The 56384-nt window shown below is 33.5% G+C and carries 62 protein-coding genes and 3 tRNA genes; 32 read left to right on the plus strand and 33 right to left on the minus strand.

What is annotated here, in order from left to right:
• The 5 genes from ACFX5E_RS10140 to ACFX5E_RS10160 all read right to left on the minus strand — a co-directional run.
• Positions 1-221: GIY-YIG nuclease family protein (locus ACFX5E_RS10140; RefSeq protein ID WP_379855082.1), on the minus strand; the 221-nt coding region annotated here is incomplete at its 3' end.
• Positions 222-268: 47 nt separating this feature from the next.
• Positions 269-340, minus strand: a tRNA-Lys gene (locus ACFX5E_RS10145).
• Positions 335-586, minus strand: coding sequence for a GIY-YIG nuclease family protein (locus ACFX5E_RS10150; RefSeq protein ID WP_379855083.1), 252 nt, complete (start codon positions 584-586; stop codon positions 335-337). The genes ACFX5E_RS10145 and ACFX5E_RS10150 overlap by 6 nt, the downstream gene beginning before the upstream one ends.
• 113 nt (positions 587-699) lie before the next feature.
• Positions 700-951 carry a GIY-YIG nuclease family protein gene (locus ACFX5E_RS10155; RefSeq protein WP_379855084.1) on the minus strand — a complete coding sequence of 84 codons (252 nt, stop codon included), beginning with the start codon at positions 949-951 and terminating at the stop codon, positions 700-702.
• 152 nt (positions 952-1103) lie between these two features.
• Positions 1104-1244: a hypothetical protein gene (locus tag ACFX5E_RS10160; RefSeq protein ID WP_194640663.1), complete on the minus strand. Its 141-nt coding sequence runs from the start codon at positions 1242-1244 to the stop codon at positions 1104-1106.
• Between the two features lie 230 nt (positions 1245-1474).
• On the opposite strand from ACFX5E_RS10160, the gene ACFX5E_RS10165 reads away from it, so the two are divergent.
• On the plus strand, positions 1475-2608 hold the full coding sequence (locus tag ACFX5E_RS10165; RefSeq protein WP_379855085.1) for a hypothetical protein: 1134 nt from the start codon (positions 1475-1477) through the stop codon (positions 2606-2608).
• Positions 2609-2695: 87 nt separating this feature from the next.
• Here ACFX5E_RS10165 and ACFX5E_RS10170 read toward each other — a convergent pair whose 3' ends face one another.
• From ACFX5E_RS10170 to ACFX5E_RS10180, 3 genes are read right to left on the minus strand one after another with little or no spacing between them, the layout of a single operon-like run.
• Positions 2696-3484: an ImmA/IrrE family metallo-endopeptidase gene (locus ACFX5E_RS10170; RefSeq protein ID WP_379855086.1), complete on the minus strand. Its 789-nt coding sequence runs from the start codon at positions 3482-3484 to the stop codon at positions 2696-2698.
• A complete protein-coding gene (locus ACFX5E_RS10175; RefSeq protein ID WP_379855087.1) occupies positions 3471-3809 on the minus strand; it encodes a hypothetical protein in 339 nt (112 codons plus the stop codon). Before ACFX5E_RS10175 ends, ACFX5E_RS10170 begins: the two co-directional genes overlap by 14 nt.
• Positions 3799-4482 (minus strand): RNA polymerase subunit sigma, encoded by a 684-nt coding sequence (locus tag ACFX5E_RS10180; RefSeq protein ID WP_379855088.1) that lies wholly within the window; start codon positions 4480-4482, stop codon positions 3799-3801. Before ACFX5E_RS10180 ends, ACFX5E_RS10175 begins: the two co-directional genes overlap by 11 nt.
• A 121-nt stretch (positions 4483-4603) precedes the next feature.
• Between ACFX5E_RS10180 and ACFX5E_RS10185 the strand changes: the two genes are divergently transcribed.
• From ACFX5E_RS10185 to ACFX5E_RS10195, 3 genes are read left to right on the plus strand one after another with little or no spacing between them, the layout of a single operon-like run.
• Positions 4604-5104: a Pycsar system effector family protein gene (locus tag ACFX5E_RS10185; RefSeq protein ID WP_379855089.1), complete on the plus strand. Its 501-nt coding sequence runs from the start codon at positions 4604-4606 to the stop codon at positions 5102-5104.
• Between the two features lie 2 nt (positions 5105-5106).
• The gene (locus ACFX5E_RS10190; RefSeq protein WP_379855090.1) at positions 5107-6114 is read left to right on the plus strand and encodes an adenylate/guanylate cyclase domain-containing protein; all 1008 of its coding nucleotides are present in this window, start codon (positions 5107-5109) and stop codon (positions 6112-6114) included.
• A complete protein-coding gene (locus ACFX5E_RS10195; protein WP_379855091.1) occupies positions 6092-6757 on the plus strand; it encodes a hypothetical protein in 666 nt (221 codons plus the stop codon). Before ACFX5E_RS10190 ends, ACFX5E_RS10195 begins: the two co-directional genes overlap by 23 nt.
• A gap of 343 nt (positions 6758-7100) precedes the next feature.
• Here ACFX5E_RS10195 and ACFX5E_RS10200 read toward each other — a convergent pair whose 3' ends face one another.
• From ACFX5E_RS10200 to ACFX5E_RS10235, 8 genes are all read right to left on the minus strand, one after another.
• The gene (locus tag ACFX5E_RS10200; protein ID WP_379855092.1) at positions 7101-7775 is read right to left on the minus strand and encodes a M48 family metallopeptidase; all 675 of its coding nucleotides are present in this window, start codon (positions 7773-7775) and stop codon (positions 7101-7103) included.
• A gap of 1 nt (position 7776) precedes the next feature.
• Positions 7777-10977, minus strand: a complete 3201-nt coding sequence (locus tag ACFX5E_RS10205; RefSeq protein WP_379855093.1) for a type I restriction endonuclease subunit R — start codon at positions 10975-10977, stop codon at positions 7777-7779.
• Positions 10978-10987: 10 nt separating this feature from the next.
• Positions 10988-12232, minus strand: coding sequence for a restriction endonuclease subunit S (locus ACFX5E_RS10210; protein WP_379855094.1), 1245 nt, complete (start codon positions 12230-12232; stop codon positions 10988-10990).
• 1 nt (position 12233) lies between these two features.
• A complete protein-coding gene (locus ACFX5E_RS10215; RefSeq protein ID WP_379855095.1) occupies positions 12234-15134 on the minus strand; it encodes a type I restriction-modification system subunit M in 2901 nt (966 codons plus the stop codon).
• A 15-nt stretch (positions 15135-15149) separates the two neighbouring features.
• A complete protein-coding gene (locus tag ACFX5E_RS10220) occupies positions 15150-15953 on the minus strand; it encodes a nucleotidyl transferase AbiEii/AbiGii toxin family protein (RefSeq protein ID WP_379855096.1) in 804 nt (267 codons plus the stop codon).
• Positions 15950-16771, minus strand: a complete 822-nt coding sequence (locus tag ACFX5E_RS10225) for a type IV toxin-antitoxin system AbiEi family antitoxin domain-containing protein (protein ID WP_315210750.1) — start codon at positions 16769-16771, stop codon at positions 15950-15952. The genes ACFX5E_RS10220 and ACFX5E_RS10225 overlap by 4 nt, the downstream gene beginning before the upstream one ends.
• A 735-nt stretch (positions 16772-17506) precedes the next feature.
• Positions 17507-17764 (minus strand): hypothetical protein, encoded by a 258-nt coding sequence (locus ACFX5E_RS10230; RefSeq protein ID WP_099713502.1) that lies wholly within the window; start codon positions 17762-17764, stop codon positions 17507-17509.
• A gap of 139 nt (positions 17765-17903) precedes the next feature.
• Positions 17904-18299 carry a helix-turn-helix domain-containing protein gene (locus ACFX5E_RS10235; RefSeq protein WP_099713501.1) on the minus strand — a complete coding sequence of 132 codons (396 nt, stop codon included), beginning with the start codon at positions 18297-18299 and terminating at the stop codon, positions 17904-17906.
• A gap of 172 nt (positions 18300-18471) precedes the next feature.
• Here ACFX5E_RS10235 and ACFX5E_RS10240 point away from each other — a divergent pair, with 172 nt between their 5' ends.
• Together ACFX5E_RS10240 and ACFX5E_RS10245 are read left to right on the plus strand one after the other, a co-directional pair.
• Positions 18472-19347, plus strand: coding sequence for a hypothetical protein (locus ACFX5E_RS10240; protein ID WP_379855097.1), 876 nt, complete (start codon positions 18472-18474; stop codon positions 19345-19347).
• 2 nt (positions 19348-19349) lie between these two features.
• Positions 19350-19706, plus strand: a complete 357-nt coding sequence (locus tag ACFX5E_RS10245) for a hypothetical protein (RefSeq protein ID WP_379855098.1) — start codon at positions 19350-19352, stop codon at positions 19704-19706.
• 980 nt (positions 19707-20686) lie between these two features.
• Here the strand turns inward: ACFX5E_RS10245 and ACFX5E_RS10250 are convergent.
• Together ACFX5E_RS10250 and ACFX5E_RS10255 are read right to left on the minus strand one after the other, a co-directional pair.
• Entirely contained in the window at positions 20687-20998 is a 312-nt protein-coding gene (locus ACFX5E_RS10250) for a DUF6922 domain-containing protein (RefSeq protein ID WP_099713498.1), read from the minus strand.
• Between the two features lie 47 nt (positions 20999-21045).
• Entirely contained in the window at positions 21046-21735 is a 690-nt protein-coding gene (locus tag ACFX5E_RS10255; RefSeq protein WP_379855099.1) for a nucleotidyl transferase AbiEii/AbiGii toxin family protein, read from the minus strand.
• Positions 21736-21951: 216 nt separating this feature from the next.
• Between ACFX5E_RS10255 and mobA the strand changes: the two genes are divergently transcribed.
• From mobA to ACFX5E_RS10275, 4 genes are all read left to right on the plus strand, one after another.
• The gene (mobA, locus tag ACFX5E_RS10260; protein ID WP_282730831.1) at positions 21952-22383 is read left to right on the plus strand and encodes a conjugal transfer protein MobA; all 432 of its coding nucleotides are present in this window, start codon (positions 21952-21954) and stop codon (positions 22381-22383) included.
• A complete protein-coding gene (gene mobB, locus ACFX5E_RS10265; protein WP_379855100.1) occupies positions 22380-23669 on the plus strand; it encodes a conjugal transfer protein MobB in 1290 nt (429 codons plus the stop codon). The genes mobA and mobB overlap by 4 nt, the downstream gene beginning before the upstream one ends.
• Positions 23670-23950: 281 nt before the next feature.
• Positions 23951-24106: a hypothetical protein gene (locus ACFX5E_RS10270; protein ID WP_379855101.1), complete on the plus strand. Its 156-nt coding sequence runs from the start codon at positions 23951-23953 to the stop codon at positions 24104-24106.
• Positions 24090-25613, plus strand: a complete 1524-nt coding sequence (locus tag ACFX5E_RS10275; protein WP_379855102.1) for a recombinase family protein — start codon at positions 24090-24092, stop codon at positions 25611-25613. The genes ACFX5E_RS10270 and ACFX5E_RS10275 overlap by 17 nt, the downstream gene beginning before the upstream one ends.
• Here the strand turns inward: ACFX5E_RS10275 and ACFX5E_RS10280 are convergent.
• The 5 genes from ACFX5E_RS10280 to ACFX5E_RS10300 all read right to left on the minus strand — a co-directional run bounded on the left by ACFX5E_RS10280 (position 25604) and on the right by ACFX5E_RS10300 (position 27715).
• A tRNA-Lys gene (locus tag ACFX5E_RS10280) sits at positions 25604-25675 on the minus strand. The two genes, ACFX5E_RS10275 and ACFX5E_RS10280, sit on opposite strands and share 10 nt — an antisense overlap.
• Positions 25670-25921 (minus strand): GIY-YIG nuclease family protein, encoded by a 252-nt coding sequence (locus tag ACFX5E_RS10285; protein ID WP_379855103.1) that lies wholly within the window; start codon positions 25919-25921, stop codon positions 25670-25672. Before ACFX5E_RS10285 ends, ACFX5E_RS10280 begins: the two co-directional genes overlap by 6 nt.
• A 113-nt stretch (positions 25922-26034) precedes the next feature.
• On the minus strand, positions 26035-26286 hold the full coding sequence (locus tag ACFX5E_RS10290; RefSeq protein WP_379855084.1) for a GIY-YIG nuclease family protein: 252 nt from the start codon (positions 26284-26286) through the stop codon (positions 26035-26037).
• Between the two features lie 47 nt (positions 26287-26333).
• A tRNA-Val gene (locus tag ACFX5E_RS10295) sits at positions 26334-26408 on the minus strand.
• A gap of 86 nt (positions 26409-26494) precedes the next feature.
• Positions 26495-27715, minus strand: coding sequence for a bifunctional folylpolyglutamate synthase/dihydrofolate synthase (locus tag ACFX5E_RS10300; RefSeq protein ID WP_379855104.1), 1221 nt, complete (start codon positions 27713-27715; stop codon positions 26495-26497).
• A 128-nt stretch (positions 27716-27843) separates the two neighbouring features.
• On the opposite strand from ACFX5E_RS10300, the gene ACFX5E_RS10305 reads away from it, so the two are divergent.
• Together ACFX5E_RS10305 and ACFX5E_RS10310 are read left to right on the plus strand one after the other, a co-directional pair.
• Complete coding sequence (locus tag ACFX5E_RS10305) at positions 27844-28539, plus strand: MotA/TolQ/ExbB proton channel family protein (RefSeq protein WP_379855105.1); 696 nt, start codon at positions 27844-27846, stop codon at positions 28537-28539.
• A 1-nt stretch (position 28540) separates the two neighbouring features.
• The gene (locus ACFX5E_RS10310; RefSeq protein ID WP_379855106.1) at positions 28541-28936 is read left to right on the plus strand and encodes an ExbD/TolR family protein; all 396 of its coding nucleotides are present in this window, start codon (positions 28541-28543) and stop codon (positions 28934-28936) included.
• Between the two features lie 335 nt (positions 28937-29271).
• Here ACFX5E_RS10310 and ACFX5E_RS10315 read toward each other — a convergent pair whose 3' ends face one another.
• The 3 genes from ACFX5E_RS10315 to ACFX5E_RS10325 form a co-directional block, all read right to left on the minus strand.
• Positions 29272-30171 (minus strand): energy transducer TonB, encoded by a 900-nt coding sequence (locus tag ACFX5E_RS10315; protein WP_379855107.1) that lies wholly within the window; start codon positions 30169-30171, stop codon positions 29272-29274.
• Positions 30172-30364: 193 nt separating this feature from the next.
• On the minus strand, positions 30365-31591 hold the full coding sequence (locus tag ACFX5E_RS10320) for a Glu/Leu/Phe/Val dehydrogenase dimerization domain-containing protein (RefSeq protein WP_379855108.1): 1227 nt from the start codon (positions 31589-31591) through the stop codon (positions 30365-30367).
• 67 nt (positions 31592-31658) lie between these two features.
• Positions 31659-32729 carry an anhydro-N-acetylmuramic acid kinase gene (locus ACFX5E_RS10325; protein ID WP_379855109.1) on the minus strand — a complete coding sequence of 357 codons (1071 nt, stop codon included), beginning with the start codon at positions 32727-32729 and terminating at the stop codon, positions 31659-31661.
• Positions 32730-32827: 98 nt separating this feature from the next.
• On the opposite strand from ACFX5E_RS10325, the gene ACFX5E_RS10330 reads away from it, so the two are divergent.
• From ACFX5E_RS10330 to ACFX5E_RS10390, 13 genes are all read left to right on the plus strand, one after another.
• Positions 32828-33967 carry an acyl-CoA dehydrogenase family protein gene (locus ACFX5E_RS10330; RefSeq protein WP_379855110.1) on the plus strand — a complete coding sequence of 380 codons (1140 nt, stop codon included), beginning with the start codon at positions 32828-32830 and terminating at the stop codon, positions 33965-33967.
• A gap of 152 nt (positions 33968-34119) precedes the next feature.
• Positions 34120-34314 carry a cyclic nucleotide-binding domain-containing protein gene (locus ACFX5E_RS10335; RefSeq protein ID WP_379855111.1) on the plus strand — a complete coding sequence of 65 codons (195 nt, stop codon included), beginning with the start codon at positions 34120-34122 and terminating at the stop codon, positions 34312-34314.
• A 78-nt stretch (positions 34315-34392) separates the two neighbouring features.
• On the plus strand, positions 34393-34737 hold the full coding sequence (locus ACFX5E_RS10340) for a Crp/Fnr family transcriptional regulator (RefSeq protein ID WP_379855112.1): 345 nt from the start codon (positions 34393-34395) through the stop codon (positions 34735-34737).
• Between the two features lie 85 nt (positions 34738-34822).
• Entirely contained in the window at positions 34823-35242 is a 420-nt protein-coding gene (locus ACFX5E_RS10345) for a DM13 domain-containing protein (protein WP_379855113.1), read from the plus strand.
• Between the two features lie 5 nt (positions 35243-35247).
• Entirely contained in the window at positions 35248-36147 is a 900-nt protein-coding gene (locus ACFX5E_RS10350) for a hypothetical protein (RefSeq protein ID WP_379855114.1), read from the plus strand.
• An 83-nt stretch (positions 36148-36230) separates the two neighbouring features.
• Complete coding sequence (locus tag ACFX5E_RS10355) at positions 36231-36833, plus strand: peroxiredoxin-like family protein (RefSeq protein WP_379855115.1); 603 nt, start codon at positions 36231-36233, stop codon at positions 36831-36833.
• A 1-nt stretch (position 36834) separates the two neighbouring features.
• Positions 36835-37293 carry a YHS domain-containing (seleno)protein gene (locus tag ACFX5E_RS10360; protein WP_379855116.1) on the plus strand — a complete coding sequence of 153 codons (459 nt, stop codon included), beginning with the start codon at positions 36835-36837 and terminating at the stop codon, positions 37291-37293.
• A 7-nt stretch (positions 37294-37300) separates the two neighbouring features.
• Positions 37301-37690, plus strand: a complete 390-nt coding sequence (locus ACFX5E_RS10365) for a DoxX family protein (protein WP_379855117.1) — start codon at positions 37301-37303, stop codon at positions 37688-37690.
• Positions 37691-37746: 56 nt separating this feature from the next.
• Positions 37747-38235, plus strand: coding sequence for a DinB family protein (locus tag ACFX5E_RS10370; protein ID WP_379855118.1), 489 nt, complete (start codon positions 37747-37749; stop codon positions 38233-38235).
• Positions 38223-38933: an NRDE family protein gene (locus tag ACFX5E_RS10375; RefSeq protein WP_379855119.1), complete on the plus strand. Its 711-nt coding sequence runs from the start codon at positions 38223-38225 to the stop codon at positions 38931-38933. Before ACFX5E_RS10370 ends, ACFX5E_RS10375 begins: the two co-directional genes overlap by 13 nt.
• 11 nt (positions 38934-38944) lie before the next feature.
• Positions 38945-39979 (plus strand): ATP-grasp domain-containing protein, encoded by a 1035-nt coding sequence (locus ACFX5E_RS10380; RefSeq protein WP_379855120.1) that lies wholly within the window; start codon positions 38945-38947, stop codon positions 39977-39979.
• Between the two features lie 4 nt (positions 39980-39983).
• Complete coding sequence (locus ACFX5E_RS10385; protein ID WP_379855121.1) at positions 39984-40637, plus strand: hypothetical protein; 654 nt, start codon at positions 39984-39986, stop codon at positions 40635-40637.
• A gap of 36 nt (positions 40638-40673) precedes the next feature.
• On the plus strand, positions 40674-41651 hold the full coding sequence (locus tag ACFX5E_RS10390; protein WP_379855122.1) for a M28 family peptidase: 978 nt from the start codon (positions 40674-40676) through the stop codon (positions 41649-41651).
• On the opposite strand, the gene ACFX5E_RS10395 is transcribed toward ACFX5E_RS10390, so the two are convergent.
• On the minus strand, positions 41652-42227 hold the full coding sequence (locus ACFX5E_RS10395; RefSeq protein WP_379855123.1) for a GNAT family N-acetyltransferase: 576 nt from the start codon (positions 42225-42227) through the stop codon (positions 41652-41654).
• 134 nt (positions 42228-42361) lie between these two features.
• Here ACFX5E_RS10395 and ACFX5E_RS10400 point away from each other — a divergent pair, with 134 nt between their 5' ends.
• The 3 genes from ACFX5E_RS10400 to ACFX5E_RS10410 all read left to right on the plus strand — a co-directional run bounded on the left by ACFX5E_RS10400 (position 42362) and on the right by ACFX5E_RS10410 (position 44597).
• A complete protein-coding gene (locus ACFX5E_RS10400) occupies positions 42362-43039 on the plus strand; it encodes an SDR family NAD(P)-dependent oxidoreductase (protein WP_379855124.1) in 678 nt (225 codons plus the stop codon).
• 23 nt (positions 43040-43062) lie between these two features.
• Complete coding sequence (locus ACFX5E_RS10405; protein WP_379855125.1) at positions 43063-43665, plus strand: SprT-like domain-containing protein; 603 nt, start codon at positions 43063-43065, stop codon at positions 43663-43665.
• Positions 43666-43928: 263 nt separating this feature from the next.
• Entirely contained in the window at positions 43929-44597 is a 669-nt protein-coding gene (locus ACFX5E_RS10410) for an outer membrane beta-barrel protein (RefSeq protein WP_379855126.1), read from the plus strand.
• Between the two features lie 162 nt (positions 44598-44759).
• Here the strand turns inward: ACFX5E_RS10410 and ACFX5E_RS10415 are convergent, their stop codons facing one another.
• The 6 genes from ACFX5E_RS10415 to gcvP all read right to left on the minus strand — a co-directional run bounded on the left by ACFX5E_RS10415 (position 44760) and on the right by gcvP (position 52279).
• Positions 44760-45521 carry an ABC transporter ATP-binding protein gene (locus tag ACFX5E_RS10415; protein WP_379855127.1) on the minus strand — a complete coding sequence of 254 codons (762 nt, stop codon included), beginning with the start codon at positions 45519-45521 and terminating at the stop codon, positions 44760-44762.
• Positions 45521-46267, minus strand: coding sequence for an MlaE family ABC transporter permease (locus ACFX5E_RS10420; RefSeq protein WP_379855128.1), 747 nt, complete (start codon positions 46265-46267; stop codon positions 45521-45523). Before ACFX5E_RS10420 ends, ACFX5E_RS10415 begins: the two co-directional genes overlap by 1 nt.
• A 68-nt stretch (positions 46268-46335) precedes the next feature.
• Entirely contained in the window at positions 46336-47184 is an 849-nt protein-coding gene (locus ACFX5E_RS10425) for a glycosyltransferase family 2 protein (protein WP_379855129.1), read from the minus strand.
• 60 nt (positions 47185-47244) lie between these two features.
• Complete coding sequence (locus tag ACFX5E_RS10430) at positions 47245-47799, minus strand: methyltransferase domain-containing protein (RefSeq protein WP_379855130.1); 555 nt, start codon at positions 47797-47799, stop codon at positions 47245-47247.
• Between the two features lie 236 nt (positions 47800-48035).
• The gene (locus ACFX5E_RS10435; RefSeq protein WP_379855131.1) at positions 48036-49094 is read right to left on the minus strand and encodes a 3-oxoacyl-ACP synthase III family protein; all 1059 of its coding nucleotides are present in this window, start codon (positions 49092-49094) and stop codon (positions 48036-48038) included.
• Between the two features lie 335 nt (positions 49095-49429).
• On the minus strand, positions 49430-52279 hold the full coding sequence (gcvP, locus tag ACFX5E_RS10440; protein WP_379855132.1) for an aminomethyl-transferring glycine dehydrogenase: 2850 nt from the start codon (positions 52277-52279) through the stop codon (positions 49430-49432).
• 135 nt (positions 52280-52414) lie between these two features.
• Here gcvP and ACFX5E_RS10445 point away from each other — a divergent pair, with 135 nt between their 5' ends.
• From ACFX5E_RS10445 to ACFX5E_RS10460, 4 genes are all read left to right on the plus strand, one after another.
• Entirely contained in the window at positions 52415-53227 is an 813-nt protein-coding gene (locus tag ACFX5E_RS10445; RefSeq protein WP_379855133.1) for a UbiA prenyltransferase family protein, read from the plus strand.
• 476 nt (positions 53228-53703) lie between these two features.
• Positions 53704-53985 (plus strand): hypothetical protein, encoded by a 282-nt coding sequence (locus ACFX5E_RS10450; RefSeq protein WP_379855134.1) that lies wholly within the window; start codon positions 53704-53706, stop codon positions 53983-53985.
• 208 nt (positions 53986-54193) lie between these two features.
• Positions 54194-55411 carry a hypothetical protein gene (locus ACFX5E_RS10455; protein ID WP_379855135.1) on the plus strand — a complete coding sequence of 406 codons (1218 nt, stop codon included), beginning with the start codon at positions 54194-54196 and terminating at the stop codon, positions 55409-55411.
• A 101-nt stretch (positions 55412-55512) separates the two neighbouring features.
• Entirely contained in the window at positions 55513-56382 is an 870-nt protein-coding gene (locus ACFX5E_RS10460) for a hypothetical protein (RefSeq protein WP_379855136.1), read from the plus strand.
• Positions 56383-56384 lie beyond the last annotated feature (2 nt).

Below are 56384 nucleotides of genomic sequence, written 5' to 3' on the forward strand. Positions count from 1 at the left end.
TTAATTCTACTTTTCCAAGATTTAATTTGTAATTCTCTTTGTTGAGCTTGTTCTTTTATTTCATACTTTTCGATATAAACAACTTTCCAATCATTTACGTTACCGGTGAAACCTTTGCTTTTTTGATTGTGGCGAATAAGCCGCTCTTCTAAATTAGAAGTAAAACCAATATAATATCTATTTTTAATTTCACTAAAAAGGATATAAACTATATATTTCATAAAGTATGAGACATAAAAAAACTCCTCAATTTCTTAAGGAGTTTTTGTGGGCGATGAGGGGTTCGAACCCCCGACCACTTCCGATAAAATCGGAATGCTATGAACCAGTTGAGCTAATCCTGTTTTGAAATTAATTCCTGAATTTTAATTCTACTTTTCCAAGATTTAATTTGTAATTCTCTTTGTTGAGCTTGTTCTTTTATTTCATACTTTTCGATATAAACAACTTTCCAATCATTTACGTTACCGGTGAAACCTTTGTTTTTTTGATTGTGGCGAATAACCCGATCTTCTAAATTAGAAGTAAAACCAATATAATATCTATTTTTAATTTCACTAAAAAGGATATAAACTATATATTCCATAAAGTATAAGACATAAAAAAACTCCTTAATTTCTTAAGGAGTTTTTGTGGGCGATGAGGGGTTCGACCCCCCGACCACTTCCGATAAAATCGGAATGCTATGAACCAGTTGAGCTAATGCTGTTTTGAAATTAATTCCTGAATTTTAATTCTACTTTTCCAAGATTTAATTTGTAATTCTCTTTGTTGAGCTTGTTCTTTTATTTCATACTTTTCGATATATACAACTTTCCAATCATTTACGTTACCGGTGAAACCTTTGCTTTTTTGATTGTGGCGAATAAGCCGCTCTTCTAAATTAGAAGTAAAACCAATATAATATCTATTTTTAATTTCACTAAAAAGGATATAAACTATATATTTCATAAAGTATAAGACATAAAAAAACTCCTCAATTTCTTAAGGAGTTTTTGTGGGCTTTTAGGGACTACAATCGAACACTTGATACCTATTTTGACATTTTTTGATAATATAAAATAGGTTGTCTTGCGCTTCGAATCACACTTAGATAAACACTCTCAATCTTTTGGCTTATGTATATGAGGCTTTAAGATAGGATGTTTTGGCTGATTTGGTGGTGTCACTCTTCTTCTTTCATCTGGTGTTCCGTCAGGTGTTTTAGGTTTTGGACCTGGTTTAATTGCTTGAATTTTTTCCATAATACGTTTTTATATTAAAATTATTTTTTAGCTAGACTTTTTGAAAAGCCTATATTATATATACAAATAACATTAATAAAAGTATCATCGCATTACAGAAAACCATAATTTACAAAAACTTATTTAAATAAAAATCATTAATAAATTTGTTAGATTTTTTCTAGACTTTCCACTCTATATCTAAAAGGCTTTTTATAAATTTAATTGATAATTATTACAAAAGGAAGTTTATGAAAACAAAAGAATTTTCAAGGAAAGAATTATATGATTTGGTTTGGTCAACATCACTTAGTAAGCTGACATTACAATATGCTTTTTCAAATGAAGGTTTAAAAAAGCTCTGCAAGCAATTCGAAATCCCGATGCCTGATAATGGGTATTGGATGAAATTGAAGTTCAACAAAGAAATTGAAAAGCCAAAATTTAACCCACTTTTTGATGGAGAAGATAAAATTATATTAACTATACGAGAAGTTGGGAATCTCGTTAACATTGATCAATCTCCACTTACTATAAGAACGAAAGAAATCTTAAGTGATGCTAAATCCCCTTTAATTGTTCCTGAAACATTAAGTAATCCAGACATTTTAATTCAAAATACGATAAGATTTCACGATAAAAGTAAGAATGATCATTATTATAGGGATGAAAAAATTGATACTGTTTCCATTTTTGTAGTCCAGGATAATTATAGTAGAGCTATAAGAATAATGGATGCGTTTATAAAATTACTAAAATACAGAGGTCATTCATTTAGAAGAGATATAAATAAAAGAGGACCGTGTATCGTAGTAAATGATGTTGAATTTCATTTTGAAATAAGAGAAAAGAATAAAAGGATCCCTTCCGAAAAACCTTATGGATCGTCTACTTACATTCCAACAGGTATTTTAATTATAAAAATCGGGGAAAGTTATAAGGCTAAAGAATGGAGTGATGGTGCTGTAAAATTAGAAAATCAGTTAGCTAAAATTGTTGCGAAGATTGAATTAGAAGCAAAGGAAGAATTAGTATGGAGAGAAGAATGCAGGTTACACCATATTAAAATGGAAGAGGAGGAAAAAATAAAAAAGGAATTCCAGAAGAAGAGAGAGGTTGAACTCCAAAGAACAAAAGAATTATTTAATAATGCAATATATCACAACAAATCCAAAATAGTTAGAGAATACTTGAATGAGTTAGAAACTAAAGCGTCATTAAACAATCAACTCACAATTGAATTGCAAGATTGGTTAAAATGGGCAAAAGACAAAACAGATTGGTTTGATCCAATGATAAAAAAAGATGACATACTATTATATGAATCCGACAAAGAAGATCTCATTCAGATTAAAAAAAAGGACAACAATTTTTATAGATATTAAAGTTTAAGTAACAAATGACAGTGTCCTTAAATATAAGGTAGCGATATATTAAAGGCTTAAGTGTCCTTAATATATTTGCAATATGTATTACACTTCCCAGATAATACTTAATGCCAAATGTTTATGAGGAATGCAATGTTCCTTAAATTTTCTGTGCTCATCATCCTCTTTTACAAAATTAAACCAATCAATTGGCCAAACCTCTTCTGTTTCATTTGGTAGCCTCCCATTTGTAAAATATTCACCCATTACGGAATTTTCAGGAATTTTATCACTATATAATAAATATTTAAACGGAAAATCTTCGCTGCTCCATCTCCATTTTATTTTTCCATTTTCTCCAAAAACAATCATAAGCGGATGGTTGCCAATATCTGCAAAACGTATTGCAGTAGCAGTGATACTAGTCTGAAAGTGTTCTGATAAAGATTTGATAATTGAAAATTCGAACTTTTTTCGATGAATATGTTTTTTAAATCTTTGTTCTGGCATTAATAAACAAGAAGCAAAATAGTCCGCTTCTCTTTCTATTTTAAAGTGTATATTTTCATTATTCTTGGATGGGTGCGGAGATAAAAGCCCCTTTTTTAGTCCAATTCTATGATTGTCTATGAAATAATGACCAAGTTCATGTGCAATAGTAAAGCGTGATCTGGGCGTGTTTGGTCTGTTTCCTTTGAAGGTATTTACGTGTATGAAAAATTGAGAATCATCATAAATTGTCATACCATCAAAGCTATCCCCATATGAATCATAAAACAAATCAATTTCTTCTTCGGCAAGAATAAGATCTAAAGGGGTTATTATATTAGAAAATTCTAAAGCTATTGATTCAGCTAGATGTTTAATGCCCAAAAGTGAGCTATTCTTTATCATCTGATTTTTTTCGATGCTTGCCATACATTTTATCAATAATATCTTGAGATAAACCTTGACTTCCTTTTCTTGCAGCCATCTTTAATTCATTGATTTCATTTGTATTATCATCTTGTAAAAGTCGGATAACTGATTTTTTGGTTAATTGATTGCTTATAATTGCAGTAACATCAATTCTAGAGTCTTTTAATTTAAAATCAAAATCTTCATAGAGTTTTTCAAATAAATCTAGTTGTCGCTCATTTCTAGGACATATAAATCCAGTTGAACTTAGATAATGATCTAAAGTTTCTAAATCGAAAATATGTTTTTTATTATCTGCCATTTCTTTGCGTTATATAATTTTCAACATGAAGATTTGCATCTCTTTTATATAATCTTATTGTGCCTTGAGTTAGTTCAAGTGTGTCCTGCAATTTTTTACTAATACTCCTTGGAATATTTTTACCCGGTAATTCGTATGCTTTATAAGTTAGGTAAATGATTTTTTGTTTTTCACTTAGGCCAATAAAAGCACTATTGAGAATTTCCAATTTAATTTTCAGCTTTTTTTTGTGTTCTTTATCATCACTATCTGAAGTTTTATTTATTAGTTCATCTAAATCAGTAATGATTGATAAATCTTCCTCTACTGTTGGGTCTGCGCAAGTGTTTTGTTCTCCATATTTTACCAGTTGTGTGTACATTATAGGGTATAACCATAATAATATTGCCTTATTGACATCTTTACTTTTTGCTTTTTTTAAAGTAAAACTGGGGTATTTCCAAACTCGAGCAAAAGCACAGTGTGCAATTTCTAAAGCTACCACTTCACTATACCCAAATTTTGAAGAATATATTTCAGCTTTTTGAATCACATTTTTCTCAAATCGACGACAAAATTCAATAAAGGCACGTTCAGCTTCCTCTGGATATTCGGACTTAAAGGAAATATAATCCAGTAATTCCGAACTGCAAATTTTATCAAAATCTATCTTGTCATTTAACTCGGTTTTCATCTATATACCTAAAAGCGTTAGTAACGGTTTTGGTATATGAGTGAGGCTTTACTCATATACTTCTCAAATATAGGATTTGTGGCTTAACGTTTAACATAACAAAAAATATTTTTAAAGAAAAATGAAAGAAAAATTAGAACAAACAAAATTTATTATTGGTCGTTTCGATACGTATATTGAAAGTACCCAAACAAAAAGCAATCTTTATCTTGCACTGAATACTGCTATACTAGGTGGGATTATTACAATTACTGCTGCTACCAAACCTGAAGATGTTACACTCTTTTCGCTTATCGTCTTAGGTATTATTGCCTTATTAGCTGTTGTAAGCATAACGATAACGTTAATCGCCATCACTCCTTATCTTAAAAGTGCCTCGCACAAAAGTTCCTCGGTTGTTTTTTTTCAAGATGTAGCCAACTTCACCTTTGAAGAATATGCAGATAAAATCAATGCCTTTTCGGATAAAAAATTCTTATTAGATCTGACTTGCCAAGCTTATAGTCTAGCGGGAGGATTAAAATTAAAATATCAAAAACTTTTTTATGCAGGAAGAATCATCATTGCCGAATTTGTCTTTCTGCTTATCTACTTAATAACATTAATAACCAAATTTATATAATTATGAATACATTTTCAGAATACCAGAACATTATTGAAAAAGCTCTTAACAGGAACGAAATCCATAAGAACTTAAATGAATCAATTACATTTTCAGGGCTTGCAGGACCAGTAGCTAGCCAAAAATACACTATGAGTGACTATATAGCTAACCGATCGCAGTTATCGCTTTCGACTGATTTAGCTGCAATAGCAAATAAAATGGGAGTTGTTCCTCATACTAATCAACTCATTGGTCATCATCCGCATTTCAGTCATTTAAAAGGGACAACAAATACTGAGAGACATTATATCATTTCTGCATTTATTGATATTAAAGGGTCAACAAATCTTTTTAAAAAGTACGATGAAGAAACCAATATGATTATCACTAATACTATTCAATTAGCAGCCATAAATGTCTGTCAACTTTTTGGCGGATTTATCCAAAGAATCCAAGGTGATGGTTTGTTTGTGTATTTTGGTGGAAAAAACGTTGATAAAACTAAATCAACGCAGCATTGTCTTACAGCCTTAAGTTTATTCAGTTATTTTGTAAAAAATGATTTAAAAAGAGTTTTTGAACAACATGGTATTGAAAGAATATTTACAAAAATTGGAGTTGATTTTGGGGACGATGACAAGGTATTGTGGGGTGTGGCTGGTAAAGAAAACACTAGTGAAATAGCGACCTATAGTTTGCATACCAGTTTGGCTGCTAAAATGCAAGCATTTGCTGGAAGCAATGAAATTGTTGTTGGGCAATATGTCAAAGATAAAGCTAATTTTGATCCAATGCTTTATACTGTGGTTGAAGCCCAAAGGTATATTTTTTCAGACCAAGACAATGCATTTTATTATACACAATATGTGTTTGATTGGCTTAAATACCTTAAGTCTTCGCAACATATTGCAACATCTGTTACAGGAGAAATCACTATAAAGCCTCAAATAGCAAATATCCCAAGTATAGCTTCATTAAAAGAAGTTGTGGGTGAAAATAGACCTTATGCAAAAGCTAACTTTAGATAAAGACCTCAATGAAGTTTTGGATATGTTTCCGAAACTCAAACTATTTGAGAAAGATAAAAAGAAAACGATAAGTGGTGAAATCGACATATTTGATGCTGCGGGTAATTATGTGAACAGTTTTGATATTAATGTAGCTGTTCCAAGGAATTACCCGCACGGATTTCCATTGTTGTTTGAAACTAGTAATAAGTTTGAGCATATTGCTGATCGTCATATTAATGAGGATGGAAGTTGTTGTGTTTGTTCCTTACAAGAATCAGATTTAATTAGTCAAAAAGGTATTGCAATTAAAGATTTTTTTTTAAGATATGTTGTTCCTTATTTGGCTAATCAGTTGTATTTTGACAGTGAAGAAGAATGGGCAAACGGAGATTATGAACATGGAGCTGAAGGAATCTTGCAGTTCTACAAAGAGCTATTTACAATGGAAAGTACTGAAGAAGTAATTAACCTATTGTCCTTTTTCAACACCCAGAAAATGAATCGAAATGATGATTGTTTTTGCGGTAAAAAAGAAAAGTTGAAACGATGCCATTTACAAACCTACACTATTATTAAAGATTTATCCAAAAAAAGAATTGAGTATGATATTCTTGCTTTAAAATGGCTATTTAAAAAACAGCTTAAATTAAAAACTAGCTAACACAGGGAAGTTTATCCTCTTTTTTTATGAACAGAATACGAAAAAAATCAAAAAACCACTTTCAATAAATGCCATTTACTGAAAGCAATTTTTATGTTATTTCACGAAAGGAGGTCACAGGTTCGAACCCTTTTTTGGCTTAACCCCTTGTGGTTTATAGGTTTTTCGTGACCCACAAAAAAGTAATGGGTCAAATTTGTGTCAAAAAAGTTTTTTTTAAAAAGGGAAAATATAGGTGTGTCATTTTTAGCTGCCACTATAATGGCTACTAAATTTGCTAAGATTGCTATGATACTTTCTAAATTCATATCGTAAAGATATTAAAATAAAATTTATTTATAAATCAAAAATCCACTTCCAATAAATGCCCATTTACTTTAAGCCAATTTTTGGCCTTTTGATAATTGGGAACTTGAATTGATAGAATGTTCCAGAAACGTGGTGTATGATTTTCTTCAATAAGATGTACTAACTCGTGAGCCACTAGATATTCTAATACATACATTGGCGCTTTGATTATTCTCCAATTGAAAATGATATTGTTGTTTGGCGTACAAGAACCCCAACGGTATTTCATTTGTGATGTTTTAAATTCATTAAATTTGACACCTAAATTTTTAGCATACATTTTAGCTAATGGTTCAATTTTACTTAATGCTTGTTTCATATACCAAGCTTTAAATAATTTGTTAGCTGCTTCTTGATTTTCTCTTGAAATTCTAAAGCGTTGGTTGAACTCTATTCCTTCAATTGGTTCATCAACTACTAATAATTGATAATTTCTACCTAAATACAAAAGTGTTTCGCCTGATATAAATTCTTTAGGCTTCGTATCAACTGGATATTTCTGAGTGTGATTGATTTTTTCTTTTAACCATTGTCTTTTTGATTGAACGATTTCTTCAATCTTTTCAATTGATAAATTCAATGGAGCACGGACAATAATTTTCCTGTCACGTTCAACTGTAATGTTGAGTGTTTTTCTTTTGCTAAATTTTATTTCGTACTCTAATTGCATCTTATTCTGCTATCATTTTGAAATGATTTGTTTTTGAAAGCTCCATTATTCTTGAAATTAGTTCACTTCGTTTTTGAATAATATTTGGTAATTTATTGAACTCCGGAGATAATAACATTTTTTGTAATTCGGCTTTTAGTTTTGTTTGTGCCGGAACACTATCCCAAAACCCTGTTAGTTTTATTTCTGTTACTACAAGATTAAAGATGTGTTGTGTTAGATTTACATTCTGTGCAATTTCGTCTTCGTTTAATGCTCTGTTATCAAATAACTCAGCTTTGAAAATACGGAATAATGGCATTTGTTTTTTACGGTCTAAACCATAGGTTTCCTCTTTTTCTCTGTTCTTTATTTTCTCACGAAGTTTTTCTAACTCTTCATAGATTGCTTTCCAATTACCTTTAAAGTTTTCCAAAATTTTTTCTAATGCTTCGGAGAACGATGCAAATAATTCAGGGTCTTCATCTAAATTAATATCGATGTAATGACGAATTGCGTGTTCTACTTCAGCTGCTTTGGTTTTGGTTCTGGTTTTAGTATTTACATTTTTTTGAAAATCATCTGCGATAATTGAAATTGGTGCAATAGTTTGTTCAATTCCTTTTGATTTAAGAAACTCATCGGCAATTCCTCTTAACTTTGGAGGAATACCTTTCATACTGAAACGATTGTCTCTAAAATGTTTATTTGCTAAAGCATTAATTTCTGTAAATGATTTCCAATCTGTAAAAAAGTCTAATGCTTCTTTTCTTGGTAATACATTATTAAAACAAGTCGTTAATTTATTGTATAGCTTTATATATTCAAAACGAATATCTTCATCATAAAACACATCAAAGAAAGCATCTATATCCGTTAAATCATCCAAACCCTGTTCTTTTAGATAATCCCAAATATCTCCGTGAGCTTTTATTAATTCGTTTAATTCCGTTTCATCATCAGTAATACATTCAATAATTTCTTGCAATTCTTTTTCAGCATAAGTATCTAATGCTCTTTTTAAATGATGACCTACGCCAACGTAATCAACAATAAAACCTCTGTCTTTTCCTTCTGGTCCTATTCTGTTTACCCTTGCAATAGTTTGTAATAAATTATGAGCAACAATTACTCTATCTAAATACATTACTTGTTCTATTGGTGCATCAAAACCTGTAAGCAACATATTGTTTACGATAATTATACCCACATTACCGTTTAACGATTTATCTTCTTCGTCTGTTTTACCAAATGGTAATTTAAAACGTTTAATACTTTTTTTATGGTATTCACCATTAGTAAAAGCTTTTATATGTAAAGCATCATTGTGATTTCCTGATATTACAACAGCAGTTTCCAATTGTTTTAAAACTTCTATATTTACTAGCATTGGATTTGATTGTTCCAATTCTGCAATTTTTGTTTTTAAGGAACTATCTATCGCCACTTTATATCTGACACAAGCTTCACGAGAATTACCCACGATTTGAGCTTTAAAACCTCCTGAAAAGATATGTTCAACATAATGATTAACCATATTTTCGGCTTTTGCTGTAATCGTATCAATTGCATCTAAATAAGCATCACGAGTACCAAACCCTAATATTTGTAATCGCTCTGTTAGTGTATATTCACTAAAAATATCTTCAAATTTTTTATCCATTCCTGATTTATTAGGAATTTCGGCATTGTGAGTTAATCCTTCGTAGACAATCTCTAATGTTACACCATCATCAATGGCCTGACGCATTGTGTATTTATCAATATAATCTTTATATTTCTTTTCTGTTTTTCCTGTTGGTGTTCCTGTAAAACCTATTGAAGTTGCATTGGGTAATGCTTTGTCTAAATTAGCAGCTAATAATGAATATTGAGAGCGGTGTGCCTCATCGGTCATTACTAAAATGTTGGTACTTGGATTAAGTTCTGGGAATATTTGCAAACCACTTAAATCGCCATTTTCTTGAAATTTATGAATCATTGCCATTATCAAATCAGAATTATCAGTTGCTAATAATTCTTTTAAACTTTGTCCGTTTGGTGTAGCTTTTGGATTGATGAAATTAGCCGTTTTGATATTGAAACCAATACTTCCTCCTGTTTCTGATAATTGTTCTTCTAACTGGGTTCTATCTGTAACAAAAACAATTTTCCAAGAAAGCAGTTCAGGTTTTAAACGCATTTCACGTACCATAAACATCATTGTTAATGATTTTCCTGAACCTTGTGTATGCCAAATAATACCACCTCTTTCTAATGGATTTTTACCCTCAATTAAACGTTTGGTTGCTAATTTGACTGACCTGAATTGTTGGTATCTTCCAACTACTTTTATTTTCTTCCCTTTATCGTCAATTTGAAAAACGGTGAATACTTGAATTATGTCTAAAAGGTTTCTCAAATCAAGCATACCTGCAACTAAACGTTGTTGGTCGTTTGGTGAAGATTTTCCGTGAACTAAATCATTTAATGATTTAGGATATGGATCAGTCCAACGGTAAAAATGCTTTTCAATGTTGGTTGTAATTGTTCCAAATTTTGCTTCTAAACTACAAGTCGTAATTATAAATTGATTGTAGAAAAACAATTCTTTGTTTCCTTCTCCGCTATCGCCACGTTGTTCTGAATAACGCAACAATTGGTCAATGGCTTCGGGAATTGGTTCTTTTACTTTTGATGATTTTGCTTCAACTACTACAATTGGCAACCCATTTATAAACAAAACAATATCAGGAATAATATTATGGTCTGTGCCAGGAATGTTTACTTTGAATTGTGATATTGCTGTAAAAATATTGTTTTCTACATTTTCAAAATCAATGTATCGAACGGTTGGACTTAACTCTCCTGTTATTTCATTTTTTGAAACGGTTGTGTTTTCTAATAATAAATCTAATACTTTTTGATTGCTTTCGATTAAGCTGTTTTTTTCAAACGTAGTTATTTTGCGAACTACATCGTCTATTTGTGGCTTGGTTAAAAAAGGATTAATCGTTTTTAAGGATTGACGCAGTTTGGGTTGTAAAACTACCTCTGAAAATGAAGTACGATAACTTTGTTGAGGAGTTTGTTGCAATGCTAATTCTAACACTTCGTTGTTGCCTGATGTCCAACCTAAATGTTTTAGTTGCTCCAAAAAAGGTTTTTCTACGTGTGAATACTCGTCTAGTTTTAGACTTGAACCCAAATTACCTCTGTACTTGTTATCGTTAGTTACTATCATTGGATGCGTTTTAATTTATTAAATGCGTTACTCTTTTTTTACCTGATAATAGGTCTTGCATTAATCCTTTTTTGGTGGATTTTAGTTTGTTCAATTCGATTTTTAAATTATTTAGGAAATCATTAATTAAATTAATTTTTTCTAAAATCTTTCTTTGTTCATTAATTTCAACCTTTGGAAAAATAAAAGAATTTAATATGCCAGAATTTGTTACACTTCTTCCACTTTCATTAACATTTTCGGTAATTTGCTTTTGAAAAGCATTACTATATTTAATTATAAGATAAATAAAATCAGATAAATAAGTGTTCTGATCTAATCTTAACCGCATAAAATTTGAAGACATAATCCAACCTGATTGTTTTTGTTTTATTACTAATGACCTACCTATTTCTGCCACTCTTGAAAAAAGTATATCGTCTTGAATTAATTTATATGCAAATAATTCATTGGCTTTTTTTTCTGAAATAAATAACAAGTTCTCTTGAATAAAATCGTCATCACCTAAAGAACCAATAGTAATAACTGGTATACCTTCATCTACCCAATGTTCTGTTTTCAATGAAGAACCAAATGGTCCAGTTTTTAAATATGGGCTTTTTTTAGAACCAATTTCCCATAGTTTTAAAACATCCCAATCTTTCGGTATTCTGCCTATTGGACTATCTTTAAATTCGTGTGTTTGTTCACTTCTAATATTACCTTTTTCATCAATACCTTTAGTCAACAAATCTTGCATTAAACCTGTTTTAATTCGATTGTATTTTACAATGTTCATTTCGGTTTGTAAAATTGCGTTATCAACTTTTGATAAGATTTCGGCAATTTTATTTTGTTCAGTTGTTGACTTTGGAAATTCAAGTTTATGCTTTTTAAAGTCTTTTTTCTGCAAATGTTTTAATCCACTACCTTGAAAATAATTTAGACTAATGTAATTTATTATGTTTTGAGAATAATAAAACAAAAATTTTGTATTGATTATCTCTTTTGTTGTTATTGCATATGTATCTGTTGAATAAGCAACATCACCTAGATGGTATTTTACATTTGCTACACCACCTGTTGCTAAAAAAATATTTTCACCATCTATTTGTTTTTCATCGTGTAATAGAATAGCTTCTCCACTTGTGAAAAATGGATATAGACCATAATTGGTTGCATCTGAAACTTTTAAATTAGACTTTCTTTTTTCTAAAATTAAATCGCCATAATCTTCACTAATCCATCCATCGGGAACATTATTATTTTCTTCCATCTTAATTCAAATAATTTAAAGTGGTTAGAAAATCGTTTAGCTCCTTCATTGTATTATTTCTGTCTTTTTCAATTCTTTCGGCAGAAACAAAATATTTATCAAAGAGGTTTTCATAAGCACCTATAAAGGTTCTTTTTTCGGCATTCAAATATCGTTGTAATTGGTTATTAATAATGTCAAAATGTTTTTTCAGTATTAGTTTTTTGGCTTCATCAATAGTTATCATACCTCCAATTTCATTCAATAATGTATCAAGTTTGTTTAATTTATTGGTAATAATGCCTTTGTCTTTTATTAGTGATGTAATTTGCTTTGCTATTTCGGCTATTTGTTTTTTAGCTTCAATTACTTTTGATAATTTCAAGAGTATCTCAGCTTCGCTTGTTTTGTCGGCTTTTAACTCTTTTTCTAATGTGGTAACGGATTTTTTTATTTGTTCAAAATCGTTTGTGTTTTTTAAATCGGATTTGAAATCAACAATTAATTCTTTGGTAGCACTATTCAGTTTATCCAATTCCATATTTACTGTTTTTAACAGCTTAACACTTTCTTCTTTTTCTTCTTCAGAACCGTAACGTTTTAGAATTTGTTTTAATTCCAATTCTGCCTGTTTCAGCTTTAAAGTCGCTTTTATTTCTTTGATTTGGGCTTCCAATTTCAATATTGTTTTATTGATTTCTTGAAAAGGTTTTGCCTCATTAAGTTTTTTCTTTTCTTTAACCAAATAATCAGTATTCTTTTTAAGCTGTTCTTTCACTTTTGCATTGGTTACTTTTTCATCTTCGGCTACTTCATATTCTAAGAGATTGATTGCTTCTTCAATAGCTTCCTCCAAATTAGTTTCTTTTTCGGATTGGCTTATTTCAAGATTTTCAATTTCAGTTTGTTCTTTGGTGAAAAATTCAGCAATAAGATATTCATCAGGTATCAGTCCTGCATCCCAACCATTTTGCATTATAGTTTTTAGGTCGTACTTAATATTGTCCCACCAATTCACAAAAACACCTGCGACTTGAAACTTATCCAATACGCCAACTGGAACAAACTTTTCTTTGATTGTATCTAATAATTCTTTTCTAACTTTTGGAATTTTGTCACCACCTAAAGATATATATGCCGCCATTGGTTCTGAAACCCTATTTTCTTGAACAGTTTCATTAACCGGAGCTAATGAAGAGAAATCTTCTTTTGCTAATTGCCACCAATCCGCAAGATGTAGTCCTAAATCTACTAATGTTTTGACAACGTTTTTATCGTCTTCAATTTGGGTTTTAATTGCTGCTTTATCAGTTATTGCAAAGTCTTTGTACTGTTCGTTTTTATTTTTGAACAAAACACTACCATTGTAATTAAACTTTTTACAAATAGAGTTTTGAACTGCTTCGATTTCTGTAATTGGAATGCCGCCTACTAAATGTGCTTTTACATCTTCGTGTTCAGGTTCAGGAGTATTGTCAACGTATCTTCTAATGTTTAATGTAAATTCGTTTTCTTCAATCGTTTTTAAATCAACTAACTTAGAATATTTAGGTTCTTCAACTTTATTTGTAAATACGTAATCTATTTTTTCAATATCCTCTGGACGTAAGGAATTTTGTTTTTTTCCTTCGGCAAAGTCTTTGTCTGCATTGATGAAAAACACTTTGTCCTTTAAGCTATCAGGTTTGTTTTTGTTTAAAATAATCACACAAGCAGGAATACCAGTCCCGTAAAACAATTGAGGTGGTAAACTTATGATACTCTCAATTACATTATCTCTTAACATTCCTTCTCTGATTTCCTTTTCTTTTCCTCCTCTAAATAAAACACCGTGAGGCATAACAACCACCACTTTACCTGTTTTTTTACAACTTGCCAACATGTGTTGTACAAACATAAAATCCGCTTTTTTACCATCTTCAGGAGCAAATCCATAAGGAAAACGAGATTTATATTTCATCTCGGCTTCTTTATAATTTTGAGAAAATGGAGGATTTGCAATTACTCTATCAAACTGGATTAATTGACCGTCTTTTTCGTTCAATGGTTCTTCTAACGTATCACCATATTCAATAGTATATTTAGATATATTGTGTAAGATGATATTCATTTTACAAATTGCAACCACCGTTGGATCCATTTCCTGACCAAACAATTCTAAATTATTGGCATCTTGTCCTTGTTCTTCAATGTACTGGTGTGCTTGGATTAACATACCTCCCGAACCTGCTGTTGGATCATAAATCGACATACCTTCTTCGGGTTTCATCAATTGAACTAATAATCGAACAACTTGGTTTGGCGTATAAAATTGCCCTCCTTTTTTCCCACCTTCATCGGCAAAGTGTTTTAAAAGGTATTCGTATGCTGCACCTAATAAATCTGGAAACTCAAAGTTTTCATTTATCAATGCTGGAAAAGAATTGAAGTGTTCTAACATCTTGATAAGGTCATTGTTTTTTACAATTGCCTTACCATCGACTTCTTTGTTGAAATTTATACGCCCTTTAAATATTCCTGATAATGTTTCAGAGTTAGCATCCTCAATTGCATCTAATGCCTTGTTAAGCATTTGACCAATGTTGTTTTTTAAATATTTTATTGGCGGTTGTTGATTTCCGTTTTCATCAATAAAGCCTTCGTTCCATCTTGCTCTTTGAGGAACAAAAAAGGTATTTCCATAGGTGTTTTTATAATTTACTTCAAATAAATCGTGTATTAGTTCTTCGTCTTTTATATGGTTGTAATCTCCTTTTAATAGCGCTTCTCTTTTTTGTTCAAAAACATCGGACATTCTTTTTAGGAAAAGCATTCCAAATATAAATTCTTTGTATTCTGAAGCATCCATTTTACCTCTCAAAATATCGGCTGCCTTCATTAAAAAGCCTTCTAATTGTGAAAGTTTTATTTTATCGTTTTTCATTGTTCGTTTTTATTCCTAAATTTTCCAATTTTTAATTTGTCTTTGAACCTCTCTTTGCACCTGATCAAAATCGGGCAAATCTTTAATTTGATCACTCATGGATTTTTGCCATCTTGCTTTATATTGTGGCAGTTTTTGCTCCATTTTTGCATGAAATTCAGCAGGATCTAATTCTTTGCTTTTGCATTTATTTACAAATTCGGGTATAAAATAATGAATATCCATGCCATGCACTTCAAGCAGGTACCAAATATCATAATAATCTCTTGGTTGCATTCGCTGCATCACGCATCGCAGTTTTTCCACCAGCAATTCTTCCAAGGGATAGCATAAAAGCTGGTGTTCCTCTAAATCTGTATATTCGACAATGGCTTGTTTTACAATCGGGTCAAATTCTAACTTTTCGCTTCTGGATATATCAACTTTCACTTTTTTATTATTTCCGAATCCGCCAAGTGGTCCAACATAACTGATGTAGAAATTGATTCCACCGTCCTCGTGTTCATTGTTGTCAATTATCTCTAAAGGAATGTTTGCTTCGTCTTTTACGTACTCAAAAGTTTCATTGAACCATTCGAAAATTTGTTCGTTGCTGATGTCATTGTTTAACAATGTAAAATCTAAATCTTCCGAAAAACGATAGTCTACGAAATAGACCTTTTTGAGAACGGTTCCACCTTTGAAAACGATTAATTTTGAAAGTTGTTCGTGTTGAGATACACCGTTAAGAATCCATGAAAGAATGTAATCTTTTTCGATTTGTTGGTCACGCACCTGGACTTCACGTGCTTTTTTTTGTATTTCACCCGGTTTGATCATGTGTAAATGGCTGACTTAATTGTTTCTGTTTCTAAATTTTGTTGAATACTCCAGCGACTTATCATTTTGCCTGATTTTGGCAGTTCCGTATCTAGCTGTACGTAAGAGGCTGTTTTCATATTCAACAGCTCTGGGACAATTTCATTGTCAATTTCAAGCATTTCCAAGAGAAATCCCAGTCGTTTTACAACTGCTTGGGATTTGAATTTTTTGGTATAATCTAGGAGTTTTTTAAAGTTGATTTTATCTCTCGTTTCATGTATGGCCTTGGCAATTTCTACAATGCCTCCCGCATAGTCGGGTTTAAAGAGACAATCCACTAAGGTTTTTTCTAAATCGGAGCATTGTACTTTATTGAAGTCATCAATCCATATTTTCTTTTCGCCGAAGAAGTGATTTTCGTTGTGATAGATAAATTGAAATGTGATGTCTTTAATTTTAATTTCCGATGGTCTCATTTGTTTTGAAACAACAATTTGCTCTTTAAGCGAAGGCTGAGTAATGAGGTTGTGGATTTGCAATGCAGAGTAGTAACCAATGTAATACTTTGCACCCTTTACGAGATATTGCGCAATCAAGTGCCAATCGGGCATAAAAGTTTCCGCATTCTCTTCATAGGGTATTATATAATAAACGCCCTCTTTCAGTCGCATTAAAAGCCCTCTTTTGGTCATATCGCTAAGCAATTCCCTTACCGCACTTTCTTTTGATTCAGGCAAAGCTTGTAGTGCTGCCTTAGAATCAAAACACGGTATGTCCTTACTATTAAAATAGGAAAGAATTTCATTAGATTGTGTAGATATATATTTATGCCTCATAGTCAACATATCAGGTTTAACCTGACTACAATGATACAAAATATAATAATATCAACAATCATTTATTTAGCAAAATTTATATATCATAGTTACATTGTCAGGTTTAACCTGACAATATGAATACGAAACACAATTACAACAACCTGTTTATCTCTTATCTTTTGTTTCTCTATCAAAGCAATCGAATTAAACATCTGCCTTAAATATGAACGATCCCGATTTCCTAGCGTCTTTCAATTCGGATGGCGATAAATTTGTGGTAATGTGAGTTCACTGAATTGTTTTCGACAAACAGCTCGCAGCGACTGATTAGAATTTTGACCACTACATTGCAATCGTTTCCGAAATGTTTGATTTGCTGTTCGGCTCCTAAATCGTCGAAGGAATTGCTCGTTAAACGAAGTTATTGATTTGATTTTCGATGTATGGCCGCAAAGCTTCAAAAACGTATTGCAAATCCCAACAATATTGACCACCCAATACACGCAGTTGCAGGTATCCATACTTAAGTTTATTTTCTCCTTTTGTTGGAGATTTTTAAGCTCATAAAAAAAACTTTAAAAATGATTTTTAAATATCTTTTGAAAGTGTACGCTTCTCAAAATCATATGAAGATAACAGGAAAAAGAAGCGTACTTTTTCAAACAATATTACTTTTGAAATCCACAAAATACTGACTGTTTTCAGGAAGGTTTTTGCACATGATTTGAAAAAAGTACTGCAATCAAAAATCATTTATTTGTTTTCTTCAAGTAAAGAAATAGTATCGGCAAGATTATGGTCTGTAATATAGTTTAAAACAAAATGTTCCACCTCTTTTTTATTCTCAGGGGAAGTGGAAAATGAATTAAGATAATACTCTGTATTTTCATCAGCAATATGAATAATTTCAGTGTATCCTTTTGAAATTAGAGAGCCTTTTAATTTCAAAACTTTAAGCTCACTGCTATTGTCAATTTCTTTTTTAACTCTTAGCTTAATAGTTTTATCCATCGGTTTATTTTTTGATTTTCATTTTACGCACAATAATAATATATTACGCTAATAAAACTTGATTTACTTTCTATTCTACAAACAAAAAAGAGACTTGTGAGGTCTCTTTTTGGAATTAATTATATCTTTTATAAAAGGTTTATTTAGCCTTCAATAATTTTTCCAAATACTCAACCTTATCTTTTTCTGCCTGAACTAAACGTTCGTATAACTCAACTACTTTATCCAGGGGATTAAAATTTGGCTGAATATTAATTGCATTAATTGTTGAACTATCATGACTAGTGAAAGTATTATTGATAACATTTAATACAGTTTCATCGCTATAATTTTTTATAGCTTCAGGTGAAACCCCAAGAACTTCAGAAATTGCCTTTAATTTTTCTTCATCAACTGTTTCGCTTCCTTCAATGTTAGAAACTGACTGTTGACTTACACCAATAGCAATAGCCAATGCTTCTTGTTTCATACCTCTAAGCTCTCTGATTCGGCTTATATTCCTACCAATATGTTTTGGTTTTGTTGCTGTTTCCATTGTTCAAAGATATTTAAAATTCTCTAATTTTTTTCAGATCGGTAAAATACAAGTTTGAATTAGTATGATACAATTCCGTTTAGTTCGGTACGGTACAATCTATTGTTTACTTGCAGTGTGTTTTGAACAAAAATACAATTTTTCAGATAAGTATTAACTAAAATTTAAAATTATGAATGCAATTGAATTTTCACAGCAAAAAGAGTTGAAGGAAGTAATTACTGAGCACATTAAAACATCTGCGATTTATTGTTTTGGCAGGCATGCGACAGCTTATAGTTCGAGCAGGAAAATTTATCCTGATAAAGAACTGCAAAAAGAACATAGTCATTTATACCTCTTAGTTTTTGTAAAGGAGACCAAAGATAATGCTGTCAGTGATATAACTGATAAGATAAAAACAAAGACTCAGGGTACTTTGACCACTACTGTTCTTATACACCACGTGCAGAGTCTAAAAGACCTCTGCCAAGACCAGCAGTTTTTCTTTTGGCAGATCATGCAGAACGCAGAGCTATTATTTCAAGATATTAACAAGCCTCCTTATTTAAATATTAGCGAAACTCCCAAAAGAAATTTAAAATCAACATCGCATTACATAGCATGGAGGAGGAATAATATTGCTACAATCTGGGGCTGGGTATATAATGATGATGATGCTTCTAGTTCAGATGAAGTAAAAATGTCCGCTCTTCATCAAATAGTGGAGCAAATCTGTTTGTCTTTGATCCGTGTCTTTTTAGGCTACACTCCTAATCATTTTGCTTTAGAGTATTTATTTAATCTCTGTGAATACTTTACTACCATAACTGCAGATTTTTTTTCCCGACAAACACGGGAAGACAAATCAATATTTAAACTTCTTAAGCAACAGCCCAACACGTTACGTTTTAGTAAGACTAACGATGTCGATTATTTATATTGTGAGATAACGGAAGAGAGATGCGGTAAATTTAAAAAACAAGCCGATATAGTGATACAAAAAGAACTCGAGAGGTTAAGTCAAATTGAAATTATTGAAAATCAAATAACTGAAAATAAAAAATAATCATGGAAACAGATGGAGTTAAAGATATTGAAGCTATCAAGAGATTAACAGACATGTGTCTGAGAACCTTAAAACCTGTAGGGGACAAAAGCGGTTTATATGCTGCAGAAATTAGAGTGTTTGATTTTTTGGAACTTGCCTCAATTATTAGAAATCTTATAAAGTTATGTATTGTGGCTCTGGATCAAGATGGAGCTGAAGTTCCCATTACGATAAAAAATCAGTCAATTGACGTCGGGCTTATACTGGGAATTGCCTTGCAGTTATTTCCAATTGATGAATTTGAACTGCTAAATGAAATCAGCATATTATTCCCTGCTGATTCTAGAAAGGAAGATGAAAATATAATAAAAGACTAACAATCCATATAAGAATGACATTATCAATTAACCTGTTTCCATTTATAATTTTAATAAAACGCCGACTTTGGAGGCGTTTTCCAGTCCCGCACGGGCAAGTGGTTTTGAGATGCTGAATTCATTTCAAGCATCTCAAAACACAACTTGCTATTTTCCTGCGAAAATATTATTGGATATGGTTTTAATGGAAAGGGCTTGAGGCCCTTTTTTTATTGTAATGGTTATAAAGTAATTTATTTTAAAGATATATCTAAATAAATCGGATCCTTCTCATATGGCAGTGTTATTGTTTAAGCCAGCAGACTGCGGAGAGATATATGATGCAATAATTGAGTTGTATCTTAAAATATTTTCTTTCAAGAAAAGGCTCAAGTATGCAGGGATGCAAGTAAGCAAGCATGTGGAAATGCAGGGATGCAAGTATACAAATATGCAGGGATGCAAGTAAGCAAGCATGAGGAAATGCAGGCATTCAAGTATACAGTAATGTAAGCATGCAAGTATGCAGGGATGTAAGTATGCAGGTATTCAGATGTGCAAGCCTGCAGGTATTTGCCTATTTGCATAAGTGTTTTTAAAAGCATAAAATGTAAAAATGCTTTTATGGTTTTTCCGGAAACTTTGCGATTTTATTTCAGACAAACCTTGAAAAGATAATTGAACCTCACAATACCAATAAAAATATCTTTTCCAAAGAAAACAGAAAATCGGAAAAAAGAAAAAGAAAGCAATTTCAAAGGACGGGATGCAGACAGGACAAAAGGAAACGGAATAAGTCCCGAAGGGTGGTTTGTGAGGCACGAGCTAACCATTATGCCGTAGTCTTTTGGACAGACTGATCCAGCACGTCCTACCTTGGTTTTCTTTTTAATATTTCTTTGAGTAAAATATAAAGTCCAACCCGTACAAAGAGACTGAACAAAGCAAAGATGAGGAATTAAATAAACCAAGAAAAACCCGTTTAGGGATTTAGGTATTCACTAAATCCAGTGATAGGGTTTGTCTTTGCGGTTCAGATAGCAATACATCTCTTCCTTTTTGAGTTCGGGAAAGAATTTAAGAGCATTCTCAATGGCATAGTTGGGAAGAAAGAAAATCTCGTCACGGATAGAAGTAATTACTTTTTCACGACCATAAAAACGGACGATTTCGTCAATTTGATCCTGACCTCCACGCTCAACAATACGGGCAATTACCATTTTATATCCTCCATCCCAGTCAATACTGTCGAATCTAAAATCCCAGAAGAATTTAGGGTGAAGATTAGGTATATGTTTGGTTAATGGCTTCATTGTTTTTTTTATTGGTGTAGTATCAAATATAAGTATTTTTTGCTTAATTACCTGCGAAATCCTCTCTTTTTGTTGGGATTAATCGGTAAATCCTGGCTTTCTGATTTAAATTTATACAAAGGATTTTTTACTGCCAGTTCCAGCCGTTTTTGGATAATTTTCCAGTTTTGCTCTTTTTCTTTCAGCATATCTATACCTTCAAAGGTATTAATCTTGTCATATGTATTCAGACCTATGGAAGCCCAGTAGGGATCCTTATCGTATTTTCTCTGATAGGCTTGTAGGTAGAACTTTAATGGTTCTCGTTCAAGCATAAAGTACATGTCAACAAAATCCTTGTACCTGTCTCCGCTCTGATGAATCGCATGGAGTTTCATTGCTCCAATATCTTCATTGGAAATTATGCGGACTCCTTCAGCTGTTTCCACGGAATTCAGAAGAGGGTAATTGTGTGTAACAATATCGACTTTTATATCATCGATGTAGGTAAGAACAGTGTTCGGGAAGAACTGGCTTTCCTTTTCATTTACATCGTAAGTGTCATGCAGATATTTGAGCATCATCTGCGAATTAAAAGTTTTTGTTGTAAAAAGATCTAGATCCACTGATAAGCGATGTCCCAGTCGTAAGGCTAACGCCGTACCGCCGACCAATATATAGTCTTTCAATTTTTCATCTTTCATAAGCCTTTGGAGAAGTTCCCACATCTCCTTGCTAACTGTTTCTTTGTAGAGCATAATTTCACGTTTCTCATGAAATTAATCCCGAAAGCGAGGCACTCTTAGAAAGGGTCCTGTCGTGGCTTTGTTTGACGGAAGTTGTCCTTAAGGCGAAAATCAACATGCGGAAATAATAAGCCAAATGCTTCCACATCCACCAATATTTAGAGGTCATTACTAATGATAAAGTATATTGGTTTTTAAATTGTTTAAACGAAACCAGTAATAACGGTAATGGAAAGCAACGGCAAAACCACCCCGCATAAAGGAGGCAGGCATCCCAAGAAAGATCCCGCCGTTCACCGCTATTCTATAAGTCTTAGTGCTGAGGAAAATGCACGATTCCTTTCTCTCTACGAAGCTTCACGCATGGATGTAATGGCACATTTTATTACGGCATGTATTTTCCAAAAAGCAATTACGAACGTAACGGTTGACAAGGCAACCATGGATTACTATATGCGCCTGACTACCCTATTCGGACAGTTCAGGGCTGTAGGAACCAATTATAACCAAGTGGTAAAAATACTGTACCGCAATTTTTCCGAAAAGAAAGCCGCAGCCTATCTCTATAAATTGGAAAAACAGACAGCCGAAATGGCGGTATTGTGCCAAAAAATTATTCTACTAACCCAGGAGTTTGAAGCAAAATACCTGAAAAAATGATAGCGAAAATCGGAAGAGGGAGCAATCTGTATGGTGCATTGGTGTACAATCAACTCAAAGTGGAAAATGATAATGGGCAGGTTTTGTATACCAATAAGATAATTGAAACTCCTGATGGCAGTTATGCCACCAGTCAACTGTTGCGTTCTTTTGAACCGTACTTGCTTGCCAATCGAAAGACTGAAAAACCAATATTACATATCTCTCTCAATCCTGATCCGAACGATAAAGTAAGTGATGAACAATTTGAAAAGCTGGCTCAGGAGTATATGCAGAAAATGGGTTACACAGAACAGCCTTTTGTGGTATTCAAGCATACAGATATTGACCGTACCCATATTCATATTGTATCGGTTTGCGTGGATGAAGAGGGAAGAAAAATATCTGATAAATTTGAAAAAAGGCGTTCGATGGATGTCTGTCGCGAATTGGAAAAACAATTCTGCTTGATATCGGCTATCGAGAAAAAGCAAAATCCACAAAATCAAATATTCAAACCCGTTGATTATAAGGCTGGGGACATAAAGAGCCAGATGGCTTCGGTAATCCGTCATTTACCAAAGAACTATAAATTTGAAGGTTTCGGCGCCTACAATGCCCTGCTTTCCCTTTTCAATATTACCACTGAAGAAGTCAAGGGCGAATTTGATGGAATCCCAAAACAAGGACTGGTATATTTTGCATTAAATGAAAAGGGAGAAAAAGCAAGCAATCCTTTTAAAGCTTCGTTGTTCGGTAAACAGGCAGGATATGTTCACCTTCAGCAACACTATGGAAAGTCTAAAGAATTGTTGAAAAATGAGCCATCCAAAGCTTTGCTTAAGACAACCATTGAGATGTGCTTGCAGATGGAATCGGATGAGAAAGAATTCAAAAAACGGTTGTTGGAACGAGGTATTAATACCGTTGTAAGACGAAATACGCAAGGCAGAGTTTATGGAATAACCTTTGTTGATCATAGTTCGAAATCCGTGTGGAACGGTTCGCAATTAGGCAAAAACCTTTCGGCTAACGTATTCAATGACTGGTGGAATAATGGTAATAAAATAGAGCAACTAGTACAGGGAAATGGTGCTTCAAAGAGCAATGCAACTATAAATGAAGATATCAAACAATCACACAAGCTGTTTGACTTTTTGGTTAAGGAAAATATGTCCTATAGCCACGAAGAAAACAACCTTATTGAAGTCTTTGGAGGGTTATTATCCAATGGAAAAGCAGAAGACTATGATGAAGAATTATTTGTCAACCAAACGAAAAAGAAAGCCAGACGCAAAAAAAGATAGTGCATACTATCAATTTTAATCTCCAGCCTTTTTGTTGATTCACGACAAAGGAGTGATTCATCAAATTGGCTGTACCAACTCTTTTTAAAAACAAAGACTGTCCCGACAATAAGAAGGGACTGTCTTTGTTTTTTTTATAACTGTTTCTAATATTGCTTTGAGACTAATGCAGCCAAAGAGTTCTTCGGTGAGACAGTAATTACTCCCAAGCTGTCAGATGGTTTAAATTCATAAGACTTAAAAACAAACATCGTTTTAACAAAAGGCAAAGGAGGTGAAAAATGAAACAGGAATTTATCAAACAGACTGATGTAGAAGAATATATCTTAAAAAATTATGAAGATATAGAACGGGAAAAAGAACAAAAATTCGTAAATTTAATGATTGAAATTATTGTATCATTAACATTGAAAGAATTATATGAAGAGGGCGATTAGATATTTAAGATTTAGTCAATTAGGGCAAAGTAATGGCTCGATTGAAAGACAGGAATTGTATACCGATCAATACCTGCAATATAATAATATACAGTTGGTGGATTCCTTCATTGACAGGGGTAAAAGTGCCAAGACTTTTGACCGTCCAGATTTTATAAAATTACAGGCATTCATTGCCAAACATTATAAATCAGTGGATTATCTACTTGTAGACCAGCTTGACCGTTTCAGCAGGGATGCGGGTGAAGCTATGAGTTTGGTCAAACAATTTCAAAAAAAATACAGTATTCAGATTATCAGCGTGACCGAAGGGATCGTTTTTGATTATGATACACCGGGAAGCTTTTTCCGAGCAGGCTTACAATTGTTGCTAGCTGAAGAAGACAATATCAACAGGAGTATAAAAGTGCGTGGCGGACTCTATACAGCCCGTGCAAAAGAAGGTCGTTTCCTTACTAGAGAAAAACCTTTCGGCTACAGTAAGGTGGGAGAAGGAAAACAGCGCCACCTTGAAGTAAATGAGATAGAAGCTAAAATTGTCAAAACAATTTATGATATGTATCTGCGTGATGTGCCGTTATATAAAATCAAAGAAATAGCTTATCAATCAGGTTTTGACAGGAAAGGTAACATGGCTATTGATCGTGTGCTTGCAAATCCTGTTTATGCAGGGCTTGTCAGAGTTGAACCGTTCAAAGATCTGCCGGGAGGTCTTTTCCCAGCCATTCATGAGCCAATAGTTGATAAGACAACATGGACAATGGTACAGTCCAAAATGAAGAAAGTTGATAAAGTAAAGGTAGTTATCGATGATGAAATACCGCTACGGGGCGTTGTAAAATGCCATTGTGGAACTCCACTTACTGGTGCGCCTTCTCGTGGTAAATCTGGAAAATACTTCTACTATTATAAATGTAAGCATTCAAAACATAACAATATAAGTGCAATCAAAGCACATGAGCAATTCTTAAACGTCTGCGATCTCATGAGCGTTCCCGAAAGACAGATTAAAGAGATAAGAGATGGCAGTTACTCCTCAATTGAACAGGAAGTAAAGGCAAACAAGAAAAAAGTAGCAGACAAAAAACATGAGCTGGAGGAAGTACAGCAGCTATTAAATGCAGTAGAAGAAAAATGGTTTAGAGACGAGATAAACAAGGATACCTACGAAAGATGGTATTCAACCTACAGTGACCATATATTGACCATTACAGCAGCAATAGAAAGACTTAGCCCAAATCAAGGGAAGGCCTTCGAGATTTTAGACCGTAATCTGGATTTATTGGGTGATATCAAACATGTCTACACGAGGTCAGATACTTTGCAAAAGCGTGAGTTTGTAAAGATGGTGTTCAATGGTAACTTATACTACCAAGAGGGTATATATCGAACACCTACAATTTTAGATATATTTTCTCATAATGCTAGTAAAATGGAGGAAAAGGGATGTCTTATATATCAAAAAAAGAGGGATAATCTAAAGATTATCCCTCATAGTGGGCGATGAGGGGTTCGAACCCCCGACCACTTCCGATAAAATCGGAATGCTATGAACCAGTTGAGCTAATCCTGTTTTGAAATTAATTCCTGAATTTTAATTCTACTTTTCCAAGATTTAATTTGTAATTCTCTTTGTTGAGCTTGTTCTTTTATTTCATACTTTTCGTTATAAACAACTTTCCAATCATTTACGTTACCGGTGAAACCTTTGCTTTTTTGATTGTGGCGAATAAGCCGCTCTTCTAAATTAGAAGTAAAACCAATATAATATCTATTTTTAATTTCACTAAAAAGGATATAAACTATATATTTCATAAAGTATAAGCCATAAAAAAACTCCTCAATTTCTTAAGGAGTTTTTGTGGGCGATGAGGGGTTCGAACCCCCGACCACTTCCGATAAAATCGGAATGCTATGAACCAGTTGAGCTAATGCTGTTTTGAAATTAATTCCTGAATTTTAATTCTACTTTTCCAAGATTTAATTTGTAATTCTCTTTGTTGAGCTTGTTCTTTTATTTCATACTTTTCGATATATACAACTTTCCAATCATTTACGTTACCGGTGAAACCTTTGCTTTTTTGATTGTGGCGAATAAGCCGCTCTTCTAAATTAGAAGTAAAACCAATATAATATCTATTTTTAATTTCACTAAAAAGGATATAAACTATATATTTCATAAAGTATAAGACATAAAAAAACTCCTCAATTTCTTAAGGAGTTTTTGTGGGCGATGAGGGGTTCGAACCCCCGACCCCCTCGGTGTAAACGAGGTGCTCTGAACCAGCTGAGCTAATCGCCCTAGTGCAATTTAGTTACTTTCGTTTGCGTTATTGCGTGTGCAAATATACGGCACTTTTCTAGATTTGCAAGTAAAAAATAAAAAAATTACAAAATTTCTGCAACAACAAAAGTACTTCCGCCAATGTATATAAGGTCAGATTTTGCAGCGTTCTGTTTGGCTTTTTGATAAGCGTCTGTTACAGAATTGTATACTTCTCCTTTTAGGCCGAATGCAGTTGCTTTTTTCTGTAAAATAGAAGTCTCCAGACCACGAGGAATATTTGGTTTGCAGAAATAATAAAATGCATTTTTAGGGAATAAAGGTAATGCTTCATCTAAATCTTTGTCATTTACCACGCCTAATACGATATGTAAAGCATCAAATTCTTCTTTTTGTATTTGTTTTAAAACAATCTCCAATCCATTTTTGTTGTGGGCAGTATCACAAATAACTTTAGGAAACTCACCTAATTGTTGCCATCTGCCTTGTAAACCGGTATTTTTTACCACCTTTAATAATCCGGATTTTATATTTTCTGCGGTAATTTTAAATTCCTTTCGGTTGTTTAAAACAGCAATAGTTTCTAAAACTGTTCTTTTATTGTACACCTGATAATCGCCAATTAAATCAGAAGGATAGTTTTCTGTAATTAGATCTGAAGCAAAGTAAATTTCCGATTGGCATTCTTTGGCTTTAGCCAAAAAAACAGGTTTTGTTGCAGAATTATATTCTCCTATAACTACAGGAATATACGGTTTTGTAATTCCCGCTTTTTCAAAAGCGATGGCTTCAAGTGTGTTGCCAAGAAATTGGGTATGATCCAATCCAATATTCGTAATCACGGATACAAGAGGTGTAATGATATTTGTGGCGTCCAATCTTCCGCCCATACCAACTTCTATAATGGCGATATCTACTTTTTCTTTAGCAAAATAATCGAAAGCCAATCCAACGGTCATTTCGAAGAAACTCATGTCATTTGTTTCAAAAAATGATTTGTGTTTATTGACAAAATCAGTAACAAAGTCTGTAGAAATTTCCATTCCGTTAACTTTTATACGTTCCCGGAAATCCTTTAAATGTGGGGACGTATACAATCCAACTTTATAGCCCGCTTCCTGAAGTATGGAAGCCAGCATGTGTGATGTAGAGCCTTTTCCGTTGGTCCCCGCCACATGAATGCATTTTATTTTTTCTTGAGGATTGTCAAGATGATCTGTAAGTAAATGAGTGTTGGTTAAATCTTTTTTATAGGCCGAAGCGCCCTGAAGTTGGTACATCGGGAGTTGATTAAACATCCAATTTATAGTTTCCTGATAATTCATTTTTGAATAAAATAGCGGTTGGTTAAAATATTTTTCGTTTTTTTTAGTTTAATAGTACATCGAAAAGTATCTTTATTGCAAAATTGAAATAATTTTTAGAATTAATGAGTAAAAATCAATAATAATATATGTTTAGTTTTATACAATTACAAGCCGACACTATTGCCAATGCTGCTTCAAACGTAGTTATCGAAAAAATTGCCCCAAATACCGAAATCTCTGTTTTGGAATTTATTTTAAAAGGAGGGTTCTTCTTAATCCCAATTTCAATTCTTTTATTCTACACTTTTTATTTAATCATAGAACGTACTTTATATATTAATAAAGCATCTAAAATTGATCATCGATTGATGTCAGATGTCAGAGATAATTTAAATTCCGGTAATTTGGAATTAGCGAGATCCATTGCAGAGAGAAGCAACACTTCCTCCGGCAATATTATTAAAGAAGGAATTCTTGTTATTGGCAGACCTATCACGGAGATTGAATCTAATATGGATCGCGCTGCCGATATCGAAATTGGTGAAATGGAGAAGCATTTGGGACAATTAGGTCTTATTGCAGGTATAGCGCCTACATTAGGATTTATTGGAACAATTTCTGGAGTAATAAAAATATTTTATAGTATTTCGGTTACTGAAAATATCAGTATAGGTAATATTTCCGGAGGTTTGTATGAGAAAATGATCAGTAGTGGTTCAGGTTTATTAGTTGGTATTATTGCCTACAGCGCATACCACTTACTAAACGGAAAGATTGATAATTTTGCTTTAAAAATTCAAAAACAGATACTGGAATTCGTAAATATTATTCAAAGATCGTAACATGTCTATAAAACGAAAAAGAAGATTTCATGCCGAAGTGGCTACTTCGTCATTGAGCGATATTATGTTTTTCCTGTTGTTGTTTTTTCTGATTATATCCACTTTGGCTAATCCAAACGTTATAAAAATGACATTGCCAAAAGCGAAGGCTAATGAGAAAACAAACAAGCAGTACATTAGCTTGTCTGTTACAGAAAACAAGAAGTTCTATATTGATAAGCAAGCTGTTACTTTTGAAGATTTAGAAGCAACGCTAATGTCTAAAATGAATACAGAGAAAGACCAGACGGTTATCGTGAGAATCCCATTTAATTTACAAGTACAAGACCTGGTTGACGTACTGCAAATTGGAGTAAAAAATAATTTAAAATTTGTGATTGCTACCAGTCCTAAGTAAGCCTCGTGGTTTTCAAGACAATTGAATTATTTGGGCGTGACCACAATATAAAAAGGGGCTAATCAGCATAAAGTTGATTAGCCCCTTTTTCTATTGCTGTCGGGCTAACCGCAGTACTTCGGTACTTGCTCTTATCCCTCACGCAAATTCTGGATTACATAATGTATTGGGGTAAAAAGCTGAGAAATTGTCTTGTAAAAAAATAAAGTTGTAGCATAGCCCGATGGGAGTAACATCCTTTTTATAAGGTGATTTTTCTTCACCTTATAAAAAGATATAACGTACAGCGGGACAACTGTTGTTGAAAAAACGAAAAAGTGATGCTCCTTATCTTTTTAATTCAAATTGAAATTGTAAACTATTTTTCCAACTTGTTTTTCCGGGGCATCACTACTGGCATCCCATTTAGTATTCATAGCAGCGATTTTTGCTTGTTCTAATAAACAACTTGCCGTATTAGTTGTCCCTTTTATTCCGGCAACCGCATTTATTGTTCGTCCATTTCTATCAACGGAAACTTCAACTACCACTTTTCCTTGCTCATTACACGTATATTTTGGTGCAGGTTTTGAAACCGCTTTTCTATTTCCTAAAGAATAACCAGTACCGCCGCCAGAGCCACTTCCGGCTCCTCCGCCACTTCCTGACCCATATCCGCTTCCAGTTCCTATTCCGCTCCCAGTACCATTTCCTCCGCCTGTTCCGCCACCGGAACCTCCAGTTCCATAATAGCCATTAGAACTCAAACTTCCATTTGATTTTCCTTTATTCCCGGCTGCTTTGTCATAACCATCGCCGCCTTTGTTGGATCCTTTTAGGATACTGGATAAGGCGTCGTTTGTATTGTTGGAAACTTTAGGTTTCACAACAACCGGTTTTGTTATTTCTTTTACCGGTACGATGGTTTTTTTAGTCTTTTCCTTTTGAGGGATTACGACACTTTCTTCGGTTGTATTTTCCTGTGAGAGGATTGCCTCGTCAGGAGTTGCTTTTACAGGTGTTTGTTTGGTCTGGTTTTTTACTTGTAACACTTCGCTCTTGTAATTCGTTCCAGAACCAAAATCACTGTCTCCAAAATTTACTGTAACTCCTCCGCCACCTCCGCCACCGGCTAATTCAGCCATGTTTGCTGGAGGCCAAAATCGGATGAAAAACAAAATTAGCAGCAAAGTCGCATATAAAAGTAAAGATATTGCTAATGATTTCTTTTGATCTGAAGAAATGGTGGAACTCATCGGTATTTTAATATTTAAAAAGTATATGAATAAAAACGTTGAAATGTACTAAAAATTGCCAACAGAGAAAAGGTAATTTGTTGTTAAAATTGATATTGCTATCTCAAGTTAAAAAAAAACTCGGATTAGACAGATATTGAGAATCTGTTTAATCCGAGTAGTAATGATATCGAAATTATTGTGTTTTTGTCTTTTAAGTTAATTGCTTCAATGCAATTTCAAAAGCAGTAGCACTAATATTTGTTTTCGAGGGGTTCAATTTATATGCTTTTTCAATTGCATTTCGTATCGTAGCCGAAGTATCTTGAAAGATGGCCTCATCCGTCATTTGTACTTTCTTTTCCATGAAATAAGCAAAAACTCTGGCCATTCCACAGTTAGAAATGAAATCAGGAATAAGACTCACTTTATGATCTACGTCTTCCATAATTGGACCGAAAAATATTTCTTTGTCGGCAAATGGAACATTGGCACCACAAGAAATTACTTCAAGACCGTTAGCAATCAAACTGTCAATTTGAGATTGAGCTACTAATCTGGATGCTGCACAAGGAGTGAATATTTCAGCACCTATGGTCCATATTTTTTGATTGATTTCTTCAAAAGGAATCATGTTCTCAGCAACCAGTTGGTTTCCGTCTTTGGCAAGGAATAAAGCTTTTATTTCTTCGAAAGTAAAACCGTCTTCGTTGATTAATCCGCCATCTCTGTCAATTATACCAATTACTTTTGCGCCCATATCCGCTAAATAAAAAGCAGCAGCTGAACCTACATTTCCAAAACCTTGAACAATGGCTTTCTTACCTTTTACATCACCGCCATAAATAGCGTAATAATTACGAACTGCTTCAGCAACACCATAACCGGTGATCATATCGGCAATCGTATATTTTCTGGAAACATCTGGTGAGAATTTCGGGTTTTCAATTACTTTAACCACACCTTGGCGCAACTGACCAATTCTATTGATTTTATCTGCTTCGGTTGGTTTGAAATGACCATTAAAAACACCTTCTTGAGGATGCCAAACACCACATTCTTCTGTCATTGGGATCACTTCGTGAATTTCATCTACATTTAAATCACCACCGGTTCCGTAGTAACTCTTCAATAATGGAGATACCGCTTTGTACCAACGTTGTAAAACGCCTTTTTTTCTTGGATCATTTGGATCAAAATTAATTCCAGATTTAGCTCCACCAATGGCAGGCCCTGAAACCGAAAATTTTACTTCCATTGTTTTTGCCAATGACAAAACCTCATTCATATCCAATCCTTTTCTCATACGAGTTCCACCACCGGCAGCACCACCGCGAAGGGAGTTGATGACTGTCCATCCTTCAGCTTCAGTTTCAGGATCTTTCCAGTTAAAAATGATTTCGGGTTCCTTATTTTCGAATTTCTTTAATAAATCTTTCATTTATTGCGATATGTTTAATTTAGGCAAATATAAAAAATAGAATAATGCGAATTATGTATTTAGAATATTATTTTTGATTATAGATATTCCCAGTACTATGGTCCATTTGTGCTCCAGTTACGCTGCTTAAAACATTGATTTCTCCGCGCAATTTCAATACACCGAGCAAAGCAAAGATTAAAGCTTCTTTGAATTCCAATATTTTTTTTTCAGGAATTATAATTTTCATTTCCGGTAAATAGGTTTGAATACGCTCTATAAGAAAATCATTGTAAGCACCACCACCGGTTATAAAGAGATTTCCTTTTTTAGTAGGTAAAGCGGCTGCGATTTGTAAAGCAGCATGTTCAACAAAAGTTCTTAATTTGTCCGTTGTGATAATTTTATAACTTTCAATTATTGGTATAACGACATCTTTTACAAATTCAAAGCCCAATGATTTAGGATGGTTTTTTTGATAAAAATCCAAAGTATTTAATTCGTTTAATAAATTTTCATTAATTTGTCCTGTACAGGATTTTTGACCTTTATCATCATAATCCAATCCAAGTTGGTTGGCATAAAAATTTAAAACGGTATTTACAGGCGAAATATCGAAAGCAATTCGCTTACCATTTTCTTCGAATGAAACATTTGAAAAACCACCTAAATTCATGCAATAATCATATTCAGAAAATAACATTCTGTCCCCTATTGGGACCAGAGGGGCACCCTGCCCTCCCAGTTGAACATCCTGAACCCTAAAATCACAAACTACGGTTTGGTGAATCAAGGATGAGATTTCGGGTAAATTACCAATTTGAAGGGTAAAACCTTTTTGGGGCTGGTGTAAAACGGTATGACCATGGGAGCAAACTGCATCGATATTTTCGATGTTGTACTTTTTAATGAAATTAGAAATGGTCATGGCAAGGAGTTCGGTGTACTTTTGGTTTAAATCATCCAATTCGGTTATTGAAAAGTTCACAGCAGTTTTTAGACTATTTATCCAGTCTGAACTATAGCTAATGGTTTCACTTTCAATTATTTCAAAAGACCATTTTTTGTCCTCTACTCTAAATTGAATGTGAGCTAAATCGACCCCGTCAAGCGATGTTCCTGACATTACTCCGATAACGTTATAGCGTTCTTCTTCCATAGCCCAAATTTACGAATCAAAATTGATAAATTCACAATAAAAAAGTATCTTTGGCTACTTTCTGTAAATAATTCACAACACTTTATTTTTATATAATTATGGATTTTAATCTAACCGAAGAGCAGTTAATGATTCAACAAGCCGCTAGAGATTTTGCTCAAAACGAATTGTTGTCAGGAGTAATTGAAAGAGATGAACACTCTAAATTTCCAACAGAGCAAGTTAAAAAAATGGCAGAACTTGGCTTTTTAGGAATGATGGTCGATCCTAAATATGGTGGTTCAGGACTGGATAGTGTTTCTTATGTTTTAGCAATTACTGAGATTGCAAAAATTGATGCCTCAGCTGCCGTAATTATGTCAGTAAATAATTCATTGGTTTGCGCCGGAATAGAGAAGTATTGTAATGAAGAACAAAAAATAAAGTATTTAGTTCCTCTTGCAAAAGGAGACGTTATTGGTGCTTTTTGTTTGTCTGAACCAGAAGCGGGATCTGATGCTACGTCGCAAAAAACAACGGCAATTGACAAAGGAGACCATTACTTGTTGAATGGCACAAAAAACTGGATTACTAATGGTTCAACTGCATCTACTTATATCGTAATTGCACAAACGGATGTTGAGAAAGGACATAAAGGAATTAATGCCTTTATCGTTGAGAAAGGTTGGGCTGGTTTTGATATTGGTCCAAAAGAAAAGAAAATGGGGATTCGTGGATCGGATACGCATTCATTAATGTTTAGCGATGTTAAAGTGCCTAAAGAAAACCGAATAGGAGCAGATGGATTTGGATTTAATTTTGCAATGAGTGTGTTAAACGGAGGAAGAATAGGGATTGCTTCTCAAGCATTAGGTATAGCTACCGGTGCTTACGAATTGGCATTGAAATATTCTCAGGAGCGTAAAGCTTTTGGAAAAGAAATTTTCAAACACCAAGCAATCGCTTTTAAATTAGCCGATATGTTTGTCAAAATTACGGCAGCCAAATTATTAATTATGAAAGCGGCTTGCGAAAAAGACGAAGGCAAAGACATTGCACATTCGGGTGCGATGGCAAAATTATACGCTTCCGAAATTGCTTTGGAAGTAGCAAATGAAGCCGTTCAAATTCACGGTGGAAACGGATATGTGGCGGAATACCACGTAGAACGAATGATGCGCGATTCGAAAATTACACAAATTTATGAAGGAACTTCCGAGATTCAAAGAATTGTAATATCAAGAGGATTGATTTCTTAAACACATTCAAAAATTATTTTAAAACCTTTCTTTGTTAACATTGAAAGGTTTTTTTATTTGTAATTATTATTATATTTACTCAAATAATTTTTATGTCAGAAGAATTAAAATCTTGGTGCCTTTGAGATCACAAGTTGTTTTGGACATTAAGTATGTCTCAAGTTAAACAATTGTGTATAATTACGGGTTTTAAAAAAGCTAAAAAAGGCGATATAATTTACTTTTCTTCCTCTGATGTACCTCGTATATTTTTACTTAAAAAAGGAAATATCAAAATTGTGGAGATTGATGAAGACGGAAACGAAACCATAAAAGATATTATTCAGAAAGGCGATTTGTTTGGTTAATTAACATTAGAAAATGATAGAAATTCAAACGAATATGCCAAAGCCCTCACTGACGAAGTAGGTATTTGTAGTTTCTTGATGTCGGACTTTGAAAACCTGATGCTGCAAAACCCCAATTTAGCGTTGACTTACATCAAGTTTGTTGGACTTAAAATGAAACGCATCAAAAATAATTATTCCAATTTAATGTCTAAAGATGCCAAAACCCGTTTGTTTACATTTATAAGAGAGTGGGCTGAAAGAGAAGGAAAGAAAGACGGAAATAAAGTCACTATCGAAAACTACTTAACCCAAGCCGATATTGCTCAAATTATTGGCACTTCACGCCAAACTGCTACACAATTATTTAACGAAATGGAAGAAAAACAATTGATATTTTATTCTAGAAAAGAAATATTGATAGATGACATTACCAAATTGTAATTTTAACTATTTTAATGCCATTGTAAACTAGCTGACATTTCTCTTTTTTCTATTGATTTATATTTGTCTTATAAAATCAATCGATATGAAAACTAAACTCTTATTTCTCCCGGTTTTTTTATTTCTTTTCTCTTGTGAAGTCGAAGGCGATTTAACTCGTGACTTAATTCCAGTAATTGTTGATCAACCAAGTACAATTACAAAATTACTAGGTACATTTGCTCCCACTTCAGGGATTAGCGTACAAGGTAAAGCAACTATCTTTTTAGAAAATAATCAGTATAAATTGAAATTAGTAGATTTTAGCATTTCTAGTGGACCAGATTTAAAAGTGTATTTATCAAAATGCAATACACCAACAGATTTTTTTAATTTAGGAAATTTGAATCCTACAACGGTTTATTCTATCCCGCAAAACATTGAAATAAAAGATTACAGGTTTGTGCTTATTCATTGTCAGCAATACAATCACTTGTTCGCTGTTGCCGAATTAATTAAAAATTGATAGAGATGAAAAAGACATTTTTAATACTTGCAGTAGTTTTTTTAACAACTTTTTCTTTTGCTCAAGGTTGTAGCGACGCCGGAATATGTTCTATTGGAAATAGTTTCCGATCATCAGAAAAAGAATTTAGAAACAATATACAAATGGCAGCTTTTTTTGGAGCTGGTGAAGCGGATGTGACTTATTTTTCTCCTATTATTTCCTATGGTAGAAAAATCAATGAACATTTTTCTTGGAGTAGTAAGGTTACAGTTTCAGCAGCCAATGGGAGTTTTGGAACACGATCCGCTTTTGGAGATGCTTTCCTGGTTGGAAATTATACTTTTAATGCGAAAAATAATACCCAATGGAGCGTCTTGTTGGGCAGTAAAATACCATTTACAAGCGCTAACTTAAAAATAAATGGGTTTTCACTTCCGTTAGATTATCAATCGAGTTTAGGAACTTTTGATTTTTTTTTAGGCACAAATTTGAATTACAAAAAATGGGATTTTAATGCCACCATTCAAATTCCTGTTTTCAACAATAATAAAAACTCCTATTTTGCTGAATATTCAGGAACCGAAAATTTCCCGACTACAAATTTATTCGAACGACAAGCGGATGCTTTATTTAGAACAACTTACACCATTAAAACTGCTAATGATAAAATCACTTTTAAACCCAATGTTTTGTTCATTTATCATCTTGGCGAAGATAGCTTCGAAAACATTTTTGGAAAAAGAGAAACCATAAAAGGGTCGGATGGTTTGACGTTAAATGGAAATTTAATCACAAATTATAAAATCAATAAACAAAACAGTATCGAATTATCAATAGCCGCACCATTTGTAGTTAGAGATGTTCGTCCTGATGGTTTAACAAGAAGTTTTGTTCTAGGTATTCAGTATCAACATTCATTTTAATTCTAATCAAAAATAAACTAGAAGACAATTGGTAATTTTCATTCTAAATACCTTTGCTCAGTAAACAATAAAAAACAACAATTATGAAAAATGCATTATTAACTTTCTCATTTCTATTCTTTTCAGCAGTGGTATTGGCACAGACAGAATTTCCTAAAACAGCAATGGAAATCTCACCATTATTGATTGGTGAAAAAATCCCAAATCTAAGTCTCAAATCCGCTGATAATGTTGATGTCAATTTGTCAGATTTTTTTGCTAATAAAAAAACGATTCTTGTTTTCTATCGCGGTGGTTGGTGTCCGTATTGCAATCTTCATTTAGTTGCTCTTGGAGAATCTGAAAAAGAATTGTTGGAGTTGGGATATCAAATTATTGCGGTAAGTCCAGATTCGCCAATGAAATTAAAAATGACGGATGAAAAAAATAAATTAAATTACTCACTGCTTTCTGATAGTAATGGTGCGTTGTCGCGAGCGGTTGGAATTGCCTTTCAAGCTCCAACTACTTACAAATCAATTGTCAATGAAGGATCTGACGGAGGTAATACTGCTTCATTTTTGCCTGTTCCATCGGTTTTTATTGTAGATGTAACTGGTGTTATCCAATTCGAACACATCACACCTGATTATAAACATAGAATATCGAATGATTTATTAATTGCGGCGGCAAAATCTTTAAAATAAAATGAAAAAAATCGTAACAATCCTGGCCTTATTTTTTGTAGTATCAGGTTTTGCGCAAAATGAAGCAAAAAGAGTATCACAGTACAATCTAGAAAACAAAATTGCAATTCAAGGATTTGACCCTGTAGCTTATTTTAAGCAAAGTAAAGCCATCAAAGGGAAAAAGGAAATTGCAACTACATACCAAGGAGTACTTTATTATTTTTCATCTCAAAGTAATAAAGACGCTTTTACTAAAAATCCCGCAAGTTATGAGCCGCAGTTTGGTGGCTGGTGTGCTTACGCATTGGGAAGTTCAGGAGACAAAGTTGATATCAATCCGGAAACTTTTAAAATTCTTGTTGGAAAATTGTATTTGTTTTATAATGCGTACTTTAACAACACCTTAAAAAGTTGGAATAAAGACGAAGTAAATCTGAAGAAAAAAGCAGAAACTAATTGGAAAAAAATAATAAACTAATTAAAATATGAAAAACCGTATTTTTATTTGGATTGTTAAACTGATAGCAGTTATAATCCTGGTGCAAACATTGTATTTTAAATTCACTGGCGCTGAAGAAAGTGTTTATATTTTTCAGACATTAGGTGTAGAACCTTATGGTAGAATTGGCTCTGGAATTGTCGAATTGATTGCTTCAATTTTGATTTTAATTCCAAGAACTACGCTTTTAGGTGCGTTTTTAGCAGTAGGAACTATGATGGGAGCAATTTTTTCCCATATATTTGTGTTAGGGATTGAGGTAAAAGATGATGGCGGGACGTTGTTTGCATTGGCTATAATTACTTTAATCTGTTGTTTGATTTTGGTATATAATCAAAAAAATAAAATTTCAGATTTACTACGTTTAAAACTATAAACATCTAAATTTTGATATAAAACGCAGATAAAATACAAACAAATAACAACTTATTTATGCTTATTCCTGCTATTAAAAAAGCGCTTAATGAATTGTCTGATTTAGTATCGAAACTTTCAGACAATGAGTATTGTTTTCCTTGTTATGACTTAAGTAACGCTTCCATTGGAGAGCATACACGCCATATTATTGAAATGTTTCAATGTTTAGAAAACCAGTATGAAAAGGGGATTGTTAATTATGATAATCGAAAGAGAGATAATTTAATTCAAACCAATACAACTTTCGCTAATGAATGTATTGCTGTCATTTTAAATCAAATAGAAAAACCTAATAAAAATCTACAACTACAACAAATTGTTGACAAGGAAGAGCTTTTTATTGAAAGTAATTACCACCGAGAATTACTCTATAATTTTGAGCATTGTATTCACCATCAGGCTTTAATAAAAGTAGCGATTTTGCAATATGCAACAATTGCAATAGATGAAAATTTTGGTGTTGCGCGTTCCACTATCGAATACAGAAATCAATGTGTACAGTAAGTTTTGTTTCCTCGAACGGAAAAACCATCATTACCTCCAATCGAGATGAAAAAGTAATTAGACCTAATGCGGTTCCACCAAAAAATTATACTATTAATGGAAAAAACATCATTTTCCCAAAAGACCCAAAAGCAGGAGGGACTTGGTTTGTTGTTGATACTGATGGGACGGTTTTAGTCTTGTTAAACGGTGCTGATGAAAAACATAAAGTTGAACTTCCTTATAGAAAAAGTCGGGGTTTGATTGTTGTGGATATTATTAGCAGCTTGTCGCCAAAGAATTTCTGGGAAGAAATTGACTTGGAAAACATAGAACCTTTTACATTGGTTTTATTTCAAAATAATGCCCTTTTTCAGTTACGATGGAATGGAATTCAGAAAGAAACGACCCCATTAGATATTCATAAAAATCATGTTTGGTCATCTTCGACCTTGTATTCAAGAGCAATTAGGGAGAAACGCTCCGATTGGTTTTATACTTTTTTAGAAAAAAATCCACAAAATTCAGAAACGGAAATGCTTCGCTTTCATCGATATACAGAACAGGAGAATCAAGAAAACGGATTGGTGATTAATCGAAATGACGAAATGAAAACCTTGAGCATTACGCAATCTGTAATCGAACAAAATAAAGTTGATATATTGCATTATGATTTGATTCATCAAAAAGATTCTATGACCTCATTTATCACTATTTAAAATTTCTTCAATTGAAATTACTTTTTCATAAAATTACGCATTGGGAATATTGGCCTTTCCAGATTGTTTATATTCCAATTTATTTCCTTTGGGCATTTTATTCGCTTAAAGCAAAATCGATTTTTTTCTTTAACGCTGCTAATCCAACCATAAAAAACGGAGGGTTTATGATGGAATCCAAAAAAGCAATTTATGATTTAATACCACAGCGGTATTATCCAAAAACCGAACTTATAAAAGAAGGAACGTCGCTAGAGGAAATTAAAAAAATTATTGAAAAGACAGAAATAAAATACCCATTGATAGCAAAACCGGACATTGGTTTGCGTGGTTCGGGAGTTAAGAAAATAAACACTTTTGCTGATTTAAAAATATATGCTGAAAAAGCAAATTTTGATTTTGTAGTTCAGGATTTGATTCCATTCGACAATGAAGTTGGGATTTTCTACGTGCGTTATCCGGATGAAAAAACAGGTAGAATTACCGGGATCGTTTCCAAAGAGTTCCTGATTATTACAGGTGACGGACTTTCAACGATTGAAGAACTAATCAAAGAAAATCCTAGATACGAATTGCAGTTGAAGGTGTTGAAACAAGAATATGGAAACAAACTATTAGATATTCTTCCAAAAGGGGAGAAGCTAAACTTGGTTCCTTATGGAAATCATGCGCGTGGAGCAAAATTTATTGACGGCAGTCACTGGATAACCCCAAAATTAACCGAGGCCATGAATGAAGTGTGTTTGCAAGTACCAGGTTTTTATTTTGGAAGATTGGATGTTATGTACAATACTTTGGAAGAATTAGAAGATGGGAAAAACTTCTCCATTGTTGAGTTGAATGGAGCAGCAAGTGAACCTACCCATATTTATGATCCTAAACATTCGTTGGTGTTCGCTTGGAAAGAACTCGCTCGACATATTACTTTTATGTATGAAATAAGTGTGCGTAATCATAAAACAGGAAGCCCGTATTTGTCATATAAAGAGGGAATGAAAGAATACCGTTTGCATGTAGAGCAAAGCAATAAAATTGTAAATTTCTAAGAAAATGAGAGCTCTTAAAAATATCTTTGTAGGTCTTCTGGTGAGTTTTATAGGCTCAATTCCGCTGGGGTATTTAAATATTATTGGTTTTGAAATTTATTCGAAATTTGGAATAAACAGCTTGGTTTTCTATTTGTTTGGTGTTATTTCTGTTGAGGTTTTCGTGATTTATTTTACTTTAGTTTTTGCTAAAAAATTGATTAATAATAAAAAACTGATGAAGGCAATTGATTATTTTGCTATTCTCTTTCTTTTTGTTTTGGCTTATTCTTTTTATGCACATTCTAATCAAACAGCTGCGAAGCAGAATGATTTAGATAAATATGTTTTGTATTCTCCTTACCTGATTGGTTTGCTTCTCAATTGTGTTAATTTTCTTCAATTCCCATTTTGGACGGGCTGGAATCTTTATTTAATGAACGGAAACTATATAAGTGCCGAAAATAAACTCAAATATTATTACGTTTCGGGAACTGCATTAGGCACATTTTTAGGAATGTTGACTTTAGTTTTAATTTTAAATAGTCTGTCGCAAAACACTACTTTCTTTTCTCAATATGTAATTCCGGTAATTATTCCATTATTTTTCATAGTTTTAGCTTTTATTCAAATGTTTAAAGTCTATAAAAAATATTTTAAAAGCAATGATAGAATTTAAACAGTTCTATGGTTATTTAATAAATCGTATCCAATTATGAAAAAAACACTTCTTCTAGTTCCGTTCCTTATTTTTGGTTGTAAACCAACTTCAACAGTATTATCTGAATCTTCTAAAAAAAATGCGCAAGCGCCAGTAGAGATTACGTACAAAGTAAAAGAAAATGCAGTTGCTGAAACATTGAAATACCTTACTTCAGATGAATTAGAAGGCAGGGAAACAGGAACTAAGGGAATGGTAAAAGCAGCCGATTATTTAGAGCAGTTCTTCAAAGACAATAAGGTAAAACCGTATTTTAAAAGTTATAAAGATACCTTGTCTAATTTTAAAGAACCAGCCTACAATATTGTTGGTTATCTAGAAGGAACAGATCCTGTTCTAAAAAAGGAATTCATAGTCATAAGCGGACACTACGATCATATTGGAATCGCTAAAGAAGGAGTGAAAGGGGATTTTATAAATAATGGAGCCAATGATGATGCTTCCGGAACAACTGCTGTGGCTGAAATGGCTAAATATTTCAGTGTTACCAAATCAAATAAAAGAAGTGTCCTTTTTGTATTCTTTGTTGGGGAAGAAAAAGGATTGTTGGGCTCTAAACATTTAGCCAAAAAACTAAAAGCGCAAAATTTTAATTTATATGCGCAGTTTAATATTGAGATGATCGGAGTGCCAATGAAAAGAGATTATTTAGCTTATATTACTGGTTTTGATAAGTCGAATATGGCGGCCAAAATAAATGAATATACAGGAAAAAACACCATTGGTTTTTTGCCTAAAGAGGCGGAATATAAATTATTTTATAGATCTGATAATTATTCTTTCTACGATGTTTTTAAGGTGCCTTGTCAGTCAGTAAGTACTTTCGATTTTGAGAATTTCGAATATTACCACCATGTTTCTGATGAGTTTAATGCCATGGATATTCCGCATATGATGTCGTTTATTCAGGAATTATTGCCTGCTATAACAAAAATGACCAATTCCCCTTCTCATGAAATTCTTATGAATTAATTAACCTAAAGAAACAGGTTGATTCATATCATACGCTAAAATAAAATAATTGTTATTGTTGAATTGAAAATCAGAAATAATGGTCCATTTTAGTTTTTCGGTATGCGCTTTTGTCGATGGAATATTAGTTTTATTGATAAAGGTCAAAGCCAACGGATATCGCTTTGCAATATGAGTTCTCATGAATTCGAAAAGTGGCTTTATTAATCCTTTTCCCCGGTATGCTTTATCAATGCAAATGGGGCCATATTGAAAGCTATTGATTGTCGTAATATCAAAATCTAAAAATGTAAGATCAGGAAATAGTGTAGTCATATGGCTGAATATAGGCCATTGGTTGAAAAAGTTCCAACTACCTGCGAAAATATAAGCAATGATTTTATTATTGTCTTTAGCAAGAAATAAACCTTCCTGTCCTATTACTTCAGTTAATTGAGGAATGGAAAATGGCGTGGTGACAAATCCTGAAGCTTTTTCTTCTTCGGATAAATTGGAGACCAAATAGCGTTCCTGTAGCGCTAATATGCCATCTATGTCATTTAATTTTGCAACTTCTAATTGTATATTTTCAATCATTTTCTACAGATATAAATTCAACTGTTTTTCAATAGCAAAATTAAGGGAAAATTTCAGGAATGCTGATTTTTATATTAGAAATAATCCTTAGTGCAAAATGATATTTTTTTGACGTTTTTGTTTATTTTTGCTTTATGAAAAATATCATTGTAACAGGTACGAGCAGAGGGATAGGTTTTGAGTTGGCATTGCAGTTTGCCAATGCTGGTCATCAGGTTCTAGCTATTTCCAGAAAAACTCCACAAGAATTAATTGATAATGAAAATATCACTTGTCTTTCTGTTAATTTATCAAATGAATCTGAATTGGAAAAAGTAGAATCCTTTCTTTCTTCTTCTTGGAAAAAAGTAGATGCGATTGTTCATAATGCAGGAAGTTTATTGTTGAAATCTTTTTCTGAAACCACTCAAGAGGATTTTGAAAAAATTTATAAAGTAAATGTTTTTGGAGTTGCTAATTTGACCCGTATTTGCTTGCCTTATTTGCTAAAAGGAAGCCATGTAGTTACGATAAGTTCTATGGGTGGGATTCAGGGGAGTTTGAAATTTGCCGGACTTTCCGCTTACAGTTCCAGTAAGGGAGCGGTAATTACCTTGTCAGAATTATTAGCAGAAGAATACAAAGAACGTGGAATTTCTTTCAATGTTTTGGCCTTAGGTTCCGTTCAAACTGAAATGTTGGCTGAAGCTTTTCCTGGTTATCAAGCACCAATATCAGCCAGTGAAATGGCAGATTATATTTTTAATTTCACTTTGACCGGGAATAAATATTTCAACGGGAAAGTGTTGCAGGTATCTTCTACCAATCCATAACTGAGAGTTGTAAATTTTAAGTTATGAGCGAAACACTTTTAAGATATATACCGGAACATGCTGTAAAACCCGTTTTTGAACTTATTGTTGCCAATCAGGTGCATCTTAAGATTGTAAACGAAAGGCAAACGCGTCATGGCGATTATCGAAAAGGTTTGAGTGGAAAACACGAGATCACTGTAAATTCAAACCTGAATAAATACAAGTTTTTGATTACGCTGATTCATGAAATCTCGCATTTGGTTGCGTTTGAAAAATTTGGTAGAAACATTAAGCCTCATGGAAACGAGTGGAAGTATTCTTTTCAACGGTTGATGATTCCCTACATTCGTCCTGAGATTTTCCCCAATCATTTATTGCCTTTATTAGCTAGACATTTCAAAAATCCAACCGCCAGTAGCGATACTGATGCTACTTTAGCTTTGGCATTGAAACAATTTGACCAACAAAATGATAAAAATTATGTTTTTGAGATTCCTTATGGCAGTGTTTTCCGAATCCAAAACGGAAAAATTTTCAAGAAAATAGCCGTTAGAACCAAGCGTTTTGAATGCCTCGAAATGAGTTCCGGAAAAACGTATTTATTCAATCCTAATGCTGAGGTGGAACTGTTGAAATCCAGTTAGTTTTTTACTCTTTCAAATAAGCTTCTCGTACTTTTTTGAATAAATTAGAAGAATAAACAAATTCTATAATCACCTGATTAATATTTGATTTTTTCATGTATGTAAATGTGAAATAGGTATTTATACGGTAATTTCATGTAAAATTTATCTTATATTTATAGTGTGGTCTCAACTTTACAAAAACAGTTTCATTATGAAAAACCTATTATTCCTATTTACAACTCTGCTAGTGTTTTTTAAAACTTTATTTGAATAATAAAAACATGAAAAATACAATCATTAATCTCGTATTTATCTGCATGCCTTTTTTGATAAACGCACAAGAAACTGCAAAAACCGCAATCGTCAGCCCAAAAAACAATTGGTATTTTGGCGCAGAAATGGGTTTGAATACCATAACCTCTTTCAAGCTAGGCGAGTCAAATAAATTATTTCAAGGAGGGATTTTGGCAGAATATTATACGGGGAGACATTGGAGTTTGAGTGGACGAATTAAATATTTTGAAACGGGGGTTTCATTTTACAAACCAGATACTCATAGTGGAAGTTGGTTTGATTTAGGTAGCGATGCGTATTCCGGTGTTTTTAAGGGAGCCGTTATTTCTATTCCTGTAACGATAAAATGGGAGTTCAGAATTTTTAAAAACTTTAGCGGAAGTTTAAAAATGGGGTATGCGCACAGTTTTGAAACCAAAAGTAGTTATACCAATTATTCTGAGAATTTAAAAACGGACTATCCGAAAAATTATGGAAGTTCAATTTCAGGATTGGGTTTCAATTATTTTTTAAACAATAAAACAGCTATCTATGTTGATTTTGAAACCTATTTTGGAGGACGAAAAGCAAAAATACCTGCGCTTATTTTTGATAATGATCAACATGTTATGAATAATCTAATCAATATTGGTGTAAAACATAACTTTAAAAAATAGAAATATGAAAAATGCAATCATTTGTTTCGTATTCATCTTCCTCTCAAAATCGTTAGCAGCACAAGATCTTTTGTTTGATTACGGAGGAGCGAATTATTAAGCAAATTGAAATTACTAAAGAAGATTTGATTTTGAAGTATTATAATATTGAATGTAGTTATTTTACTCCTTCAAATACGCTTCCCGTACTTTTTTGAATAAATTAGAAGAATAAACAAATTCAACTACCGCTTCGTTATCCGTTCTGAAAATTTCTTCTTTAGTTCCTTCCCATGCTTTTACGCCATTTTTAAGAAACAAAATTTTCTCGCCAATTTCCATTACAGAGTTCATGTCATGCGTGTTTATGACCGTAGTGATGTTGTATTCTTCGGTGATTTCTTTGATAAGGTTATCAATTAATATGGCTGTATTCGGATCTAGACCAGAGTTTGGTTCATCACAAAACAGATATTTTGGGTTGTTCACAATCGCGCGTGCAATCGCCACCCGTTTTTGCATTCCTCCAGAAATCTCCGAAGGCAATTTTTTGTGCGCCTCAGTAAGATTGACCCTTTTTAATACAAAGTCTACGCGTTCTTGGATTTTTTTGTTATTGTCGTGGGTAAACATTTTTAATGGGAAGCCTACGTTTTCAGCTACTGTCATTGAGTCAAACAAAGCACTTCCCTGAAAAACCATTCCAATTTCAGTTCGCAGTTCTCGTTTTTCATCTGCGTTTAAGTCGCAATATACTCTTCCGTCAAAAGAAATCGTTCCGGATTCCGGTTGATGAATACCAAGAAGACTTTTTAGCAGCACCGTTTTACCTGATCCACTTTGTCCTATAATTAAGTTTGTTTTACCAGTTTCAAAAACTGTCGAAACACCTTTAAGGATTTTAACGCCGCCAAATGATTTTTCTACGTTTTTTACTTCTATCATTACGTTAAGAGTAATTGTGTTAAAATATAATTCATCAAAATTATGGTCACTGATGTCCAAACAAAGGAGACAGTACTGGCTTTACCTACTTCTAATGCACCACCTTTCATGTAATAGCCATGAAAGGATGGGATTGTTGCTAACAGTAAAGCAAAGATAAAGGTCTTTATAAAAGCGTAAGCGATATGAAAGGGTATAAAATCTCTTTGTATTCCGTCTACAAACTCTGCGCCACTCCCGAAACCGCCATATACACTAGCTATGTATCCACCAAGAATACCAAGAAACATTGCAATTCCAATAAGGAACGGATATAATAATAATGCCATTATTTTAGGGAAAACAAGATAATTTAGAGAATTCACTCCCATAACTTCCAGAGCATCGATTTGTTCGGTTACCCTCATCGTACCAATACTTGAGGTGATAAAAGAACCCATTTTTCCGGCCATTACTACCGAAATAAAGGTAGGGGCAAATTCTAAAATTATTGACTGTCTTGTGGCATAACCGATAAGGTATTTAGGAATTAACGGATTAGTCAAGTTTAAGGCAGTTTGTATAGCAACAACTCCTCCTACGAAGAAAGAAATGAATGCTACAATACCAAGAGAACCTATTATTAAATCGTCTATTTCCTTAAAAATAAGATTTTTCATAACAGACCATTTAGTCTGTTTATTGAAAATTTCTTTCAGCATTAAGCAGTATCTTCCTATCTGCGTTGTATATCTAATGAGCATCATAGTTTTTGAAATATTGGCTAAATTACGAAAATACTTAGCAGTTAAAAATTTTCAATTAGGAGTTTTCGTTAGAAAAGTTTTTCTTTCATTTTCTGCAAACGATATTTTCGAATGAATTTTGCTTGTTCTGTAGTTACCAATAAAGGAGTTTTAGCAGATTTGGCTTTTACGAAACCTTTTATATAATCCAAAAAGAGCAAAGGTTTCTTTTTCATCATTGCGAGTTTTGCCGAAGCAATCGATGTGATTAAAAATCCGTAACCTAAAGTATAAAATGCTTCGCCTTGTTTGTAACGGGCTGTTTTGTTGTAATTAGCACCAGTTGGTTTTAAATGTTTTACGATAAGAGAAGAGTCAGTAAACACTTTCCATCCATAAAATTTAGATAGTAATTCATCAACGGTATCCCAACCCATGGCAGGTTTTAAGTTTCCTATTTGTTGAAAACATGCTTTTCTATAGGCTTTAAAAGCGCCTCGAATGTGGTCTTTATCGGTTAGATTTTCCAGAATCCATTCGCCATTTTTTTCAATGTAAGCAAATCCGCCAGCCATTCCTATTGTTGCATCTTTTTTGAAAATGTTTAAAACAGTTTCAAAATAATTGTTGGGTAAAATTAAGTCGGCATCCAGTTTTACGATAACGTCATAATCTTCATCTAGCGTTTCGAAACCTTTATGAAAAGCCTGAATAACTTTACTTCCTGGCAAATGAATCGCTTCGGAGGTTTTGTTTACCAAAGTGATAAACGGATTTTCTTTGGCGAAAGCCGTTACGATTTCGGCCGTTTTATCGGTTGAATTGTCATTGACAACAACCACTTTTTTGGGTAAAACAGTTTGTGAAATCAAAGAATTCAATGTCAAAGTAATAAACGCTTCCTCGTTATGAGCCGGAATAACAATATAGTAATTCATTTTTTCTTGAGGGACTAAGTTTCTAATATGCTGAGATTCTAAGCTTAAAAATTGTAGAGTCTAGGCTCTCTTCCCTTCGGGAAGGGCTGGGGTTGGGATTTTTTCAGCGTAAACAATATAATATCTATTGGTGAACTTTCTAAATAAGGGACGAAGACCAAATTTTTTGACTGGATTTGTCCATTTTTCTCTGTCGATAATTTTCCAGCCGGTTTTCTCCAAAAGCCAATCCAATTGCCAGTCTTCAAATTCATGGTAGTGTCTGTCCCACATATCTGTTTTGCTGCGATAGGCTGGTGAAAACCATAAGCGCATGGGAATAGATATAAAAAGTTTGCCTGATTTTATTTCTTTTAAAATAGTGTACGGATTAAGTAAATGTTCGAAAATTTCAAACGCAGTAACCACATCCGTTTTTTCGGATTGAAATACTTGTTGATTCGTGTCTAAGTCTTCTCCGGTAGTGTTTTTAACAGAAAAACCTTCTTCTTTCATGATTTTAGAAAAAGGATTTTCTACCCCTAAATCTAATATGGAGTCTGAAGTTGAGGTATGTTTTTTTAGAAATTCTAAAGTATGTTTGAATCTTTTATTTGGAAACGTTTTCTCGTACATGTTGTTTTGATTTTGCCGCTAGGGCACGAAGGCACAAATATAGTAATAAATGTGTTTTTGGGCATTGTTTTTTAGCCCGGATGGGAATGAAAATCCCGGAGCTTCAAAATGTAGTTTTTCAAGGTGCAAAAAGCGACTAAAAGAAGCTTTCTTGCACCTTATAAAAACAAGTTTTGTAGTGAGGAATTGTAGTGTACAGCCGGATTAGCTCCTGATCGCTGTGTTCCTCGCAAGGTTTAATATCGGTAAACAAATGCATTAACATTCATTCCTGCTCCAACGGATGCAAAGAGTAGAATATCTCCTTTTTGTATCGATTGGTTTTCTATTTCTCCGCGAATTAACAAGTCGAAAAGGGTGGGAACGGTTGCAACACTGCTGTTTCCAAGTTCATGAATGCTCATAGGCATGATGTCTTGGGGGACAGGTCTGTCATGCAATTTATAAAAACGTTGAATGATAGCTTCATCCATTTTCTCATTGGCTTGATGGATAAGAATTTTTTTAACTTCATCTATTCCAATACCACTTTTATCTAAACAACTCTTCATTGCCGCCGGTACTGTAGTTAATGCGAATTCATAAATTTTGCGTCCGTACATTTTTATGTATCGAATATCTGGATCTAAATCTGGATTGTATGATTTTCCAAAAAATAAATAACTGGCTTCGTCGTTAGCGTATGTACCGCTTTCGTAGGATAGCATTCCGGTTTCATCGTCAGAAGCTTCTATTATTGCAGCGCCTGCGCCATCTGAATAAATCATAGAGTCTCTGTCATGATCGTCAACTACTCTGGATAAGGTTTCAGAACCAATGACTAAACAACGTTTTGCCATCCCCGACTTGATAAAGGCATTTGCTTGAAGAACGCCTTCTATCCAGCCCGGACAACCGAAAAGGATATCGTAGGCAACGCATTTTGGGTTTTTTATTTGCAATTTATTCTTAACGCGTGTGGCTAAGCTAGGAAGCATATCGGATTGATTTGTTCCGTATTTTACATCACCAAAGTTGTGAGCAAAGATGATATAGTCTATGGTTTCGGGATCTATTCCTGCATTTTCTATTGCCTTTTGGGAAGCAAAAAAAGCTAAGTCAGATGAATTTAAATGATTCTCAGCATAGCGCCTGTGTTCGATTCCTGTTATTCCTTTAAATTTATTGATGACAACTTCGTTAGGGTAACCAAAAGCGGTTCCGTCTTCATTCAAAAAAACATGTTCGCTAAAGTCTGTATTGCTTATTTTTTTCTCAGGAATATAACTTCCTATTCCAGTTATTTTTATTTTCATCGGGTTGGTTTTCCAAAAATTCAGGCTAATTTAATCATAAATAAATTATTAGACTCACAAAATTTACTATGCGTGCATATAATTATGGAATAATAATTTATTGGTAAAAATATTGATTATTTTATTAAAAATTTCAAATAATATTGCGATTTTATTTAATAGTTCTTGAAATGAGTAAAAATATTTTTTTTATTGTATTGACGAATGCTTCTTCTAAAATTGTGTCTTAATAGTTCACTGCAATCGTTGGAGTTTTTTTTAAATGGAGGGGTTGTAATTGTGTAAATTTTTCATAAAAAAAATGTCCCGATTTCTCGAGACATTTTAAATATAATTTAGTTTTCCATGTAGGCTTCAATTGGAGCACAACTACAAACTAAGTTCCTGTCTCCATAAGCATCATCTGCTCTGCGAACAGTAGGCCAGAATTTATTTTCAGCAATATAGTCTAACGGGAAAGCGGCTTGTTCTCTACTGTAAGGGAAATTCCAAACATCAGTGGTAAGCATTGCTAAAGTATGAGGAGAATTTTTCAAGACATTGTTACTATCGTCAGCAGTACTGGCTTCAATTTCTTTACGGATTGAAATCATTGCATCACAAAAACGGTCTAGTTCTTCTAAGTTTTCACTTTCTGTTGGTTCAATCATTAATGTTCCTGCAACTGGGAAAGAAACGGTTGGCGCATGGAAACCATAATCCATCAAACGTTTTGCAATATCAGTCACTTCAATTCCTTTTTGTTTGAAAGGACGACATTCTAAAATCATCTCGTGTGCAGCACGACCCATTTCACCTGAATATAACGTATCGTAATGACCGTTTAATTTTTCTTTGATATAGTTCGCATTCAGGATAGCATATTCGGTAGATTGTTTTAAACCTTCAGCACCTAACATACAGATGTAACCATAAGAAATCAAACAAACTAAAGCAGAACCCCAAGGAGCAGCAGAAATTGCTGTGATGGCATTTTCACCACCAGTTGCAATTACTGGATTGGTTGGTAAAAATGGCACTAGTTGTGGAGCAACACATATTGGTCCAACACCTGGTCCTCCACCACCGTGAGGAATAGCGAATGTTTTGTGTAGGTTTAAGTGACATACGTCAGCACCAATAGTTGCAGGATTTGTTAATCCTACTTGGGCGTTCATGTTTGCACCATCCATATATACTTGTCCACCATTATCGTGAATCAATTGTGTAATTTCTTTAATAGCACTTTCAAAAACACCATGCGTTGATGGATAAGTCACCATTAAACAAGAAAGATTGTCCTTGTGAAGAATTGCTTTTTCACGTAAATCTTCCACATCAATATTTCCGTTTTCTAGTGTTTTAGTAACAATCACTTTCATTCCTGCCATAGCTGCCGAAGCTGGATTTGTTCCGTGAGCTGATGACGGGATTAAAGCAATGTTTCTTTGATGATCTCCTCTTGACTGGTGGTACGCACGAATTACCATTAATCCTGCATATTCACCTTGAGCACCAGAGTTAGGTTGTAAAGTAGTTCCGGCAAAACCAGTTATAACATTTAATTGTTGTTCTAATTTAGCCAACATTTCCTGATATCCTTGGGCTTGATCAAGCGGTGCAAATGGGTGAATGTTATTCCATTGTGCATTACTCAACGGCAACATTTCGGAAGCTGCATTCAATTTCATCGTACAAGATCCCAATGAAATCATAGAATGATTCAACGCCAAATCTTTTCGTTCCAACATTTTGATGTAACGCATTAAAGCGGTTTCCGAATGGTATTTGTTGAAAACATCGTGTTGTAAGAAAGTGGATGTTCTGTTTATGTTTTCTGGAAAATGATTGGTTTCAGATAAACTTTCAATTGTGGTTGCCTGAGTCGCTTTTGCGGAAGCGAAAACGGTAACAATTTTATTTAAATCAGCAATACTTGTCGTCTCATTCAAAGAAATAGAAACGGTGTTTTCGTCAATGTAATGAAAGTTAATTTCGTTTTGTTCAGCAATCTCTTTTACTTTTTTAGCATCGGCTTTTACAACGATGGTATCAAAGAAAGCAGTGTTGGTTTGTTGTAAACCTAATTTTTCTAATGCGTTTGCCAAAGTTGCTGCAGATGCATGAACCTTGTTAGCGATATATTGCAATCCTTTTGGACCATGATAAACCGAGTACATACCAGCCATAACTGACAATAAAACTTGTGCAGTACAGATATTTGAAGTTGCTTTATCACGCTTGATGTGTTGTTCACGTGTTTGCAATGCCATACGTAACGCACGATTTCCGTTTGTATCAACGGTTACTCCGATGATTCTTCCTGGCATACTTCTTTTGTATTCGTCTTTGGTTGCAAAATACGCAGCGTGCGGACCACCGTAACCTAACGGAATTCCGAAACGTTGCGTAGTTCCAAGAACTACTGCAGCACCTATTTCTCCCGGAGGAGTCAGTTTTACTAAACTTAAAATGTCAGCAGCAACAGCTACTTTTATTTCATTTTCTGCCGCTTTAGCAATAAAACCAGCATAGTCATGAACCTGTCCAAATTTACCTGGATATTGAAGGATCGCTCCGAAAAACTCCGTTGAAAAATCGAATTCTTCATGGTTTCCAATCACTAATTCAACACCAATAGGAGTTGAACGCGTTTGTAAAACCGATAATGTTTGTGGTAAAATTTCTTCTGAAACAAAGAATTTACAAACGTTAGCTTTCTTTTGATCACGAGATCTTACGTCGAATAATAATGCCATTGCTTCTGCAGCGGCAGTTCCTTCGTCTAATAATGAAGCATTGGCAATTTCCATTCCCGTTAATTCGATAACCATGGTTTGAAAATTCAAAATCGCTTCTAAACGACCTTGAGCAATTTCCGCTTGGTAAGGTGTGTAAGCAGTATACCATCCCGGATTTTCAAAAACATTTCTTTGAATAACCGCAGGAATAATTGCTTGATTGTATCCCAAACCAATATATGATTGGAACACTTTGTTTTTATTCCCTAATTTTTGAATATGATTTGCAAATTCATATTCGGTCATTGCAGGTTCTAAATCTAAATCTGATTTCAAGCGAATGTCACTTGGAATAGTTTCGAAAATCAATTGGTCTAGCGTTTCTGCGCCAATTGTTTTCAACATATGTTGTAGGTCGTTTTCTCTTGGGCCTATGTGTCTTAAAGCAAAAGCATCTGTTTTCATACAAAAATATAGGTGTTGTTTTTTAGTGGTGCAAAAATAAATATTAATCTCCTAATAAAGCTCTTTTTTAACTTCATTTTTTGTCAATTTTTCAACTAAATGATGGATTTGTTCACAATTGACTAATTTTGTTTAATGAAGATATTTAATCAAATATTTAATTTTTACATAAATTGCAGCATTCACGTTGCTTTATCCTGCTATTTTCTGGTCAGGATGACGCAACACATGTTCCACATTTCTTCTGATGAGCCGATTGCTGATTTTGCTTTTTTTGGAACAATTGTAGGATATAATTTTGTAAAATATGATGCGTTGGCCAGGACAAAAAAATTGCAAATGCGCACCGAGTTAAAAACAATTGCAATATTTAGTTTTTTTGCGCTTCTTTTGGTTGGTTTTTATTTTTTTCAACTGCAAAGGATTACCCAAATTGTTTCAGTTGCTTTTTTGAGTATCACTTTGTTATATACGCTTCCGTTTTTTCCAAATAGGAAGAATGCCAGAAATTGGGCTGGTGTAAAAATTTATATTGTGGCTTTGTGCTGGGTTGGTGTGACTTTAGGTTTGCCAATTTTGAATGCAGGAATCCCTATTACTTCCGATTTCTATCTAAAGTGCATACAGCGGTTTATCTTAATTTTTGTCTTGGTTCTTATTTTTGAAATTATTGATTTGGCAAATGATGATCCGCATCTGAAAACCGTCCCGCAACAAATAGGAGTGAAGCGAACCAAAATATTGGGAATGCTGCTTTTGATTCCGTTTTATTTTCTGGAATTTTTGAAAAGTAATTTTGATGAGAAACAATTAATTGTCAATTTGATTATAGTTCTTTTGATTTCGTTATTTCTGCTTTTCTCCAATGAAAAACGCGCTAAATATTACACTTCTTTTTGGGTCGAAAGTGTGCCTATTATTTGGTGGCTGATGGTGGTTTTCTTTTAATAAAAAAATCGAAGTATTGTTACTTCCATATTCCTTACTTGAGGTGTCTTTTGAAACAGAAAAAGACGCCGGTCTTGTTTTTTTATTCCTTTTTTCTTTCTGATATTCTTTTAATGTAGAAACGTACTGTTTATTAGATAGCTAGCTTTAGGTGAAATTCAGACCCTTTAGAGTTTATCATGCCCTTTCTCTACAGAAATAGGAAATTAAGGCCTTGACTGCCTGTTTGAATTTGGCGATCCAATGTGTTATTATCAGCTTTTTTTAAGTACGATAAATAATCTTTTATTGACGTAATACAATTTTTATCGATGTAATACAAAAAACAGGTGTTTTTACGCTATTTCATTGTTTTGTAATGTCTTAAGTTTGGTATGTAATATTACAAAAACAAAGGTGGAGTCCAGAACCGCTTTAAAAAACGGGGGCGAATCTAAAAAGCCTTATGAGTAGATTTAATTTAAAACATAAAAAAAATGGCAATCAAAATAGAAGGAGGAGCTGTGTCTCTACAAAATGACGTAAAAGTAAAAGCAACTGTTGATACAATTAATTTTCCAGATGCTAATCGTGTAAATGGTAGGGTGCCTGCAAATTCAGTAGGTGTTATGACTTTAAAAAGTCCTCCAGATACTAAAAATTTCAAAAATGGTGATACATTGAATTATAGAGATAGTAATAATAACAATGATGCTTCACTAGCTGTCAAAAGTGTAGTTGGTCCATCAAAATATAATATCCTGAAAACTAGTGTTTAATTAAAGGAGGTGTTTATATCGCTGTATTGCACTTGTTCCCAAAAGAAAAATTTTCTAATGCAGCTATTAGAATTGCAGGTTTGAAAAAGTAAATTAATTGCCGAAAAGCAATTTAATTGATAAAACAGTGGAGTCCAGAAACCACTTAAATAAACGGGGCGGAAGCTGAAAAGCCTTAAGAGTAGGTGTAAATTAAATACAATTAATTATGTCAACAACCCCATTAACACAAGAATTGGAATCTAACGCCAATACACTGAACGCACCAGTGGCGTCAAATGAAGCTATGGATACGCTAACTGCGCAATGGTATAATGCAATGATAACTGGTCTGGGACTGAGTGATCAACAGTTTCAACTTTATCAAGGACCCAACTCTATGGTGAAAACTTCACAAGATATGTGGAATCTGTTTAATGCTGTTCCGCCTACTTCAGTTAATAATTACCTAGATCCTAGTCAGGCAAATAATTTTGCTCCAGATTACGATTTGATCCTTAGCGCACTTATTACAAACCCAGATACTGACTTTCAGAATTGTATGGGAGATTATTATTCAAAGTGGCAATCATATTTTGCTGATAATGATCCGAAAACTTGGGATGCACAAGGAATATCCGATCTTTTTAATAAATGGGCGATGAAAAATGCTCCTTCAAAAACATCATGTGTTTCAGGGTTGACAAAAGCATTTATTAATCCGATAAATATTGCTAATAACATGTTTGACTCAGCTAAAGGCAGTTATGCATGGAATAGAACAATTGATGGATTGCAAACGGCATTAGCTGGAGGTGCTTCAAAATCATTTACAATGAGCAGTAATACCCAAAGTTCGGATGTAAAACATACTTGGGCAGGCGGAGGTACTTCAGTTATTTTTGACCTATTCTCTTTTGGTGGTGATGCGTCCTATGACGATCTTTCTAGCAAAGCAACTTCATCAGGAGTTGAAATTTCGGCAGAATTCACAAAAGTCACAACTTTTGCTGCGGGGCCTTATGCACAGACAGATGCTAATAATCCTATTTTGGCCGATTATTCTCCATGGTATTCTAGTGCTTCATTAGCGAAAGCCTATACTACTAAAGATAATACGGTATGGAATAATCAGAATCCAACTACTTGGGATACAGCATTTGGGACTAATGGTTTTCTTCAAAGAATGGCCAGTGCTATAGTTGTTGCAGACGGAATCGAGATTACTATGAGTTCCAGTACTAGTTATAGTAGCTCAGAACAAACTCAAATATTAGCAGCTGCTAAGGTAGGATTATGGCCGTTTTTCAGTGCTTCTGGAAGTGGTGGTACAACTACAGAGGTTACTTTTAATGATTTTGGGGCATTTACAAGTGTTACTAAAATAGCTTCGGGTAACCCACAAATTTTAGGGGTAATACAATCCTCAATGGAATCTATTTTTTAATAGTTCATTTTTTAAAAGGGCTGTCTTAAATTTTTGAGACAGCCCTTTTTTGCGTTTTACGCATCTCAAGAAAGATATATAAAATTTTAAGAAAGTTCATTATGCTAATAAAAAGAAGTCTAAATTATTTTCGGATATTATTGTTATGTTCCTGTCAGTTTGCTTTAGGACAGACTAATGATTTAGAAAAAAAGAGTATTGAATATTTGCATCAAACGCTGTCTACTCGTTTACATCTTAATAGTAATCAGTTAAAGCTATATCCAGATAGTGCTACAATTGGAAATACATCTAGTTGGTTATGGAGTGTTTTTGATGCGATGACAGTATCTAATGGGATTTATTACGATCCTGCTCAGTATAATAGCTTTAATGTTGACTATAGTTCTATTCTTTATGAATCTAAAACGTCAAGTTGTCTGAGTCAAACCTGTAGTTTAGACCAAGCCATTTTAAAATATACTTCAGATAGCACACATGTTTGGAATAAGACGATAGACGACCTGAACGCTGAGTTAAAATTTAGCGATTCATTGACATTTATTTCAGACACTACAATTGTTGTTTATTCAGATGATGGTGATATTATAGAAAACGATACAATTCAAATAAAAGTAAATTTCAATCATCTTTTAGTGTTTTATTCTTATCCTTACTCCCAAAAAAATTCGCTAAATCCGCAGTTGCAATTCTATAGTCCTTGGTACACGCCATGCATATTACAGGAGGCATATCGGAATGAAAACTACTGCATGCTAAGTAAAGATGATTGGGATTCCGCATTTGGACCCAAAGGGTATATGCAACAAGTTTGTGAAGCTTTAATTATTGTTGATGGCGGTAATTATGAAATTACTATTTCTAGTGGGACTTTAAAGTTTTTTAAAAATACCATAATTAATTCTCCAATTCTTTTTGGCGTTTTGATGTATTCTAAAAAGGATTTATATAATGACATAAACAAGTTATGACT

This window comes from Flavobacterium xylosi (assembly GCF_042787345.1).
GTDB classification, from domain to species: Bacteria; Bacteroidota; Bacteroidia; order Flavobacteriales; family Flavobacteriaceae; genus Flavobacterium; species Flavobacterium xylosi.

Excerpts from the sequence above, each read along its gene's own strand:
- ACFX5E_RS10305 (WP_379855105.1), top strand. The coding sequence starts at position 27,844 with ATGTTTAGTTTTATACAATTACAAGCCGACACTATTGCCAATGCTGCT.
- ACFX5E_RS10350 (WP_379855114.1), top strand. The coding sequence starts at position 35,248 with ATGAAAAAGACATTTTTAATACTTGCAGTAGTTTTTTTAACAACTTTT.
- ACFX5E_RS10180 (WP_379855088.1), bottom strand. The coding sequence starts at position 4,482 with ATGAAAACCGAGTTAAATGACAAGATAGATTTTGATAAAATTTGCAGT.
- ACFX5E_RS10345 (WP_379855113.1), top strand. The coding sequence starts at position 34,823 with ATGAAAACTAAACTCTTATTTCTCCCGGTTTTTTTATTTCTTTTCTCT.
- ACFX5E_RS10320 (WP_379855108.1), bottom strand. The coding sequence starts at position 31,591 with ATGAAAGATTTATTAAAGAAATTCGAAAATAAGGAACCCGAAATCATT.
- ACFX5E_RS10185 (WP_379855089.1), top strand. The coding sequence starts at position 4,604 with ATGAAAGAAAAATTAGAACAAACAAAATTTATTATTGGTCGTTTCGAT.
- ACFX5E_RS10170 (WP_379855086.1), bottom strand. The coding sequence starts at position 3,484 with ATGATAAAGAATAGCTCACTTTTGGGCATTAAACATCTAGCTGAATCA.
- ACFX5E_RS10325 (WP_379855109.1), bottom strand. The coding sequence starts at position 32,729 with ATGGAAGAAGAACGCTATAACGTTATCGGAGTAATGTCAGGAACATCG.
- ACFX5E_RS10390 (WP_379855122.1), top strand. The coding sequence starts at position 40,674 with ATGAAAAAAACACTTCTTCTAGTTCCGTTCCTTATTTTTGGTTGTAAA.
- ACFX5E_RS10395 (WP_379855123.1), bottom strand. The coding sequence starts at position 42,227 with ATGATTGAAAATATACAATTAGAAGTTGCAAAATTAAATGACATAGAT.
- ACFX5E_RS10340 (WP_379855112.1), top strand. The coding sequence starts at position 34,393 with ATGTCGGACTTTGAAAACCTGATGCTGCAAAACCCCAATTTAGCGTTG.
- ACFX5E_RS10230 (WP_099713502.1), bottom strand. The coding sequence starts at position 17,764 with ATGGATAAAACTATTAAGCTAAGAGTTAAAAAAGAAATTGACAATAGC.
- ACFX5E_RS10370 (WP_379855118.1), top strand. The coding sequence starts at position 37,747 with ATGCTTATTCCTGCTATTAAAAAAGCGCTTAATGAATTGTCTGATTTA.
- ACFX5E_RS10175 (WP_379855087.1), bottom strand. The coding sequence starts at position 3,809 with ATGGCAGATAATAAAAAACATATTTTCGATTTAGAAACTTTAGATCAT.
- ACFX5E_RS10410 (WP_379855126.1), top strand. The coding sequence starts at position 43,929 with ATGAAAAATACAATCATTAATCTCGTATTTATCTGCATGCCTTTTTTG.
- ACFX5E_RS10300 (WP_379855104.1), bottom strand. The coding sequence starts at position 27,715 with ATGAATTATCAGGAAACTATAAATTGGATGTTTAATCAACTCCCGATG.
- ACFX5E_RS10455 (WP_379855135.1), top strand. The coding sequence starts at position 54,194 with ATGTCAACAACCCCATTAACACAAGAATTGGAATCTAACGCCAATACA.
- ACFX5E_RS10255 (WP_379855099.1), bottom strand. The coding sequence starts at position 21,735 with ATGCTCTACAAAGAAACAGTTAGCAAGGAGATGTGGGAACTTCTCCAA.
- ACFX5E_RS10220 (WP_379855096.1), bottom strand. The coding sequence starts at position 15,953 with ATGATCAAACCGGGTGAAATACAAAAAAAAGCACGTGAAGTCCAGGTG.
- ACFX5E_RS10165 (WP_379855085.1), top strand. The coding sequence starts at position 1,475 with ATGAAAACAAAAGAATTTTCAAGGAAAGAATTATATGATTTGGTTTGG.
- ACFX5E_RS10270 (WP_379855101.1), top strand. The coding sequence starts at position 23,951 with ATGAAACAGGAATTTATCAAACAGACTGATGTAGAAGAATATATCTTA.
- ACFX5E_RS10425 (WP_379855129.1), bottom strand. The coding sequence starts at position 47,184 with ATGAATTACTATATTGTTATTCCGGCTCATAACGAGGAAGCGTTTATT.
- ACFX5E_RS10160 (WP_194640663.1), bottom strand. The coding sequence starts at position 1,244 with ATGGAAAAAATTCAAGCAATTAAACCAGGTCCAAAACCTAAAACACCT.
- ACFX5E_RS10190 (WP_379855090.1), top strand. The coding sequence starts at position 5,107 with ATGAATACATTTTCAGAATACCAGAACATTATTGAAAAAGCTCTTAAC.
- ACFX5E_RS10355 (WP_379855115.1), top strand. The coding sequence starts at position 36,231 with ATGAAAAATGCATTATTAACTTTCTCATTTCTATTCTTTTCAGCAGTG.
- ACFX5E_RS10290 (WP_379855084.1), bottom strand. The coding sequence starts at position 26,286 with ATGAAATATATAGTTTATATCCTTTTTAGTGAAATTAAAAATAGATAT.
- gcvP (WP_379855132.1), bottom strand. The coding sequence starts at position 52,279 with ATGAAAACAGATGCTTTTGCTTTAAGACACATAGGCCCAAGAGAAAAC.
- ACFX5E_RS10240 (WP_379855097.1), top strand. The coding sequence starts at position 18,472 with ATGAATGCAATTGAATTTTCACAGCAAAAAGAGTTGAAGGAAGTAATT.
- ACFX5E_RS10205 (WP_379855093.1), bottom strand. The coding sequence starts at position 10,977 with ATGATAGTAACTAACGATAACAAGTACAGAGGTAATTTGGGTTCAAGT.
- ACFX5E_RS10375 (WP_379855119.1), top strand. The coding sequence starts at position 38,223 with ATGTGTACAGTAAGTTTTGTTTCCTCGAACGGAAAAACCATCATTACC.
- mobB (WP_379855100.1), top strand. The coding sequence starts at position 22,380 with ATGATAGCGAAAATCGGAAGAGGGAGCAATCTGTATGGTGCATTGGTG.
- ACFX5E_RS10335 (WP_379855111.1), top strand. The coding sequence starts at position 34,120 with ATGTCTCAAGTTAAACAATTGTGTATAATTACGGGTTTTAAAAAAGCT.
- mobA (WP_282730831.1), top strand. The coding sequence starts at position 21,952 with ATGGAAAGCAACGGCAAAACCACCCCGCATAAAGGAGGCAGGCATCCC.
- ACFX5E_RS10155 (WP_379855084.1), bottom strand. The coding sequence starts at position 951 with ATGAAATATATAGTTTATATCCTTTTTAGTGAAATTAAAAATAGATAT.
- ACFX5E_RS10430 (WP_379855130.1), bottom strand. The coding sequence starts at position 47,799 with ATGTACGAGAAAACGTTTCCAAATAAAAGATTCAAACATACTTTAGAA.
- ACFX5E_RS10460 (WP_379855136.1), top strand. The coding sequence starts at position 55,513 with ATGCTAATAAAAAGAAGTCTAAATTATTTTCGGATATTATTGTTATGT.
- ACFX5E_RS10150 (WP_379855083.1), bottom strand. The coding sequence starts at position 586 with ATGGAATATATAGTTTATATCCTTTTTAGTGAAATTAAAAATAGATAT.
- ACFX5E_RS10405 (WP_379855125.1), top strand. The coding sequence starts at position 43,063 with ATGAGCGAAACACTTTTAAGATATATACCGGAACATGCTGTAAAACCC.
- ACFX5E_RS10360 (WP_379855116.1), top strand. The coding sequence starts at position 36,835 with ATGAAAAAAATCGTAACAATCCTGGCCTTATTTTTTGTAGTATCAGGT.
- ACFX5E_RS10435 (WP_379855131.1), bottom strand. The coding sequence starts at position 49,094 with ATGAAAATAAAAATAACTGGAATAGGAAGTTATATTCCTGAGAAAAAA.
- ACFX5E_RS10225 (WP_315210750.1), bottom strand. The coding sequence starts at position 16,771 with ATGAGGCATAAATATATATCTACACAATCTAATGAAATTCTTTCCTAT.
- ACFX5E_RS10235 (WP_099713501.1), bottom strand. The coding sequence starts at position 18,299 with ATGGAAACAGCAACAAAACCAAAACATATTGGTAGGAATATAAGCCGA.
- ACFX5E_RS10400 (WP_379855124.1), top strand. The coding sequence starts at position 42,362 with ATGAAAAATATCATTGTAACAGGTACGAGCAGAGGGATAGGTTTTGAG.
- ACFX5E_RS10420 (WP_379855128.1), bottom strand. The coding sequence starts at position 46,267 with ATGATGCTCATTAGATATACAACGCAGATAGGAAGATACTGCTTAATG.
- ACFX5E_RS10250 (WP_099713498.1), bottom strand. The coding sequence starts at position 20,998 with ATGAAGCCATTAACCAAACATATACCTAATCTTCACCCTAAATTCTTC.
- ACFX5E_RS10445 (WP_379855133.1), top strand. The coding sequence starts at position 52,415 with ATGAAGATATTTAATCAAATATTTAATTTTTACATAAATTGCAGCATT.
- ACFX5E_RS10330 (WP_379855110.1), top strand. The coding sequence starts at position 32,828 with ATGGATTTTAATCTAACCGAAGAGCAGTTAATGATTCAACAAGCCGCT.
- ACFX5E_RS10210 (WP_379855094.1), bottom strand. The coding sequence starts at position 12,232 with ATGGAAGAAAATAATAATGTTCCCGATGGATGGATTAGTGAAGATTAT.
- ACFX5E_RS10315 (WP_379855107.1), bottom strand. The coding sequence starts at position 30,171 with ATGAGTTCCACCATTTCTTCAGATCAAAAGAAATCATTAGCAATATCT.
- ACFX5E_RS10215 (WP_379855095.1), bottom strand. The coding sequence starts at position 15,134 with ATGAAAAACGATAAAATAAAACTTTCACAATTAGAAGGCTTTTTAATG.
- ACFX5E_RS10385 (WP_379855121.1), top strand. The coding sequence starts at position 39,984 with ATGAGAGCTCTTAAAAATATCTTTGTAGGTCTTCTGGTGAGTTTTATA.
- ACFX5E_RS10245 (WP_379855098.1), top strand. The coding sequence starts at position 19,350 with ATGGAAACAGATGGAGTTAAAGATATTGAAGCTATCAAGAGATTAACA.
- ACFX5E_RS10195 (WP_379855091.1), top strand. The coding sequence starts at position 6,092 with ATGCAAAAGCTAACTTTAGATAAAGACCTCAATGAAGTTTTGGATATG.
- ACFX5E_RS10275 (WP_379855102.1), top strand. The coding sequence starts at position 24,090 with ATGAAGAGGGCGATTAGATATTTAAGATTTAGTCAATTAGGGCAAAGT.
- ACFX5E_RS10285 (WP_379855103.1), bottom strand. The coding sequence starts at position 25,921 with ATGAAATATATAGTTTATATCCTTTTTAGTGAAATTAAAAATAGATAT.
- ACFX5E_RS10450 (WP_379855134.1), top strand. The coding sequence starts at position 53,704 with ATGGCAATCAAAATAGAAGGAGGAGCTGTGTCTCTACAAAATGACGTA.
- ACFX5E_RS10415 (WP_379855127.1), bottom strand. The coding sequence starts at position 45,521 with ATGATAGAAGTAAAAAACGTAGAAAAATCATTTGGCGGCGTTAAAATC.
- ACFX5E_RS10200 (WP_379855092.1), bottom strand. The coding sequence starts at position 7,775 with ATGCAATTAGAGTACGAAATAAAATTTAGCAAAAGAAAAACACTCAAC.
- ACFX5E_RS10310 (WP_379855106.1), top strand. The coding sequence starts at position 28,541 with ATGTCTATAAAACGAAAAAGAAGATTTCATGCCGAAGTGGCTACTTCG.
- ACFX5E_RS10365 (WP_379855117.1), top strand. The coding sequence starts at position 37,301 with ATGAAAAACCGTATTTTTATTTGGATTGTTAAACTGATAGCAGTTATA.